This window comes from Butyrivibrio sp. LC3010, assembly GCF_000424385.1.
Taxonomy (GTDB): domain Bacteria; phylum Bacillota; class Clostridia; order Lachnospirales; family Lachnospiraceae; genus Butyrivibrio.
The window spans coordinates 1-57671 of record NZ_AUJU01000012.1 but is presented as its reverse complement, the minus strand read 5'-3'; the positions used below and the strand labels follow the sequence as shown (position 1 = coordinate 57671).

42 protein-coding genes and 1 pseudogene (1 of these 43 running past the window's edge) are annotated in these 57671 nt (G+C 37.8%); 8 read left to right on the top strand and 35 right to left on the bottom strand.

Going from position 1 to position 57671, the window contains the following annotated elements:
- The 18 genes from G622_RS0110365 to G622_RS0110280 all read right to left on the bottom strand — a co-directional run.
- Positions 1-72, bottom strand: partial view of an amino acid ABC transporter permease gene (locus tag G622_RS0110365; protein ID WP_044957483.1) — the beginning only. It extends 603 nt beyond the left edge of the window; only the first 72 of its 675 coding nucleotides appear in the window; the start codon lies at positions 70-72; its stop codon lies beyond the left edge, outside the window.
- A 358-nt stretch (positions 73-430) separates the two neighbouring features.
- Positions 431-2269 carry an alpha-amylase family protein gene (locus G622_RS0110360; RefSeq protein WP_026510666.1) on the bottom strand — a complete coding sequence of 613 codons (1839 nt, stop codon included), beginning with the start codon at positions 2267-2269 and terminating at the stop codon, positions 431-433.
- A gap of 291 nt (positions 2270-2560) precedes the next feature.
- Positions 2561-3259 (bottom strand): L,D-transpeptidase, encoded by a 699-nt coding sequence (locus tag G622_RS0110355; protein ID WP_026510665.1) that lies wholly within the window; start codon positions 3257-3259, stop codon positions 2561-2563.
- 115 nt (positions 3260-3374) lie between these two features.
- Positions 3375-4673: a glycoside hydrolase family 5 protein gene (locus G622_RS0110350; RefSeq protein ID WP_026510664.1), complete on the bottom strand. Its 1299-nt coding sequence runs from the start codon at positions 4671-4673 to the stop codon at positions 3375-3377.
- 196 nt (positions 4674-4869) lie between these two features.
- Positions 4870-7059: a glycoside hydrolase family 3 C-terminal domain-containing protein gene (locus G622_RS0110345; protein ID WP_026510663.1), complete on the bottom strand. Its 2190-nt coding sequence runs from the start codon at positions 7057-7059 to the stop codon at positions 4870-4872.
- 12 nt (positions 7060-7071) lie between these two features.
- Positions 7072-9066, bottom strand: coding sequence for a glycoside hydrolase family 20 zincin-like fold domain-containing protein (locus G622_RS0110340; RefSeq protein WP_026510662.1), 1995 nt, complete (start codon positions 9064-9066; stop codon positions 7072-7074).
- A 27-nt stretch (positions 9067-9093) separates the two neighbouring features.
- Positions 9094-10806: an SGNH/GDSL hydrolase family protein gene (locus G622_RS0110335; protein ID WP_026510661.1), complete on the bottom strand. Its 1713-nt coding sequence runs from the start codon at positions 10804-10806 to the stop codon at positions 9094-9096.
- Between the two features lie 51 nt (positions 10807-10857).
- Positions 10858-11814 (bottom strand): hypothetical protein, encoded by a 957-nt coding sequence (locus tag G622_RS0110330; protein ID WP_026510660.1) that lies wholly within the window; start codon positions 11812-11814, stop codon positions 10858-10860.
- A 177-nt stretch (positions 11815-11991) separates the two neighbouring features.
- On the bottom strand, positions 11992-13536 hold the full coding sequence (locus G622_RS0110325; protein WP_026510659.1) for an ABC transporter substrate-binding protein: 1545 nt from the start codon (positions 13534-13536) through the stop codon (positions 11992-11994).
- 160 nt (positions 13537-13696) lie between these two features.
- Positions 13697-14743 carry a carbohydrate ABC transporter permease gene (locus G622_RS0110320; RefSeq protein WP_242832990.1) on the bottom strand — a complete coding sequence of 349 codons (1047 nt, stop codon included), beginning with the start codon at positions 14741-14743 and terminating at the stop codon, positions 13697-13699.
- The gene (locus G622_RS0110315; RefSeq protein ID WP_026510657.1) at positions 14736-15650 is read right to left on the bottom strand and encodes a carbohydrate ABC transporter permease; all 915 of its coding nucleotides are present in this window, start codon (positions 15648-15650) and stop codon (positions 14736-14738) included. Before G622_RS0110315 ends, G622_RS0110320 begins: the two co-directional genes overlap by 8 nt.
- 14 nt (positions 15651-15664) lie before the next feature.
- Positions 15665-18232: a DUF5696 domain-containing protein gene (locus G622_RS0110310; RefSeq protein ID WP_155831457.1), complete on the bottom strand. Its 2568-nt coding sequence runs from the start codon at positions 18230-18232 to the stop codon at positions 15665-15667.
- 30 nt (positions 18233-18262) lie between these two features.
- Complete coding sequence (locus G622_RS0110305; protein WP_026510655.1) at positions 18263-18913, bottom strand: YIP1 family protein; 651 nt, start codon at positions 18911-18913, stop codon at positions 18263-18265.
- Positions 18913-20427, bottom strand: a complete 1515-nt coding sequence (locus G622_RS0110300; RefSeq protein WP_196814201.1) for a hypothetical protein — start codon at positions 20425-20427, stop codon at positions 18913-18915. The genes G622_RS0110305 and G622_RS0110300 overlap by 1 nt, the downstream gene beginning before the upstream one ends.
- 39 nt (positions 20428-20466) lie before the next feature.
- Complete coding sequence (locus G622_RS0110295; protein ID WP_081675264.1) at positions 20467-21384, bottom strand: carbohydrate ABC transporter permease; 918 nt, start codon at positions 21382-21384, stop codon at positions 20467-20469.
- Position 21385: 1 nt separating this feature from the next.
- Positions 21386-22324, bottom strand: coding sequence for a carbohydrate ABC transporter permease (locus tag G622_RS0110290; RefSeq protein WP_026510652.1), 939 nt, complete (start codon positions 22322-22324; stop codon positions 21386-21388).
- A 47-nt stretch (positions 22325-22371) separates the two neighbouring features.
- Positions 22372-25317: an extracellular solute-binding protein gene (locus tag G622_RS0110285; protein ID WP_049945791.1), complete on the bottom strand. Its 2946-nt coding sequence runs from the start codon at positions 25315-25317 to the stop codon at positions 22372-22374.
- Positions 25318-25335: 18 nt separating this feature from the next.
- On the bottom strand, positions 25336-26844 hold the full coding sequence (locus G622_RS0110280; RefSeq protein WP_026510650.1) for an endo-1,4-beta-xylanase: 1509 nt from the start codon (positions 26842-26844) through the stop codon (positions 25336-25338).
- 496 nt (positions 26845-27340) lie between these two features.
- Between G622_RS0110280 and G622_RS22495 the strand changes: the two genes are divergently transcribed.
- On the top strand, positions 27341-28321 hold the full coding sequence (locus G622_RS22495; RefSeq protein WP_049945790.1) for a helix-turn-helix domain-containing protein: 981 nt from the start codon (positions 27341-27343) through the stop codon (positions 28319-28321).
- 106 nt (positions 28322-28427) lie between these two features.
- Here G622_RS22495 and G622_RS0110270 read toward each other — a convergent pair whose 3' ends face one another.
- Together G622_RS0110270 and G622_RS22490 are read right to left on the bottom strand one after the other, a co-directional pair.
- The gene (locus G622_RS0110270; protein ID WP_026510649.1) at positions 28428-29999 is read right to left on the bottom strand and encodes a glycoside hydrolase family 43 protein; all 1572 of its coding nucleotides are present in this window, start codon (positions 29997-29999) and stop codon (positions 28428-28430) included.
- Positions 29996-31468, bottom strand: a complete 1473-nt coding sequence (locus G622_RS22490) for a glycoside hydrolase family 43 protein (RefSeq protein WP_081675263.1) — start codon at positions 31466-31468, stop codon at positions 29996-29998. Before G622_RS22490 ends, G622_RS0110270 begins: the two co-directional genes overlap by 4 nt.
- 250 nt (positions 31469-31718) lie before the next feature.
- On the opposite strand from G622_RS22490, the gene G622_RS26870 reads away from it, so the two are divergent.
- Positions 31719-34487, top strand: coding sequence for a carboxylesterase family protein (locus G622_RS26870; protein WP_330363597.1), 2769 nt, complete (start codon positions 31719-31721; stop codon positions 34485-34487).
- Positions 34488-34740: 253 nt separating this feature from the next.
- Here G622_RS26870 and G622_RS0110255 read toward each other — a convergent pair whose 3' ends face one another.
- The 4 genes from G622_RS0110255 to G622_RS0110240 form a co-directional block, all read right to left on the bottom strand.
- Positions 34741-35610 carry a carbohydrate ABC transporter permease gene (locus tag G622_RS0110255; RefSeq protein ID WP_026510647.1) on the bottom strand — a complete coding sequence of 290 codons (870 nt, stop codon included), beginning with the start codon at positions 35608-35610 and terminating at the stop codon, positions 34741-34743.
- A 66-nt stretch (positions 35611-35676) separates the two neighbouring features.
- On the bottom strand, positions 35677-36609 hold the full coding sequence (locus G622_RS0110250) for a carbohydrate ABC transporter permease (protein WP_026510646.1): 933 nt from the start codon (positions 36607-36609) through the stop codon (positions 35677-35679).
- Between the two features lie 161 nt (positions 36610-36770).
- The gene (locus tag G622_RS0110245) at positions 36771-38255 is read right to left on the bottom strand and encodes an ABC transporter substrate-binding protein (protein ID WP_026510645.1); all 1485 of its coding nucleotides are present in this window, start codon (positions 38253-38255) and stop codon (positions 36771-36773) included.
- An 81-nt stretch (positions 38256-38336) separates the two neighbouring features.
- Entirely contained in the window at positions 38337-39365 is a 1029-nt protein-coding gene (locus tag G622_RS0110240) for a LacI family DNA-binding transcriptional regulator (protein ID WP_026510644.1), read from the bottom strand.
- A gap of 317 nt (positions 39366-39682) precedes the next feature.
- Between G622_RS0110240 and G622_RS0110235 the strand changes: the two genes are divergently transcribed.
- A complete protein-coding gene (locus tag G622_RS0110235; protein ID WP_026510643.1) occupies positions 39683-42115 on the top strand; it encodes a GH36-type glycosyl hydrolase domain-containing protein in 2433 nt (810 codons plus the stop codon).
- A gap of 128 nt (positions 42116-42243) precedes the next feature.
- Here G622_RS0110235 and G622_RS0110230 read toward each other — a convergent pair whose 3' ends face one another.
- The 4 genes from G622_RS0110230 to G622_RS0110215 form a co-directional block, all read right to left on the bottom strand.
- Positions 42244-42930, bottom strand: a complete 687-nt coding sequence (locus G622_RS0110230; RefSeq protein ID WP_026510642.1) for a hypothetical protein — start codon at positions 42928-42930, stop codon at positions 42244-42246.
- Between the two features lie 305 nt (positions 42931-43235).
- A complete protein-coding gene (locus G622_RS0110225) occupies positions 43236-44672 on the bottom strand; it encodes an MATE family efflux transporter (protein ID WP_049945789.1) in 1437 nt (478 codons plus the stop codon).
- A gap of 3 nt (positions 44673-44675) precedes the next feature.
- The gene (locus G622_RS0110220; RefSeq protein ID WP_026510640.1) at positions 44676-45170 is read right to left on the bottom strand and encodes a hypothetical protein; all 495 of its coding nucleotides are present in this window, start codon (positions 45168-45170) and stop codon (positions 44676-44678) included.
- Positions 45171-45325: 155 nt separating this feature from the next.
- On the bottom strand, positions 45326-45604 hold the full coding sequence (locus G622_RS0110215; RefSeq protein ID WP_026510639.1) for an HU family DNA-binding protein: 279 nt from the start codon (positions 45602-45604) through the stop codon (positions 45326-45328).
- A 190-nt stretch (positions 45605-45794) separates the two neighbouring features.
- Here G622_RS0110215 and G622_RS25715 point away from each other — a divergent pair, with 190 nt between their 5' ends.
- On the top strand, positions 45795-45953 hold the full coding sequence (locus G622_RS25715; protein WP_155831455.1) for a hypothetical protein: 159 nt from the start codon (positions 45795-45797) through the stop codon (positions 45951-45953).
- A 56-nt stretch (positions 45954-46009) separates the two neighbouring features.
- Here G622_RS25715 and G622_RS0110205 read toward each other — a convergent pair whose 3' ends face one another.
- The 3 genes from G622_RS0110205 to G622_RS0110195 all read right to left on the bottom strand — a co-directional run bounded on the left by G622_RS0110205 (position 46010) and on the right by G622_RS0110195 (position 48384).
- Complete coding sequence (locus tag G622_RS0110205; protein WP_026510638.1) at positions 46010-46987, bottom strand: tRNA dihydrouridine synthase; 978 nt, start codon at positions 46985-46987, stop codon at positions 46010-46012.
- A 3-nt stretch (positions 46988-46990) separates the two neighbouring features.
- Positions 46991-47548, bottom strand: coding sequence for a GNAT family N-acetyltransferase (locus G622_RS0110200; protein ID WP_026510637.1), 558 nt, complete (start codon positions 47546-47548; stop codon positions 46991-46993).
- 182 nt (positions 47549-47730) lie between these two features.
- Complete coding sequence (locus G622_RS0110195; protein ID WP_026510636.1) at positions 47731-48384, bottom strand: GDSL-type esterase/lipase family protein; 654 nt, start codon at positions 48382-48384, stop codon at positions 47731-47733.
- Between the two features lie 279 nt (positions 48385-48663).
- Here G622_RS0110195 and G622_RS22485 point away from each other — a divergent pair, with 279 nt between their 5' ends.
- A complete protein-coding gene (locus G622_RS22485; protein WP_196814200.1) occupies positions 48664-48936 on the top strand; it encodes a hypothetical protein in 273 nt (90 codons plus the stop codon).
- A 28-nt stretch (positions 48937-48964) separates the two neighbouring features.
- Here G622_RS22485 and G622_RS0110185 read toward each other — a convergent pair whose 3' ends face one another.
- From G622_RS0110185 to G622_RS0110175, 3 genes are all read right to left on the bottom strand, one after another.
- Positions 48965-50200 (bottom strand): replication initiation protein, encoded by a 1236-nt coding sequence (locus G622_RS0110185; protein WP_026510635.1) that lies wholly within the window; start codon positions 50198-50200, stop codon positions 48965-48967.
- 919 nt (positions 50201-51119) lie between these two features.
- Positions 51120-51890, bottom strand: a complete 771-nt coding sequence (locus G622_RS0110180) for a hypothetical protein (RefSeq protein WP_026510634.1) — start codon at positions 51888-51890, stop codon at positions 51120-51122.
- Positions 51887-52675, bottom strand: coding sequence for a ParA family protein (locus G622_RS0110175; RefSeq protein WP_026510633.1), 789 nt, complete (start codon positions 52673-52675; stop codon positions 51887-51889). The genes G622_RS0110180 and G622_RS0110175 overlap by 4 nt, the downstream gene beginning before the upstream one ends.
- A 2153-nt stretch (positions 52676-54828) precedes the next feature.
- Between G622_RS0110175 and G622_RS0110165 the strand changes: the two genes are divergently transcribed.
- The 3 genes from G622_RS0110165 to G622_RS0110155 all read left to right on the top strand — a co-directional run bounded on the left by G622_RS0110165 (position 54829) and on the right by G622_RS0110155 (position 56912).
- The gene (locus G622_RS0110165; protein WP_026510632.1) at positions 54829-55176 is read left to right on the top strand and encodes a hydrogenase maturation nickel metallochaperone HypA/HybF; all 348 of its coding nucleotides are present in this window, start codon (positions 54829-54831) and stop codon (positions 55174-55176) included.
- Between the two features lie 252 nt (positions 55177-55428).
- Positions 55429-55791 (top strand): response regulator, encoded by a 363-nt coding sequence (locus G622_RS0110160; RefSeq protein WP_022761203.1) that lies wholly within the window; start codon positions 55429-55431, stop codon positions 55789-55791.
- Between the two features lie 254 nt (positions 55792-56045).
- The gene (locus tag G622_RS0110155) at positions 56046-56912 is read left to right on the top strand and encodes a methylenetetrahydrofolate reductase (RefSeq protein WP_026510631.1); all 867 of its coding nucleotides are present in this window, start codon (positions 56046-56048) and stop codon (positions 56910-56912) included.
- Positions 56913-57446: 534 nt separating this feature from the next.
- On the opposite strand, the pseudogene G622_RS26315 reads toward G622_RS0110155, so the two are convergent.
- Positions 57447-57671, bottom strand: a pseudogene (locus G622_RS26315) (IS630 family transposase); the annotation flags it as partial.

Sequence of the window (57671 nt, the reverse complement as noted above, 5' to 3'; positions counted from 1 at the left end):
AACCTTTAAACCATATTCCAGTATCTTAGGGAACGAACTTACAAGTAATTCTATAGTGCTTTGTTCCAACATAATTAATCTTAAACCTCATTAACCAATTGTATACGACATTGTTGTGTTCAATCTATTACACCACTTAGTCGGTTTTTAGTCAACTACTTTTTGTTTCTTCTTTATTTAATGATATAGGTGTCAAAAGTCAAAAATGCGTACATGCTTGCATGTTAAGCATTTTGACTTTATGACCCGAACAAATATGAGGAATTAGCAATTTACGCAGTAAATTAGCGGTTTCCGAATATTTGTAGAATTGCAAGAGTTTCGAAGAAACGGAGCAATTCGTATATCATATGGTGTCAAAATTTACTTTTGACACCTACCTCATTTAATATGATGATAGGTACTAAATATACTTCTGGCTCTATCATCTTTAATATAAAAGCCAGATAAAATCATGGGCAGGTACCACCAGATCCTTTGCCTCACACTTTTTACCGGTCAGAAGGTTTTTGTAGTTCCCCTCCTCATTGATCCAGGCAGTTTCTTCGTAATCTCCAAAGTTAAACAGTGCTATCAGTTTCTCTCCGTTATAATATCTGCCAATGCCAAGTACATGCTCATTCCATGTCTCAACAATCCACACATCTGCAGCGCAATCAAAAACACGATGTTTTGCCCTGAGTCCTGCAAGCTTTTTTATGCCATCGAAAATACGCTTTTGCCTTGTACCGCTTTTTCTTCTTTGCGCCGCACTTTTCCAATCAAAATTACCTCTGTGAAGATATCTGCTATCTGAGCATTTTATCGGATCTTCATGGTAGGAATAATCATTTAACTGGCCAATCTCATCTCCGCTATATAAGACAGGAATTCCGCTTTGCGTGAATAAAAACGCATGGAGCATGATATCAAGCTTAATTGACCAATCCAGTTTTCTCTCATCCAGCTCATATTCCGCAGCTTCAATGCCGCAAAGAGACGCTGTGGTTCCGCAGAGTCTTGCATCCCCGAGCTTAGGATCATCGTTGTACAGTTCTCCTCTGTGGGATGAACCCGGAAGTGCTCCCCTTAATGTATCATTAAGAAATTTCTTATGTGAGACCTGCTCAACGCTGAATTTTCTTAAGAAATCATAATCAAGTCCCCAGCCTATATCATCATGACATCTCAAATAATTGAGGAATATGTACTGCTTAGGAAGAGCAAATGCTATCCCGAGCTGATGTTTCAAAAGCCTTACATCTTTAGTTGCCACCGTATGCCAGGTGCTCGCCATTGTTGTAACGTTATAAAGCATATGACATTCCGGTTTCTCGACTGTTCCAAAATAAGGTACTACCTTGGATGGCTCCATTACAACCTCTCCCAAAAGAATCGTACCGGGACAGACTATCTGCGTGGCAATGCGCATTATTCTCACCAGAGTATGCACCTGTGGAAGATTCCTGCAGCTTGTTCCGAGAGTCTTCCATATATAAGGGACCGCATCAAGCCTTATAATATCAACGCCCTGATTACATAAGAACAGCATATTGGCTGTCATGTCGTTAAATACAGTCGGATTTCTATAGTTAAGATCCCACTGATAGGGATAAAAAGTGGTCATTACAACTTTTCCTGCTTCAGAACACCATATAAAATTCCCGGGTGCCGTCTGCGGAAATACCTGAGGAACTGTCTCCTCGTAGTCATTAGGCTCATTCCAGTCATCATAGAAGAAATATCTGTCCTGAAATTCCTTCTCCCCTCTTCTTGCCCGAACTGCCCACTCATGATCCTCACTTGTGTGATTCATAACAAAATCAAGACAAAGACTCATATCCCTGCTGTGAAGATCAGCTGCAAGCTCGTACAAATCATCCATCGTTCCAAGCTCCGGCTGCACTTTTCTGAAATCAGCCACAGCATATCCGCCATCACTTCTATCCTTAGGACTCTCTAAAAGTGGCATAAGATGAATATAATTAACGCCTACAGATTGAACATAATCCAGGTGACTTCTTACGCCCTGAAGAGTACCTCCAAAGCATCCTGTATACATAAGCATGCCAAGCATGTTGCAGCCTGTGAACCATCCGGGATTTTTCTCTTTCTTTTCATCCCACTCTTTAAGACTTTTATCTCTGGTATCATAAAAATGTCTGAGCATTGTAATAAAGTAATTAAATGCCTGCTCATCACCGTGATACAGTTCTCCGTAGAGCCATTTGAGCTCATCATAGTAATTTTCCAGTCTTTTATCAAAAACTGATTCTTTTTTCTTAGCCATATTTTCCCTCTTGAAACCTTATTTGATGTTATGATGTATTGATGTCATGTTGCTAATTATTCATGTCATCCTATCATCAGAAATGGGTAAGAAGTCATGCTAAGCTTTATACAAGTATAATCACATCATGACCCTTTGCCCCTTTCATATAATTATATTGGTATTTAACAAAAAAAGCGAACAAAATGTATAAGATTTACACTTTGTCCGCTCAGTTTTTTTTCAGCAAAAATACTCCACCTGACTTGGAGATACCTGGTCAGGTGCTCTGCTCAATTAAAAACCAGCACTTTAATGAACAACAACAGGGGTTCCGACTCCAACGCTGTTAAAAAGTGAAACTGCTATGTCATGTGGCAGGTTAACACATCCGTGAGAGCCATTAGACTGATAGATGTCACCACCAAATGAGCTTCTCCAGTTTGCATCATGAAGTCCTATATGGCAAGGATTAGGTGTGAACTGCATCCAGGTATCAACCCAGACATTCCATGTAGGTCCAATTAGTCTTTTTCCGGCAACATGGGAATTGATGGCAAACGTACCTGTCGGTGTTCCATTTCCACGATTGGGATTTCCGGTAACAACAGGAGACTGTAGTTTTACCTGTCCATTTTCATAAAAAGTCATCGTCTGCGATGCAATGTCGATATCAACATATGTGCTGTACGGCAAGCCATTTACAGGCTGATTAACAACAGCCACAGCTGCCCCAGGTGCTGATGCCGGGGGAGCAGCCTGCCCATCAAGGATTGCCTGATATTTTGCGGAATCCTCCTGCTGATTCTGTGATCTTCCCTCTTTAGCACCAAAATTCACATAGTGATTATAGAGTGCTTCCGGACTGTTTCCAACAACGGCAACTACATCAGGATATTTTCTTGCATAGAAATTCGCATCAAATCCATCTGCCCTTACGCTCAGGTGCAAAACACCCAAAAGTATCAGTGACATAAAAAATATCGCTAAACCATTCTTCATTCCTCGCATATTGCTTTCCCCCTCATGTTTAGAAAACGATATAGTGTGAATGAATATATTTTATCACATTATTTTGTACAGATAGCAATTTAATTGTTTTTTTATAATTTAATATACTGCTTTATTATTTGAATTCCTGCATTGCTTTTATAAGCTCCGGATAAGGAAGCTCCAAAGTCCTTCTGTCTATGATACCGAAGTTTTCTCCACTTCCGTTAAACTGGCCGTTATCCCACCATACGCAGGGAATATTCATCTCTCTGGCCTTTTTCAGATAATATGTAACCCATTCAACGCGTTCTGCTTCATTATCCTTATTAAGCGCGCCATACTCGCCAATTATGACAGGAACATTTTTTAAGAAGAAAGTGGTTTTAATTGTCTGTAAAAGTCTGTCCAGATCGCCATGATCGTTATCATAGGTACTTCTTCCGTTAATATTCAAAGCAAATTCGTAAGGTGTGTATGCATGAACTGAAACAGCAACACAGTCATCATTTTCAGGAAGCTGGATAGCTCTTAAGGAATTTGCCTGTGAACTTGCAGCATAACCGGGGAACATTATCAGGCGTTCTTTATTGTTTCCTTCAGCTGCCCTTATAGCCTCATAACCAGCCATATTTACGGCGTTAACAACGTCTCTTCCCTCTTTATCTCCGCCATTCCATTCAACATCTGTTCCGACCTTTCTGGGCTCGTTCTGAAGTTCAAAAATAAGATGTGTGTCATAATCCTTAAATCTGTCGGAAACCTGTGTCCAGATAGCGGCAAGCTCTTCGGAAGCCTTTTCCTGATTATCATAATAAGGATAATTCCAATCCTCATGATGAACATTTATTATGACAAATGCACCTCTCCCATAAGCGTAATCAACAACCTCCTGCACTCGGTCCATCCAGGCTTCATCAATGTTGTAGTTCTCATCAAGATGAGCCTTCCAGGTTATTGGCACTCTTATAGTGTTAAAACCAAGATCCAGCACTGCATCTATTATTTCCTGGGTAGTTTCGGGATTCCCCCAGCAAGTCTCCTGCTTTGACGGCGGATCTGTGATCTTCAATCCATCAATATGTGCATCCAACGTATTTCCCAGATTCCATCCTATTGTCATCTGGTTTACTATCTCCCATGCAGGAGTGTTACGTTCATCCTTTTCCATATCTTCCTCCTTATTCTCATCGGCAGATTCATTTACGTCTTCAGTAGTCGCTTCGGCATCTGCATCCGTATCAGCATCTTCTTCGACGCTTACTTCATTTTTTGCTTCATCAGACGTATCCTCTTTTACATCATTTTGAGCTGTATTCTCCACATTTTCCTGTGAAACGGCTGTAGTCGCATCAGATACATTTGAAGCATTTCCACAACCTGTTACAAGAATGATGGAAAATGCCATCATCACTGACAAAAGTTTTTTCTTCATAAATCTCATTACTCCTCTTTAAAATCCTGTGATTTCTCATTTTAGCAATTCTATGACATCTTAAATGCAAAGATAAAAATGAGTCCAATACGATTCCCGTTTTTCTGAGGAAAAACAGGAATCTATATCATTATATATGACTAAAAGCTCCCGATAAACGAGAGCTTTTAAAGTTTTTAGCCTATACTGATAAAAATCACAATCTGATATCCTGTGATACACATTTATGACCAGTTAACTGCTCTGAACGGCTATCCGGCTGGCAGGTTCCGGCATAAAGTACGAATGTATCTGAGAAAATCTCTCTGTTTCCATCATCATCGACAGATGTAAATGCTCTTGATGCTACATGAACAGTGATTTCCTTCTCCTCGCCTGCTTCAAGGTGTACTCTCTTAAAACCGCAAAGGCAGGGATTAGGAATAGCCTTATCAAATCCGGTATCCTTAATGTAGAGCTGTACCACATCATCAGTTGCTACTGTTCCATTATTTGCTACTGTTACTTTTACATCCACACCGCTGAATGCATTTCCATTTTTTCTGTTGAATGAATCAACTGTTTTTCTTTCCTGTTCTTCATTCTTACTGCTGTAGCCATACTCAGCGCCTGTAGCCTCGTTAACACTTACGCTCTTAACCTCACAGTCACCATAGGTAAGACCATATCCAAATGGATACAATACTTCGCCCTCAAAATATCTGTAGGTGCGGTTTTTCATGGAATAATCCCTGAAATCCGGAAGGTCTTTTGATGTGTTATAAAAAGTCACAGGGAGCTTACCTGAAGGAGAAAGCTCGCCAAAGAGTATTTTTGCTACCTCTACTCCTCCTCTTGCGCCCGGATACCAGGTCTGCAGGATTGCACCCGCCTTTTTCTCTGCTTCAGAAAGGTCTATAGCACTTCCTGACATATTTATTACAACAACCTTCTTTCCTGCTTCGAGAACCTGATGCATAAGCTGTCTCTGAGGAAGCGGAAGTTGTAAATCAATCTTATCGCCTGATGCGAACTGGTTACCTGTATCACCCTCTTCACCTTCAAGAGTTTCATCAAGTCCGACTACAAGTACAACAACATCAGAATAATCAACTACCGTAAGTGCCTCTGACATTCTGTCCGGCTTATTGGGATCGGCAAGACCACTGATATTGTCTTTCCAAAGATCACAGCCCTCAGAATACAATACTCTTACATCCTCACCTACATAATCCTCAATAGCCTCAAGTACTGTCACATATCTTGAAGATGTTCCGTGATAGTTACCAACCAGTGCTGATCTGGAATCTGCATTAGGTCCGATAACACCGATTGTGTTAATGCCTTCCTTCTTTAAAGGTAAAAGTCCATCGTTTTTAAGAAGTACAATACTCTCAGCTGCAGCTTTGTGAGCCACGTTAATGTGGTCCTTACATTCAACCACGGTGAAAGGAATCTTATCATATTCTGTCTCATCAAACATTCCAAGAAGGAATCTTGTGGTAAACAGTCTCTCACATGAAGTTGTGAGCACGCTTTCATCTATCATTCCTGCGCGATAAGCATTCATTATCTTCTGATATGTGCAGCCGCAGTTTACATCGCAGCCTGTCTCAAGAGCCAGCTTAACTGATTCCTCAGGTGCACCTGTAACATGATGATTTTCATGGAAATCCTTAACAGCCCAGCAATCAGATACATAGTGTCCCTGGAATCCCCATTTTCCGCGAAGATATCCATTCATAAGAGGCTCGTTGGCACAGCAGGGTTCATCATTTGTTCTGTTATAAGCACCCATAACTGCCTCAACATCTGCTTCCTTAACGCATGCTTCAAAAGCTGGAAGATAAGTCTCCTCCAGGTCTTTCTTGGAAGCAATGGCATTAAAGTGATGGCGCTCACCCTCAGGACCTGAATGTACAGCAAAATGCTTTGCGCAGGCTGCAGCCTTAAGATATTCACCGTCACCCTGCATACCCTTTATAAAAGGCACAGCCATGCGGCTTGTAAGGAAAGGATCTTCTCCATAGGTCTCATGTCCTCTTCCCCATCTGGGATCGCGGAATATGTTTACATTTGGAGCCCAGAAAGTAAGTCCTTTGTATATATCTCTGTCCTCACGTTTACTCTGCTCGTTATACTTTGCACGGCCTTCTACAGCAATGATTTCACCAATGCATTCCATCAGTTCTTCGTCAAAAGCTGCGGCAAGTCCTATTGCCTGCGGAAACATTGTAGCGGTGCCTGCTCTTGCAACGCCGTGGAGTGCTTCATTCCACCAGTTGTACGCGGGTATTCCCAGTCTGTCTATTGCAGGTGCATCAAATTTAAGCTGCGAGGCCTTTTCCTCAACAGTCATCTTACTAACTAATTCTTTGGCTCTTTCTCTCGCTTCTTGTCTGTTCATACTTTACCTTTCTTAAAATATATCTCTTCCCTTTTCATCAGGTATTCCGCTTTTTCTGTAAAAATAGGAGTTTACCTGATCTCTCCATTCCTTTGCATTTGCTATCTGCATTTCAAATCTGTGACATACAAGCGCAAAAACCTCAGAAGGAATTTCCTTTTCCATGCTCTTCCAGTTTTCGTACAATTCCTCTGCCTGTGCCTCTCCTTCGAAGTGGCTGTCATAGATATACTGTATCAGTGTTCTTCCGTCTTTTAACTTCCTGTCGTAGGCTATATGATGGAAAAACAGTAACAGTTCTTCCGGACAGGTATCAGAATCATTGTACATATCAGCATTTTCAGGATAGTACTGCTGAGCATAGCCGGTACCCTTATCTGTTCTGTCAACACCAAGTCCAAGATGATCTGCTCTATGATAGGTTCCCCATCTGGAATATTCATAACCGTCAACACTTGGTCCGTAGTGCTCATGAGGTGTTACCATCCAGCCTATTCCAAGAGGACTTGTGTACTTTTCATAAATTTCTCTTGATCTAAGGAGCATGGATACCAGTTTTTCTTCATTTTCTTTGCTTAAATCAAAGCTAAGCTGTATCCACTCTCTCGCAATATCTTCTGAAGACAGTTCTGTATTATATGCCAGTCTTCCAAATCCATAGAGGTTTGCGGCAGCCAGATAATTACCTGTCCAGTTCGCGTCATCACCGGTATTTATTACTGCAGCCATTCCGGCATTTTTGTTATTTAAAGCTCTTCCGCTTACAACATCAGCAACGGTGTCGCCTTCGCTCTTGCAATGGGTATGGAAGTCCAGTACTTCCTTGAACATGGGCATCAAATAACATAAATCTATCTGATGACCTGTATATTCCTGCGCAATCTGTACCTCCAGCATCTGATTGGTCTTTGTAAGACCTCCTAAAAGCGGTGAAACAGGTTCTCTTATCTGGAAATCCATAGGCCCGTTCTTTATCTGAAGTATAACATTATCCAGAAATTCACCATCAAGTCCCTTAAAGTAATCATATCCGGCTCTTGCTCTGTCTGTTTTGTAATCTCTCCAGTCCTGAGTGCAGTTATATACAAAACATCTCCAGATAATGATTCCATTATAGGGAGCAATGGCTTTTGCCAGCATATTTGCACCATCTGCCTGATTTCTGCCATAGGTAAACGGTCCCGGTCTTCCCTCAGAATCAGCCTTTACAAGGAAGCCTCCAAGAAGTGGAACATTTTCATACACTTCCTTGAATTTCTTATCCCACCAGCTGATTACATTTTCATCAAGAGGGTCACATACTTCCAGTCCTCCAAGTTCTATCGGTGATGCAAAATTAAGAGATAAGTAGAGCTTTATACCATAATCTGCAAACAGCTCTGACAGTTCACTTACCTTATCAAAATATCTCTCAGTAATAAGGTAAGAAGCGGCATTTTTGACATTGACGTTATTGATAACAATGCCATTTATGCCTATACTTGCCATCATCCTTGCATAATCACGTGTTCTGTCATTTATATAAAAATTATCATTTTCGAAGAAAAATGATCTTCCGGAATAACCGCGCTCGATACTTCCATCCATGTTATCCCAGTGATTCATCATTCTAAGAGGATTAGAAGGCACTTCATCAGCCTTTATATCAGCAAAGCCGGTTCCTCTCAAAAGACTTTTTATTACATGAAAGGCACCATATAATACGCCATTTTCATCAGATGCTTCAATTGTCAGCTTTGAATCATCTGCGGATATTCGATATCCTTCATTTTTTATTTCGTCTGTTTTTTTAATGCAGACTGATTTTCCGGCATTTTCAATTTCCGTTGTATACCCGCCTTTAAAAAGCTTTGAAAATACCTCTGTAAGTTCGTTCTTTGCACTTTTTATAATACGGTGATCCTCAGAAAATCCATCAAATGCTACACTAAAGGAATCTTCAGACTGTTCATTACTTAGCTTTTTATCATAATCGAGCCATAGTTTGCTCCAGTTTTTATCATTCATCTTGTTCTCCAAAACTATCTATGCCTTTTATAAAACAACGCCAAATCCTAAAATAGTGAACTTTTTGTGCTCGTGACCTTTTGCCATACGGATTTCTACTTCATGCATGGCTACTTCTGCTCCGTTGAGTATTATCAGTGGATTGCAGTGAGTCCATCCGTTAACAAGCGGGTCTGCATCAAGCACTTTTCTTCCGTCAACATATACTTCTGCTGTTCCGAAAATATTTTCTCCTGAATCCTTCATAACAAGCAATAGCTTTGTGCAGCTGATTTTCATGCAGAAAGGCTTCGGATCGTCACTTTCTCCATCATAGTGCCAGTTATTGGGAAACTGTGCTACAGGAACTACTTCGCTGTCCATCTCAACCATCTGCAGTATATTATCGGTTCCTGTAAATGAACCTTCTTCAATAGTTGCACTGCTTATATCTTTTCTATCAAGCAGATAAACTTTTTCGAAGTCAGCACCGATGGCAGGAGTTCTTCCAAGAAGATCGTCCTCTTTTTCAAATTCTGTCTGAGCATCAGCTTCGGCAGTCATCTTCATGAGGCAGTCGCACATAACCTGGTGTCCAAGGTTGCTGGGATGATATATATCATAGAAAAACTGCTTCTTTGAGATAACTCTGCCTTCGCCGGGCTTGCAGGTAAATTGAGGTGATACAGCATCAAGTACACTAACCATTGGAAGGTCATAGCGCTCACCTACAGGACCAAGTCTGTCCTGAAGGTTCCAGTCGTAGGAAAATACCGCAAAAAGCAGTACTACTGCCGGCTTCCAGGGAAGTGCAAGACATTTTCTTACAAGACTCTCATAGCATACGCCCTTGGTCTCATCACCTTCATCATTAACAGCAAACTCGATAACGATAAGATCCGGCTTTTCTTTACCATCTCTGAGAATATCTCTCTCAAAACGAATCATTCCAAGCTCTGAAGGAGTACCGCCAACTCCGGCCTTTATGAGGTTTACTTTTCCGCCATTAGCGTACTTTTCCTCAAAAGCATCTGCATAAATACGTGCATAGCTCTTTTCATGAATCGGGATTGCACCTGCGCCCTGGGTAATTGAGCCTCCGATAAAGGAAAGAGTTACATCTTCACCATTCTTCGCCTTCTCTGTAACCTTGTGCAATCTTTCGAGATTGCCCTTTTGCATAACAGATCTCTCTATCATCTCTTTATAGGCATCTGAGGCAAAATCCACTGCACTATCTGTTATCTGCTCAGGTGCTTCAAAGCCATCATTTAAGTAGAGGCAAACATCTGCAATAGCCTGAACGCGTGCTTTATCGAATTCAAATCTGATCTGACCAACAACCTTGTCAGTATCGCACCAGTCGATCTCAGCAAGGTCTATAATCTGCTCTGATCCATCCGCAAGAAATCTTTTGCTCACGATAGTTGCAGGATCTCCCTGGTTTTGTCCATACATCTGCAAAACAAAGTTTACTTCCTCTTTGCCTGACTCTTCTGTTACACAGACACCTATGCTGTGCACCAGCTTTCTAAAGCCTTCTGCTGTAGGAAGCAGGTTGAGAATTTCTTCATCTGTAACATTGCCCTGAAGCTTTGCAGAATCAGGAAGTCTGCCCATATCCTCAAATATGAACTGAATTCCTCTTCCATCAGGCTGAGGTGCTGCAAATATCTGCTTATCCTGCATAATATAGAAATATGGTCTCTTTTTAGTTGGGTCTTTTGGGGCTACAGGGCCCTTTCTCTCTTCAATACTCATCATGTCCTCTTTTCAATTTGTATGGTTTTGTTTTCATGCGAAAGTAGCACATCACGGCCATCTACCCGGTCTTGGCTTATTAACCGTTATTATTCCTGAACTCTCAAGATTTCTAAGAAGCAGTAACCTGGCTTCTCCAACCTTTTCAGGCTTGAGCATATAAAAACTATAGGTTTCTATAAGTGAGAAAAGATTACCTGTTCTTCCTTCAATCTTAAAGTTATTTATTCCCATAGGTACATATTTCTCCCAGATCATCTCCGGTGAAACAAATGTAGAGTATTCCTGGATAGTATAAATACAGTTTTTATCTCCGTATTCGCATGTCCAGGGCTTTATGGGCTTTTGTTTATCCTTGGGAAGCTTTCTGTTCTCAAGGGTTGTTCTCTGATTTATGGCTATATTTTTATAATGGTCTCCTCTGCGCTTACAATCGGGAACGCAGCAGGCGTTTATCAGAACCTCCAGCTTTTCTTTGTGCTGAACCTTCTCCAATAAATCCCATTTATTATTCAGGTTGTAATCAAGAACCACATATTTGTAGTCCTTTTCCATCTCTTTATTCAGTTCTTCAACATCACGGATTTCCTTACATGTGGTACTGTTGAAATGATATGAAGGATATTTTTCCCTGAGATATTTTTCCAGAACTTCAGAAAAAACAAGAACTTCATTCATTCCGTTATCAGCAACCTCCATACAGAAGTTGCAAAAAGGATCGTCCAGATCCTCTTCTGTTAACAGCGGATTAGTAAATGTGTATCTTATCGGTATTCCTTTTGCATTTATGCTTTTAACGACATTTTTAACAAAGCCTGCATCACATTGATCATTTCCTAAGAATCTTCCTCCATTCCACAGTGCAAGTGGGAATGCTCCGAAAAATGATGCGATTTCCACGCCTTCTCTAAAATATTCAGGGTGCTGCTCCATCAGACTTATCCAAAACATATTTAAAGGATAGTTGTAGCGAAGTCCCGGCAGATGAAATTTAACTTTGTTACTCATGGTACTTTACTCCTATTTATAAAAAAATTCCTTAATTTGTGACTCCATGAACGTCTGAATGGACGCTCTGAAATGAGTGGCACATGATTTAGCTTTAAAAAACTGATTAAGCTTATAAAAGGGCGGCCTAAGGATAAGCCGCCCCTCAGATTCTCCACTTATCGAGTTAAGCAGATATTATTTATTTGCTTCGTCAACGTATGACTTCCATGTATCAGCGATAGCTTCTACCTGCTCAGATACAACACAACCAGGTGTGATGTTCCAAATGAAGTCTGCTCCGACATCCATGTTAGGAATCATGCCGTGGTAAGCAACTGTACCGTGCTCAGGCTGAGTCATCATTGTGATTGTCTCATCTACAGATCTTGAATCGAAGATACCGTTACGTGCTGTTGAAATGTTTCCGTTGTAATCCTCGTAGCCTTCAGGCTGGTTTGTCCAAAGATCCCAAGCAAATGCAAGCTTCCAAGCCTTCTCTTCATCATAGCAAGCAGGAATTGCAACCGGGTTGTTTGACCAAACGTTGATGTAATCCTTACCACTAGGTCCCTTAGGGAACATTACGAAACCAACTTCATCATTCATATCCTCAAGGAAGTTACCAGGGCATCCTGCGTACTCATCCTCTACAAGGAATGCTGCCTGACCGTTAAGGAACTGCTCTTTGTAGTAATCCCACTCAGCGCCCTCAGGGTTAGCAACTTCTGCATCATACTTTGTGAACATATCTACTGTCCAGTTAAGAGCCTCAAGAGTCTCAGGATTCTCAAGGTCATATGTGTACTTACCGCTAGCATCCTTACCAACAAGGTCTCCACCGTTTGAGAAGATAGCCTGTGTTGTCATAACACCTTCGTTAAGTGTCATACCGTAAATGTCTATAACACCATCGTTGTCTGTATCTCTCTGAACCTTGGAAAGAAGTTCTTCGAACTTATCCCATGTCCATGAGCCATCAGCCTGCATATCATAAATTGTCTCAGGGTCGATACCTGCATCAGTAAGAATTCTCTTGTTGAAGTATACACCTGTTCTGGGCTCTGAGAAGCCTGCATACATAGCATAAATCTTGCCGTCCTTAGAGAACTGTTCATGGAGAAGATTTCTCTGGAACTTTTCTTTGCTGAAGTCAAGGCAATCAAGTGTAGAAAGATCATACATAAGACCGTTTGCCATAGCAGATGTGATAGCCGGATCAGCACGAAGGACCCAAAGGTAGTTCTCATCACCGCCTGTTGTAGCGTAATCTACGAAATCAGCAGGTGTTGAACCCCAGTCAGAAATAGCCTGCTGTTTGATTGTGAAGTTGTATGTTTCCTGAGCCCAATCTCTGTACTCCTGAAGAGCTTCCTCATAATCGTTAGCGGGTTCAGTCGGGTCGCCTGACCACCAGTCACGGATAATGATTTCCATACCGCCGAGATCGATAGGATTACCATCAGCATCTGTCTTTACTTCATAGAGATCTCCACCCTCAGAAGCTTCTTCAGCATCAGCTTCTTCAGTTTCCTCTGCATCAGCTTCCTCAGCGTCAGCTGTTTCTTCTGCTGCATCAGTTGTCTCTTCTGCTGCTGTTTCTTCTGTAGAAGCAGCTGTCTCTGTCTCAGTTGCTGTATTTGCGTCTGTTCCATTAGAAGCAGCGCCACAACCAACTGCGCTCATTGTCATTGCTGCAAGTGTAATAGCAGCTGTAACTTTTTTGGTTAATGCCCTTTTCATCTTTTTCCTCCTTATAATTGAGATTTATTATCTCTTGGATTGTTATATAGAAGCCATCTGCCCCGGCGCATTCCCGGGTGCAGCCAGAGCAAATGGGCATTCCCTGATAAGAAACTATATTTCTATACTCTTCCACAAATTGTTGTGCAAAGAGATTTTTTTACATCTTGATACCTGTATTAGCAATACTCTCTACGAATGCACGCTGTGCGAAGAGATACAGGATAATCAGTGGCATAATAATCATAAGTGTACCTGTAGCAAGGATACAGTTTGAATATGCAACTGAAACTGTTGTCTTAACTCCGTTAATACGCTGGATATAAGCACCGAGACTATCGATAATTCTTGAAAGGCTTGTGCTTACAAGCTTTGTATTACCAAGGAAAAGTCTTGAGTAAAATCCGTCTGTCCACTGCCATACAAATGCAAACAGGAAGCATGATGTAATAGGTGGCTTAGCCTGAGGAAGCATGATTCTTACGAAGGTCTTAAGCATTCCGCATCCATCAACATAAGCAGCTTCTTCAAGATCAACAGGAAGTCCTTTGAAGAACTGTCTGATAATGAAGATGTACAGACCATTCTTAAGTCCCATACAACCGGCACTCATCAGATAGTAAGGAATAGCTGATCCTCTAAGGTTTAATGTGGTACCTGTTGTAAGCTTTATCAATCCCAATATATCGAAGAATCTGAAATGCAAGTGAAGTGAACTTGCAATTGTCTGCGGAGGTATAAGAATTACCAGAATAACTGCCGCAAACCAAAGCTTTTTAAGCGGGAATTCAAATCTTGCAAAGCCATATCCTACAAGTGTACAAACTGTAATCTGCAGTATTGCTATTGTAAGTGCAATGATTATGGAATTAACAAGAGCCTGACTATAGCTCATAAGCTCTGCAGCAAGTCTGTAGTTAGCTGTAGTGAAATGCTCAGGTATTGCAATAACAATGGGATTGTACAGATCCTGCTCTGTCATAAAGCTGACAGATATTTTGTTTAATATAGGCTGCAGGATCATGAAGCACATTCCAAAAAGAAGAATGAATCTTGCTATGCTCACACCAACGTCCATTATACGCTTTCTTAAAAGATATCCACCGGAAAGTCTGTTTCTTTCCCAGAAATCTTTGTCTGCGTGGACATTCGATTTTATTTTGTTTTCTTTGGCACTCATTTTCTGTGCTAATGCCATATCAGTCATAGTAATAAACTCCCTTCGAGATAACAAGAGATGTAATTCCCACAAATGCAAGTACAACTACGAAATAGATCCAGGACATTGCTGAAGCATTACCATACTGCATCTGCTCAACCATGACCTTCTGTATTTTCTCAATAACGCCGTTGTCTGAACGCATACAGAAATCAACTACAGTGTAAAGCCAGTTAACAAGGAAAAGTGAACTGATCATAGGGAAGGTAATCTTCCAAAGACTCTCCCACTTTGTACATCCCTCAATATCGGCTGCTTCATACATACTTGAAGATATGCTCTGAAGACCTGACAAGAAAATGATGATCTGAATACCTGAAGCAATTGCTACATCATAGATGTTATCGATAACTTCAAATACCTTTTCATAAGCTCTGACACCGATACCTGCTGTACGAAGGATACTCTCCAGGGCAGCTGTTACGCTTACGCCCTGTGTTGACTGCTCAATTGTCTGTGCAAGAGATGCCATCAACTGGTTGTTTGACTCAAGTCCTACGATTACACCTGATGAAAGGATAACCGGCAGGAAGAATATTGCTCTTACCAGTGCACGTCCTTTGAACTTTTGATTCAATATCAAAGCTACAAAGAAACTGAATACGATGATTGCAAGTGAGTAAACTACCATTCTTGAGAGCTCTTCAACCAATAATCTGTTGAACTCTGGGTCTACTCTGAATGCATAAATGTAATTGGTAATTCCAACCCATGTCTCCTTAAAGTCTCCGGCTCCAAGTTCGACGCTGGAAAAACTCATATGCAGTGACTGCCACAGAGGCTTTATCATGAATACCAGAAATCCTATTATGAATGGTGCTATAAAAGCATATCCGGCTTTCGCTTTTCTCTTTTGCAGTCCTACTATTTTCTTCTTTTGCTTCTGCTTTTCCATAAAACCATTTCCTCTCATCTGACAACCAGATAATCTCTGGCAGGAACTGTCTTTCCGTCCGGTGTCTGCGCATCACTATATCCATAGTTAACGTAGACATTTGTTCCATCCGCATACTCTGTACGGGACAAATCTTCTGTTATGTTTTCGTGATCAACCATCTCCTGATTGAAGGTATGTCCGAGTTCTTTGTTATATCTTGTATAGATCTCGATCATCTTATCTTTCCAGGAATCATAGTTTGCACCGTAATATTCGGTGTAAAGTGTCTTCTGTGTTGCAAATGATGTCTCATTCATGAAGGTGAAGTGTAAACCTGCACCATATTCAGCACTGTAAAGAACTTCATTAGCCTGGTTACCACCAATGTTGATGGAATCACCTGTATAATTTACTCTTCCATGAACTGCTATCTGATAGAAAGGTACGCACTGATCAAGTATTGTGTACTCACTGCCTCTAAGATCCATGTCTGTAACCATGCTTGCAAAAGGAACTGCATAGTCATTACCCATGTTGATCATTATCGGTGTGCCTTCACCCTGAATTTTCTTAAGTTCTTCTTCCTGAAGACTCTTAACACTCTGTCTGCTCTGAATATTCTTTCTATAAAAATCTGATGAAAGATCTTTACCTATATCTTTATATGAAACACCTGCACCATATGATGCTGCTGTATCAGCAAACTTATCTGCAATGTTCATAGCCAGCTTTGTATGCAAGAGATAATACAGATGATCTGAGTTTTCTCTCTGAGCATATGTAACATGGCTGTACTCATAAAGCTTAGCCTGATCCTTACTTATAAACTTGGCTGCATCTCTGTAAGAGAAGAATCCATCAAGTAAGTTTGAATCATTTGCATACTGTGTTATACCATCGAGATAAACCTTTGAACCTGTTTCTTCTCCGGTTTTTACAAGGTTCTTCAAGTCATTCTTACTTCCCAGGGCTCCAATGGTTTTAGCTGATTTGAGAAGTCTCTGGTCAACACCACCATTACACCATCCGGTAAGTTTTACTGACATATTCTCAACACCGTTATTGCTAAGATCCTTAACAATGTCGCTTGCTTCTTTGTAGCTTGTAAGCTTAAGAGGTCTCTTAACAGGTATACCAAGTATCTGCTTAACCTTGTCGATTGCTCCTACCACCTCTATAGCTACAGGGGCGCTGGTATCTGAGTTCAATGCCAGGGAATCGCCGTATTTGTTCTGAAGATAAGAACCATATTCCTTAGCCATATCTACATAGCTTCCGGAATTGATAAAGCTGTATCTTCTTGTAAGTGTTTCATCGGGAAGTGAAGGAACATACTCGTATACTTCACTGTTAGCGATATCACCTACGTCATATTTTTCTCTCTGACAAATGCTATATACAGCATTTACATAATTGTAGCTGTTGTTCTTTCCACTTATATCTGCCTGAATTGATGCATAAGGGCTTCCGTCCTCAAGTACACAGATAAAGGAATCATTTCCTTCTGAAACACCGAATACTCCGTAATAAGCTCTGGTATTATGTACTACTGCGTCTCTGCTAAGGCACATATCCCAGCCGTAAACGTTTGTATAGTAGCTGCTCTGTGAAACCTTACCATTATTGAAGTTAATGGTTGCACCGCCACCTTCAGGAACAAACATGTAACCATCCTGTTCACTGTCTCCAGCTCCAAAGTACGGAAGAGGTGTAATTGTGTAAATCGGTGAATCCTTCTTATACTTCAGATCCTGCATAGGTATTTCTACCACAAGATCATTTCCATCAAGCTTGTAAACTACGCTTACATTGAAGATAGGCTTATCTGAGCTGGAAACTGAAAGGTCCTGAGCCTTATCTGCAAGATAGTTATCATAAGTATATCCTGCATCAGCAAAAGCTGTTTCCATCTTCTTTCTGACATTCTCTTTTGTCTTATCTCTAAGAACATAGATTACGTTATCTGCCAGAATAGGGTAGCTGGCAAGAAGCTCATCTTTGTTGTCTTTTTTGCCAAGCTTGTTGATGTCATACTTTTTGTAATACTGCTGGACAAAGTTAACTGAATCCTTATCCATCTTCTCAAACCAGGAATCAAGCTCATCTTTTGTAATAACAGGCGGTATTACATATTCCTTGATCACATCACCCAGTGAGTAGTCAACTCTTATGGAATCACCCTCTGTAGTAATGTTGTAAATCTGGTTTGCTGTACTGTATGCATATGTATTGTATGTTGTTTCAAGTCCTGTAACCACTGAATATGACATGATCAGAGGTGACTGAAGATTTGCTTTTTCCTCAGGTAATGCAATAGCATCATTTGCTGCATTATCGGGATTTGACTTCCACACCTTTCCGGTTTCCTTAACTGTTACGGAAAACTGAGTAGTAAGTGGATCCATCTCCAGTTTCAACTTGTCGTTTTCAATTACTACTGTATCTTCTCCGCCATCATAAGAATACGGTGCGATAGCTTCCTCTGTATCACTGGCATTTTTATGATTTATTATGAAAAGCACGGCAACCAGTATCAAAACACATATGATAACAGGTCCTATCAAGCTTTTTATTACCTGCCGTATTTTTTCGTTCTTCATATTTTTCATGTCTGCTCCCATCCGTAATTCCTATAGTCGGAACAATAATTCCTTACCCAGAGATATAAAATAGGAAACTCCCTGAGATATCATACTGAAGAAAATCATCAGTATGAAGATCATAACAAGCATTGCAAAAAGTGTTGCCACTGTGAATAAAAGGTTTTTTCCTGCTGCATATTCATGAATCTGTCCCATTGCTGCTATAACCAGAAGTGCTGCCCATACAAGCGATATGGTACTTACCATTGCATAGAATTCAGCTTCATCTACAGTAACGAAATTACTGAAAATCATCAGCGGGAACTGGATCAGCGGATATGGCGTAAGTGCATAGCAGGTTGCCATATATACCTGTCCAAGCCTTCCCTTTCCATCGAACAGTGTTGTAAGTCCCCAGTTTCCTAATACCCAAAGAGTTAAAGGGAACAGGATACTTGCTACATACAGGAAGATGTTCAGGTCTTCCCAATAAACTGTCATGAAAATAAAACTTGTATATCTTAGTTTAAGTATTCTTATAAGAACAGTTGCGATTAGTATTGTATTGGCTGCCGCATATGTTCCTCTCTTTTCATGGGTTAAATCCCAGAATCCGTCTAGCGGATGAGAGATGCAATATAATGCAAACTTCAGCGAGTCAATATAACGATCATATTTCTCTTTTGTGATAGCTGCCATTATTTTTCTCCGTCCTGTGTATTCATGAAAATATCTGCAGTGTCAATCTCATGTCTGATTTTCTTAACTCTTCCAATTGTCATTGGTATAAGGAATAGTGCAAGAAGAACCAAAACAATCACTACAATATGATCTTCAACCCATATCTTTCGATACTGCTTATAAGCTTTTGAGTAGTTATCCTCATCATACTTAAGCTCAAAATATCTCATTGCTTCCTTATACTGTTTCTGTCTAAGGAGTGCTCTTCCTATTCCAATATAAGCAAGATCATAGTTGCCGTTCTGCTTCATTACGCTTTCCCAGGATGCACCGGATTCTTCATACTGGCCTTCATCAAACTGATCAATAGCGTTAAATACTGTCTGTCCAAACTCTGTAGGAACATATACTGTAATGGAATTATCAAGGGCATCTACTACATAAAGGTCTTTACCAATGTGGTCAATGGCTGTAGGTCTTCTGAAATAACCGTTCATGTTACCGTTTCCACCAAAGCAGAACACGATATTTCCCTGATCGTCGTATCCGAAGCATCTTCCTCTGTTTCTGTCAAGGCAGACATAAATGTCGTTGTCCATGACAGTTACGTCAGTGAAGATTGAAGGACCTTCGTAACCACCGCCGGATCCCCAGTAGAGATCACCCATTACTCCCCATTCTCCGTTGTTGACGAGAATGTCATTACCTAAGAGGTTAAGCTTTCTTACTGCACAATCAGTATCGGATGCCTTATCCTCATTAAGAGCCATTGTTGCATATATGAAACCTTCATAATCCATGTAAATATTTTCATACTCTGTAGGAACGAAGGATTCCATCTTTGCTCTCTGTTCCTGAGAAGCGAACTTTTTCCAGATATAATCTGTCCAGTCGAATTTTACCTTGGTAGCTCCTACAAATCCTGAAAATGTTCCATCACTCTCATACTTTATAAGACCTTTGTTAATTCCTGTAGCTATGCAATACACACGCCCTGCGGTGTCGATTGCAAGCTTTTTAGGCTGAAATACAAGGCTGGGATCCAAAGTATTGTCGACGGGCTTGTTAAACTCCATAACGTAATTTAAGTCCTTATCAAGCTTTAATACTCTTGCATTTCCCTGATCTGCAATGTAGAAATCCCCTTCTTCAGAAACTGCTACATCTGTGGGATTTGAAAATGTCTTTACATCTGTATTTCCCTCAAATGAATCAATTATTCTGACAACTTCAAGTTTCTCAGCAGAATCTCTCTTTAACTCCAGAATTCTGTTATTTCCACTGTCACAAAGATATATCAGGTCCCCGTATGTGAATATTCCATCAGGATTATTCAAATTTGTATCCAGTCCTAAATCTGAACCGGTAAACACCTTACAAACATTGTAGAAATCGGGACTTTCCTGAACATCTCCCCAGTAATCGTAATTATAGGTGTATCCATATTCACCTGCGTATGCCGTTAAAGGAGTGGCAGTAACTATCATCATTCCCGCAAATATTGCAGCAGCTCCTTTTACGATTTTTTTCATAGTATGCATAACTAACACCTTTCCAAATGTGGTATTTCATCAATCCTTAAGACCTGAACTAGCCATTGTCTCAAGAATCTGACTCTGAGAGAATACAAAGATGATAATCGGAACGATCATTACTACAACCAGTACGGCTGCACCCTGACCTGTTCTTGCAATACCACCACTCTGAATCTGCTGAAGTGCAAATACAAGTGTCTTTTTCTCTTCTGAATAGATAAAGGTTGCTGCTCTGTCATTCCAGAGTCTTTGTACCGAGAAGATGATAAGTGTCATCCATGCGGGTTTAACGTTCGGCATTACTATTCCCGCAAATACTTTCCATTCGTTTGCACCGTCGATCTTAGCTGCCTCAATAAGTGAAGTCGGAAGACCTTCCATGAACTGTTTCATAAGGAAAAGTCCCATAGGTGCTGCGAATGCCGGGATTATTATTGCCCAGTAGGTATCGATCCATCCCAGTTTATTTAATATGATATAGTTCGGGATTGCTGTAACATATCCCGTGAACATCATTGCCACCGTAACGATTTTGAAGAATGTCTGATTTCCCGGGAACTCATACTTAGCAAGTACGAATGCCGCCATAGAGGAAATGATCAGATGTCCAAAAGTTCCTACGAATGTGATAAATACTGTATTAAACAGATATCTTGAGAATGTTACCCATGATTTACCCATTGTTACAAACAAATCTGAGAAGTTATCCATTGTAGGATGCTTAGGGAAAATCGTAGGTGGGAACTTAAACAGTTCATCCAAAGGCTTCAAGGCACTACTTACTGCATACACAATCGGAAATGCCATGATAACAGCCACCAGGATCAGGAACAGATACAGGAAAAAGTCACCCCATATTGATCTGTTAGGTTTCCTCTTTTTAATCAGCTTCTTACGGTAAACCTGTTCTTTTTCTGCTTTTTCAATTTTTTTCTTGGTATTTTCTTTACTCATGTCAGGTTCCCACTCTCCTCAAGAGACTTTGTATTGCTTTGTTGCATAAAATCATCATCAGGAACAGGATAGTTGCTATTGCACAAGCGTATCCCATTTCATATCTCATTGAACCGTAGTCAATAAGGTGTGCTACGATTGTTCTTGCTGCGTAATCCGTACTGGGGAATCCGCAAAGCTGCATAGTTACATCAGCTACGTTAAATGCCTGTGTTATTGACATAACAGCACCGAACATAAGCATCGGCTTCATGTTGGGAAGTGTTATGAACCACAGCTCCTGCCAGCGGTTCTTTACGCCATCCATGTATCCGGCTTCGAACTGTGATTTATCAACGCCCTGAAGACCGGCTACGAAGGAAAGGAATCCGGATCCAAGGCTCATCCATAAGATAACCAGCATACAAATAGGAAGCATATACTGAGGATTTATAAGCCAAAGGATAGGTGTATCAATTATTCCCCACTTCATTAAAAGTGCATTTACATGACCATATGCATCACCTCTGAACAGTACAGAGAAGATAACGAAGCAGTTTCCCGCGATTGACGGTGCATAAAACACCATGACCGCAATACTTCTGACCCATCTTGGTAATTCATTTATCAGCCAGGCAAAAAGGAAGGACATTATGTAACCAAGGGGTCCTGTTACTATCGCAATTATCAAAGTGTTTTTAACACCGACCAGGAAGATATCATCCTGCAGAATCAGGCTGATGTAATTCTGCAGTCCGATAAATCGCGGCGCTTCCAATACGTTGTAATACGTAAAACTAAAGTATATGGATGCCAAAACCGGAAAAATGTAAAACATGGTAAACAAAATCGCGTAGGGTGCAAGAAAGAGATAGCACATTTTTCGATTTTTAGCCTTTTTATATGCCACCTTCGCATTGTGTTTGCGCAAGGTGATATATTTCTGAAGATAATCTTTCATTTTTTTCTCCTAAAAAATTTCTCGTGATGCTGTGCCAATGCCTGCTGTTATTCAAGCGGCATTCCAAACTCTTTCCTCTTCTTCGTAATTTCTTCATCTATGAAGATTGAGTAATCGATGATTGCCTCTCGGGAATCAATCTTATCGTTTATAACCTTACGAATTGCGTTTGCAATATGGCGTCCGGTGAAGTATCCGCCGGGAACCTCTCTGATTCCAACTGTCTGATCCCATTGTGCATCAAGTACTTCTATATCATTTGTGCTCCAGGACAGATTTCTGAATGCATCTCTGTTTGCTGTAGCATATCTTGCTGATGATCCAAGGAGAGCCTCGATTTCTCGACCGAATCTTACCTGTGTATCAGGTTCTGCCCACCACTTCATGAACTCCCATGCATTGTTTCGAAGTTCATCATTCTTTGTCCTTATCATCATTGTCGCACTACCTGTGATGAAGTCTGATCTGTCTATTGATCCGTCAGATTTCTCGGTTCCGGGTATCAGTGTGAAGTCCCATAATCCTCTAATCTCAGGAGCTGATACCATAAGTGTGTTGTATGTTGAATAAGGAGCAACTGCTATAGGCATCTCACCGGATCTGAATCTGCTTACTACATCGTAAATTGTAGGTAGATTGTAATCGTTAAAGTATCTTACATATTCATCAAATGCTTTAACACCGGCTTCTGTATTAACAGTTGTCTTTGTTCCGTTTTCGTTGTACATGTCACCGCCATTCTGATACAGAAGCGAGAAGTACATTGAAAGATCAGGAGCATTTGACATTATTGATGTTGAAGCTGTTGCAGCTCCGCTACTACCTGCTGCAGTAGGAATACCTACTGAAAGGTTGTGTCCCTGAATTGTAGGAAGCATCTCTATGAGCTCCTGCCATGTCTGCGGAGGCTCAAGTCCAAGTTCTTCAAGTACGTCCTTTCTATAGAACATAACATTAAAAGTCTGTGTCTCAGGTACACCATAGATATGTCCGTCAAGTCCATACTGTTCATAAGAACTCTTGGAGTAATGTGCCATAACATCTTCCCAGCCGGGGAACTGAGTAATATCCTCAGCTGCACCACGAAGTGCATAGTTTACAGGCTGGTCAGCGCCTACTGAAAGAACTACATTCGGTCCTCTTCCTGCAAGTACTGCATTAAGAAGTGCATCAGGTGCAACGATTTCTACGTTAACCTTAACTCCGGACTCAGGTGTGAAAGTATCATCAACCATTGACTTAAGGATTGTACCCTGATCACGACCTGTAAGTATCCAAACCTTTACGACCTGATCTTTACTGTTTGCATCATATACATCACCGACTGAGTTATAGTCTACAAAGAATGATGCTACGAAAGATTTGATCTCATGTGCTGACTTGGTAAAGAAATTAGCTTTATCCTTCTTAGGATTAACTCCTGTTCCGGATACTACCAGATAATCTATATCAAGCTTTGTATCACTCATATTAAGTGAAGCTGTACCAAGTGCTGTTATGTTATCCTTAAAGGATACAAACTCAGTAGTTATTTTCTGAGGTTTTTCTACGAATCTCTCAAGCTGCTGTGCTACTGTCTGTGCTGATGCAATCTGATCAGCTTTCTGACCTGTGTACTCGGTCATCTCATCAACTATCCTGTAAAGACGCTTTGATTCAAGATCCATAGCTTCCATAATTTCAGGATATGTCTTTTCAATATGATAATCTCTGTAAATATCAGGATTAACGCCTGTATAAACAAGGATTCTTCTGTAAATCTGGTTAAGTCTGAAGGTTGAATCCTCAAGTTCTTCAAGAATTCCACCGACACCACCAAGTGTAGCTTCAAGTCTTATTTTATGTGTTCCCTTGGTGAGGTAGATGTTGTAAGGTGTTCCATTATCATCTGCAAGTGTCAGACTGTTCCATTCATTCTCAAAGGGGAAGGATACTACACTCAGTTCCTGAAAAGGCACTTCTCCGTCAATCAGAACTTTTCTGCTTGATACTATTCCTCGTGAATAGTTCTGACGTCCCTTTATCATAATGTTGTAAAATCCATCCTCAGGTACATCGAAGTTCCATTCAATCCACTGTCCTGAGCTTCTCCAGGTATCTCCTCCTACATAGTTGAGAACCGTGTGTGTTACGCTATTCGGAACAGTTGTAGGTGATGATCTGTCATATTTTGCATAAAGTGAAGATTCTGATCTTAATGTTGAATCCTCGCCCTGAACTGTCTCTATAAATGTTTTAGCAGCGTCAGATCCTTCTTTTCCGGCATACTCTGCTGAGTACTCTTCGTAAGTTTTTATGGATTCTATTGCCTTAAGTTCGAGGCTTCCAATTAGCATTGGCTCATTTACTGCTTCTAAAGCAAGATCATTATCACCCTGTTCAAAATAGAAGCGATAAGGCTCTGTGATGAATCCCATGTCATCTCTAAAATATGCTGTCTGCCAGTCAAAAACCTCTTTCTGAGTAGGTCTTATTTCATTGCCCTGGTTATCAACCTTTACATCTCCGCCATCTGCCCAGATTCTTGTGAAAGTGATGTTCTTTGCATCTTCAAAAGGTGTTTCTCCATTTATAAGTACTGATCTTTCAGCTGCAACTCCTCTTGATTCAGGAAGATAATAATTTAAATAGAGATTATAAAATCCAGCTTTTGGAACATTGACCTTCCAGGTCACTTTTGATCCTGTTCCGGTATAAAGAGCTTTATCAACATCTCCTTCAGGATTGCTCTCTTCATGAACATCTCCCTCTGCCTGATTATCAAAAACATCAACTTCTATTGACTCAGCCGGTATTTCGGCATCTGCATGGTCATCAAGGTAATTGGTATATGTTCCTGTCCTCTCCATGCCTTCAACGTCTTTTGTCAGGTCAGCACCTTCGTATTTATCATGGAAGGTTTCTATCCCTCTCATCGACAGTAGTACGCTTACCCCAACGATTACTGCCAGAACGACAACTACTAATAAAATTGTTTTGGTATTCTTTTTCATGTTATCCACCAATATCTCTTATTCCGCATTATTTTCTGCAAAAACCCAGAAACACGGTTTAGGCTCATATTTACTATCAAAAAGCAATGGACATTGTGCCTGTCCTGATTTATTACCTCCGCCAACGTTTGAACGGAACTGAAGCCATGAGTACTTATCTATCGTCCCCCAGAACGTCATGCCTGTAACTTTTGCCGCTCCGGAATTCTGCGCTGACTTAAGTGCATAATATAGAAGGTTATATTGCTTTCTTTCCTTTTCATACTCTGCTTCTACTGATTCAGGATCCGAGCTGTCATACTGATCACTTGCTGCCAAATCCCACTCTGTAATCTGTATGTTACCCACAACCTCGCCATAGGCTTTAATAGCATTTTCAAATTCTGTACTTGATGGTCCGGTCACGCTGTAGTGTCCCTGCATACCCATCGCTGTAATTCTTGTTCCCTCTCCCGGAGCACCTTCTTCTGCTTTAACAGCTTTCAGAAGTTCTATGATTCCGCCGCGTTTTTTCGCATCACACTCGTTGTAATCGTTGTAATACAGTTCCAGGCTCTCCGGCGCATACTTATTTGCATATTTAAAAGCATTTATAATGAAGCTTTCATTTTGATATACATGCCACCAACTGGAGTTTCCTCCGTGAGTATCCTGTGAAAGCTCTTCATCAGGTCTCTCTGTATCCGTTCTGTAGGTTCCTGTGGAATCTGAAATTGCTTCATTAACCACATCCCATCCATAAAACAGATCTTTGTACTTGCTATCCTCTCCCACAAAGTGTTCAAGAACTGATTTTATGTACCACTCCTGTCGCTTATCCATAACTTCTGCGGTAACATATGGCTTTTCTTTGTCATAATCTTCATGGAAAAACCACTCAGGTGTCTGGGAATGCCATAAAAGCACATGTCCTCTGACTTGTAACGCTTGATCCGGATGTGTTTCATTCCATTTCAGGATTTTATCCAGGATTTTTTCAGGATTTTTGAAATTCAGCACCGGAACCGTTATTGTCTCTCCGTTTAATTCGGTTTCTTCGGTGCCGGGACAAACCGCATTGCTATAACCAAATAGTGAATCAGGTTTTAACTCATTTCCCAAGGTCACGCAGTTGAAATGCTTTGTTACTATATCCCACACACCTAAATCCCAAGGCTCCTGACCGGTGATCTCACACCCAAACCTGCAATTCATTGCTTTTTCTACACTGTCCTTTAGTGCAGGCACTTGATTCTCCTCGCTCTCTTCGGCATTTACATCAGATGCATCATCCGCTGTTTCCTCAGAAGCTTCTTCCACTTTTTGTGTTTCTTCTATATTAAGTGTGTCTTCATCCGAAGTATTGTCAGCAGCTTCTGTGTCATTGTCATTTGATTCATCAGATGTTGCGTTTAAATTTTCAATTACATTTGCTTCAGCAGTGCTTTTTGAAGTAGGTTGTCCGCAACCTGCACCTATAAGAGCCGCTGTTGCCAGTACAATTGCTGTTCCTACCCCCCGGCGCTTTATAAGCTTATATTTCTTCATGAAATATTCCTCTCTACTACTCAGAATTTGCGAAAACTCTAAAAAGCTTTGCTGTTACTATAGCTTAGACTTTTATGGACTTTTGTGCTTATCACATTTTGCTTTTCCATACGCGCTTATTGCTATATACTATCCAAATTAAAAAGGGGTATTTTATGCATTTTGCACAACTGTGAAATATGGAGAAAAACTTTTATTAATAATTAATTAATAAAGGATACATATTTCATTTATAATAGCAAAATTTGAGAAGCTATTCTATGATTTTTTTCTTCCAAAATCTTGCTTTTTAATGCTCAGTTATTGCTATTATTAAGCCAATTTTTCGTGCAAAATATTGTATGCATTTCACAAAGTTAGGTTTTTACTGCATTTCCGTTTGATACATAAAGCAAGATGTGATAAATTCATAAATTATAAGATTGCTTTTAGCAATTATTGCACATTGGATAATAAAATTTGACTATCAGATATTGTTAATTTTATCGGGGGAATTATGAAGAACAAAAAAGAAAATCTAAACCTTGACTTCTATCACCAGAACACGGACTTTCGAAACAGAGTAATGGTTGCAGAGAAGGAAAACAGTATTTTTCCCAAGGATGCATCCGTAAGAATCTGGTATAACGTGCAAACAAGTGATTATCTTCCTCACTGGCATGATGCTATGGAAGTAATTATTCCGATTGAAAACTATTATGATGTAGAAATTGACAACAAACCTCATCATGTATTGCCAGGCGAAATCCTTATGATTTCCCCAAGAAAAATGCATCATCTTCACGCTCCTAAAAGCGGTGCCCGTTTTGTATGTCTTTTTAATGTAGATTTCTTCTCACAGGTAAAGGATTACACCGGTATGCTATTTGTAAAGGACAGCTGCATACATATTACACCTGAGACTTACGCTCCTGTTTACAGTGAAATTTACGATCTGTTTACACAGATATGGAATGAATACTTTCAAAATACAGAATTTTATGAATTCGCTATATATGCAAACCTTTTGCAGGCATTCACTCTTTTGGCAAGATGCCAGCTTAACCAGATACATCTGTTTACCGAGAGCAGTCCTAATAAGCGAAGAGATTATTTTGCCAGATTAAATGGTGTTTTGGAATATATTGACAATCATTACACTGAGGATTTAACACTTGATGAAGTAGCAGCTTATAGTGGTTTCTCAAAATTCCATTTTACAAGATTATTCAAGGAATACATGAACAGCACTTTCTATGATTATTTAATTGGCCGTCGCATAAAAGCATCCGAAATACTACTTTCACAGAATGACCTTTCAATAACAGATGTTGCATTACAAGCAGGTTTTTCGAGCATTTCGACCTTTAATCGTACCTTTAAGGCTAAAAAAGGCTGTACTCCCGGAGAATATCGTGCTCTTTTCAGAAAAAACAAATATGGATCCCACGAAAATAACCTGGCTATTGAAGATCAGGTAGCTACAAGAATTATTTAACAGAGCATCAGAATAATCTGCGCATAAGTTTTATCTATATCGAAACGGTCTATAATTCAGGAAATCCAAGAGGTTTTCCTGAATTATAAAAAGAACGAGGTGTACATCAGTACACCTCGTATTTAAATTCGGAAAAAGCTGCTGTTCCGCCTGTTTTCTTTGTACTTAACATAAATAATGCAAATCTGCATCCCACAAAATGTGCCAGTGTAAACTGTAAACTTTTTGAGAACGGTAAAGGTCTGAATTCTTTTTCAGATAATCTTCTCCAAAATACTGTTGTATTTCCTACAGGAGCGAATGTATTAGCATCAATTCTAAATGCAAAAGCCTTATCATTCCCAAGTAGTTCTCTTACTTTCACCACTTCTTCCCCATTTTCTTTAGATACAAGAAGTAGTACATTCTTACCATTCTGTTTTTCTATCGCAAGATAGCAATACTCTTCGCATAGCACGCCAAGTCCGGCTCTGTCACCATCTTTCAGTTTTTCAGTATTTACAATAACACTTGCTCTGCTTCTTGGAAGAGTCATTCGCTGTGTCAAAGTGTTTATAGCCTGATCAAATTTATCACAGATCCTGTCAGTGGAAATAAGCAGTTCTCTCTTTTTGGTATCCTGTTTAACCAAAGAAATCTCCGGCTGATGATTCCATTGCCAAAAACTCTTCATTCCAAAGCTGTCAAATTCTTCATCTTCGACGGTTCTGCCATCTTCGGAATTATTAAATGAGCCTTTTTTGCTAAAATCATCGCTTCCTGCAAGAGACATATATTCATGATCAGGTTTCGTATTACAGATTTCTATTTCTGAGGGCAGCTTTCCATTTTCTTCTATATAAGGTGTAGCTCCTCTCCAGCGAAGCGGAAGCAAAAATGGTGTTCTTCCAACTCCTCCTCTATCCTGGAAAAGCATTGTAAACCAATGTCCATCCGGGGTATCTACGATTCCCCCCTGAGCTACTCCCTGTCCAAAATATCCCATATCATCACAGAATAGCTCACCACCATGAAATTCTCCATCCAGCGAAGAAGCCATAAAATAGTTCTGAGTCCTCATCCATCTTGTCGGAAGTGAATGAATCAGGAAAAGATAATATTTTTCATTTATTTTATAAAAATGACATCCTTCATATGATAAAAGGTTATTATCCTCTTCCTTTACCAATGTTCTTTGAAGTCCGCCTTTTTTTGGCCCTTTAAGTTCACTATCGAGCTCTACCAGTTTTATTTCCCGATTGCCATAAGCAATAAAAACTCTGTCTTCATCAAATAAAATACTCGCATCATGATAAAAACCTTCAATATATTGCTTTTTCCACGGTCCATTTATGGATTCAGCCTTATATAAATATGTCTTATGAGTATCATTCGCGCAAAAGCTTAAGTAAAAACAATTGTTATGAAATCTCAAGCATGGAGCCCACATTCCTTTTCCATAAATATTCTGTCCATTTTTTAAGCATTGTCCTTCCGTATCATCCAGACGATCGTACACATAGGCCGCATGCTCCCAATGTAAAAGATCATATGACCTGAGTATCTCGCATCCCGGAAAAAAATGCATAGTAGTTGATGCCAAATAATATGTATCCCCCACCCGTATTACGTCCGGATCAGGATAATCCATCGGTATTACGGGATTTATTGTCCCCAAAGAAATCTTTTCTTTAATCATTTTACAAATCTCCATGCCATAACATCATAATCTGATCCCGCAAATGCAAAATAGATATCATGAACACCTTCCGGCACACTATCAAGTGTTACAAACACGTCTTCCATCTCGTTGTTGGTTTTTTCAACCGGTACATAAGCCAAAACCTGTCCGTCAATTGAGTCAAGGCTTATTCTGATGGCTCCGGTTCCACGACTTCTCAGCTTTACACAAATTTCGAACGGGTAGTGATATCCAAAATCAGCACCACTTATACTGCTCCAGCTTCCATCACTAATTCCGGAAAGGATCATATCACCTGAACCATGTTTAATGGCCTCATCTCCAAACTGAACAGTTGTAAGTCCGGCTGAATTCGACATTGTAACTGCTTTGACATCTTCATAAGGATCAAGATAAGCTACCTGTTTAACTCCTTGTCTTGTTCCTATTGAAACAGAAGGACCTCCATCCTTGATATCAAGAACATCAACATTTGTACTTCTGTATCCTCCATCCATTCCCATTGCTTTTTCAAGAATTCTTGAATGATATGTTATATACCACTGATTCTTGAACTCAAACATACAATGATGGTTATTACCGCCAAGCCCAAAGAAGTGCTCAGGATTCTTAAGAATCGGTCTGTATGGTTCAAACGGTCCCATCGGGGAATCAGAAACAAGTGTTACTATTTCTCCCTGCTGATATCCGAGCTTTTCCTCCGCTTCAGGAGTCATACTGAAATTTGAGCAATATGAATAGTAATATTTATTTCCTATTTTATTTATTCCTGAATCTTCAAATAAGTAAGCAACATTTTCTATAGGCTGTGGATTGCCATCAAGGCTTATCATGTCTTTACCAAGCTTTACAACTCTTGCTGTGCCGGGGTTTGCCGCTTTATCCGGGCTCGGAACTCCGCCTCCAACATAAAGATATGAGCTTCCGTCATCATCCATAAGCACTGCCGGATCAAAAAGCCATGTTACTTCTGCACAATTAGGTGTTTCTCTTGAAATCAGCGGTCCGTCCAGAGGATCTGTAAATGGACCTACAGGGCTGTCTGCAGTAAGAACAGCTATCCCATTGCCATTATTAGCAAAATATAAGAAGAATTTGTCTTTACCGTCTATTTTCTTATACGCTGCCGCAGGAGCCCATGAATTTGCTCCCCACTTTGCTGCACCTGTACAGGAAGCCGCATAGATTGTGCCGTGATCTGTCCAGTTAACAAGATCACTTGATGAAACTACATTAATAGTATTTATGTTTCCATAAGTGTTTTCTTTTAATTCACCCTGCTCGTTATAAACAGGATCATCTCCTGTCATATATAAATAAACTCTGCCATCATAAACAATTGCATACGGATCTGCTCCAAATCGCTGTGTCATTACAGGATTGTGATCTCCCTGCGCCTTAGCAGCTTCACAGGGCTGGATCTGTTCAAAGATTTCTTCCATTGTCTGCTTCTCGATTACTTGCATTATTACCTCCCGAATCTTGCGAAATGTGCAAAATCCAATATTTATCCCAATCTAATGTAATTCTATTGATATTAATCACTTCTTTCCACAAACTAATTGCCAAGTTTTTTGCACAAATTGCGTAGTACATAGCAATCTTTAAAAACGAAATAGCAAGATTCGCATAGACCATGCAAAACACAAATCGTTAAAATTTAAGAAGAAATAGAGAATTATTAGGTTTTAATCTAACTTATGGAGGATAAAGCAAATGCTAAGAGAGACAAAAGTAGAAAACGGAGCCCTGCGCGGATTACCGGGCTCAGACCCTAGAATAACAGTATACAAGGGAATTCCCTTTGCAGCTCCGCCTGTTGATCAAAACAGATGGAGAGCACCCCAGCCCTGTAAGGATTGGGATGGAGTATTAAATGCCTTTGAATATGGTCCTATATCAGTCCAGGATACTCCGGGACTTGGAACCGACATATATTGCAAAGAATGGCATGTTGACCCGGAAATACCCATGAATGAAGACTGTTTATACCTTAATGTATGGACACCGGCAAAGAAAACTGATGAAAAGCTCCCAGTTCTTGTGTGGTATTTTGGTGGCGGTTTTCAGTGGGGATATACAGCTGAAATGGAATTTGATGGTGAAAAGCTTGCAAGACGTGGCATAGTTGTTGTAAGCGTAAACTACAGATTAAATTTATTCGGTTTCCTTGCACATCCTGAAATTACCAAAGAAGCTCCTGATGCTCCCGGCAACTTTGGTCTGCTCGACCAAAAAGCAGGTCTTGAGTGGGTATATAAGAATATTGCTGCTTTCGGTGGTAATCCGGAACAGATTACTATAGCCGGACAATCAGCAGGTGGCGGCAGTACAATGCATCAACTTGCATGCGAAGATAATTTCAATAAAATAAAGGGTGCTGTAGTATTCAGCGGAATGATACATAACCCAAAGCAAACAGATGATATTTTTAGACCTCTCGACCTTGCCGGCGCTGAAAAGAAAGGAGAAGAATTCTTTGAATTTCTTGGAGTGAGCTCACTGGAAGAAGCAAGAAAAATTGACTCAGAAACCTTAAAAGCCAAATATGGAGAATATGCTGCTTCACATCCTCGTATGTTCCCTATTCAGGATGGTGTATTTTGTAAAAAAGATCCTGCTGTATTATTTATGGAAGGAAAAAATGCACCGGTTCCCGTAATATCCGGAAACACCTCAGATGAATTCCAGATTGACGGCGAGAGCAGTGTTGAGTTATCCGTCAAAACAGTATTTTTAAATGCTGAGAAAAATGGCAGAAACCAGAATCACTACTATTATAGATTCGATCCTGATATCCCCGGCGATGATACCCCCGGTACTTTCCATTCAGTAGACCTTTGGTTTTTCTTCGAATCACTGGGCAAATGCTGGAGACCTATGCAGGGCCGCCATTTTGCACTTGCAAGACAGATGTGCGATATGTTTGCTAATTTCATAAAAACCGGAGATCCAAACGGAAAAGGATGGGATAACAACGAATTACCTCGCTGGGAACCCTACACTGATAAAAACCGTGCCGAAATGATCTTTGATGGAAGAGGCGCTACCCTTCAGAAAGAAGGTGGAATCAGATTAGGTATCACAGGTAAGAAGCAGGCATTGAATCCGTATCTGCCTTCATGGGAATATATTCCGGATGGCGAACCATATGTATTTAATAACAGAGTATATGTTTATGGATCTCATGACATTTACAATGGAGAAACCTTCTGTCTTGGAGATTATGTTTGCTGGTCAGCTCCTATAGATAATCTCGGTGACTGGCACTATGAGGGAGTGATTTATCCGAAAACTGCTGATCCTCTCAACAAAGATGGTCGTATGTGCCTGTATGCACCTGATGTTACAGTTGGTCCAGACGGCAGATATTACCTGTATTATGTCCTTGATAAAGTATCAGTAGTTTCTGTTGCAGTATGTGATACTCCTGCAGGAAAATATGAATTCCTTGGTTATGTTCATTATCCTGATGGAACCAGACTTGGAGAAAAAGAAGGTGATGAACCACAGTTTGATCCCGGTGTTCTTACAGAAAACGGAAAAACATATCTTTTCACAGGTTTCTGTGGTCAGGGCGATAAGAGCAGATCCGGTGCAATGCTGACTGTCTTGGGTGAAGATATGCTCACAGTAGAAAAAGCTCCCAAAATAGTCGCTCCCGGCAGTTGTTATAGCCAGGGAACAGAATATGAAGGACACGCCTTCTTTGAAGCCCCTTCAATACGTAAAAAGGATGACAAATACTTCTTTATTTATTCATCCGAAGTTATGCATGAGCTTTGCTATGCTACTTCAGACTCACCGGAAGGTCCTTTTAAGTATGGTGGCGTAATAGTCAGTAACTGCGATCTGCACATCGATTCCTACAAAGATGCAGATATAGCCATGGCAGCCGGCGCAAATAATCATGGAAGTATGGTCCAGATTGGCGATTCCTGGTATATTTTCTATCACAGGCACACCAATAACACATGGTATTGCAGACAAGGTTGCGCAGAGAAATTGAACTTCAATGAAGATGGCAGCATTATTCAGGCAGAGATAACATCCTGTGGATTAAACGGAAAACCTTTATCTGATTATGGTGAATATCCATCATATATTGCATGTAATCTCTTTACAGATGAACATGCTGTTTATGTTGGTACAAACGGTCCCAGAATTGTACAGGACGGCGGTGATGGTGATCCTAACATCGGATATATCAGGCAGCTCTCCAATAACTCAACCGCAGGATTTAAGTACTTTGATATGAAAAATGTCAATGGTTTAAGAATACAGACCAGAGGCTATTTTAATGGAAAAGCTCAGGTTAAAACCGCTTGGAATGGAGAAGTTCTTAGTGAAATAGAAATAGAAAACCAAAATATCTGGACAGTGGGAGAATGCTCATTTGCTCCCATAACAGGTGTTAATGCGCTTTATCTGACATTTGTAGGAAACGGAAGCTGCTCTCTTAAAAGCTTCGAATTCTTACACTAAATAAAAGAAAACCTGTAAAATGCTCCGCTAGGAAAAAACACCATAGCGGAGCGCTTTTTTCTTTAGGAAATCCAACGGAATTTTCTAAAAGAAAAAAAGTCACGACATTGGGGAATGCCGTGACTTTTTAAGTAGATCACTTGGTGAGATTTTTTCTCTCCTATTTATTTCTACGCTTATTTTAAAAGAGTAAGTATTTAAAGATTCTTGAACACTTTTTCCTTATTGCGTTCAAGAAGTCATACTTCGTACATCAGCCCTTTACACCACCAAGTGTAACACCGCCAACGATGTATCTTGAAAGAAGAAGATATACTACAATAACCGGGAAGATTGAAAAAGCAATCATTATATAAACCTGTCCCATGTCAAACTTCAGCCAATCTGCAGCACGAAGCTGTGCAATCAAAATGGGAAGTGTCTTTTTTGTATCTGTGTGAAGTACAAGTGCAGGTGTAAAGTAATTATTCCAGCTGCTTACAAATGTGAAAATAGCCTGAACTGCAATGGCAGGTTTCATAAGCGGAAGCACAATACTGTTAAATGTTCTGAACTCACCCGATCCATCAATTCTCGCTGCCTCAATAAGTGAAAGAGGAAGTGTAGATTCCATGTACTGTTTCATATAAAAGAATACAGAAGGAGCTGCAATAGCAGGAATTGTAAGCGGAACAAATGAATCATCGAGCCCCATCTTGCCAATTAATTGCAGGAATCCAAGTGCAGTAACCTGTGCAGGAATCATCATAATCATAAGTATAAATGTGAACATAAAGTTCTTAAACTTGAAGTCATATGCATGTATTGCATATGCTGTCATTGTTGAGAAATATGTTGACAGTACAGCTGTAACAACTGCTATGAAAAGTGAATTGAAAATGCCATTAAATATCGGTAATGTACCATTTTTCAAATTTGTCCAGTTCTCTAAGATATGTGTGCTGGGTATTGCAGTAAATCCTGCACTTAATTCCTGATGCGATCTGGTTGAATTGATAAAAAGAATATAGAACCAGAATAAGCACAGAAATGATACCAATCCAAGTACAACATATGCAATTATTCTTCTGGCTTGTATAGAAGCTCCATTTTCCTTCTGACCCGCCACTAAGCTTGTATTCATTTCTAAAACGCCCATATTAGCTGACATATATTTTTCCTCTCTAAATCATTAAATAACAACAGTGATTTATGCCTTATTTTTGCTTCTCTTCTTTTCAACCTTATCGGAAGCAGTAAACTTAAATACTATAAGACTGAGAATTCCGGTAATGATGAACATAAATACTGAAAGTGCACCACCAAGTCCATAGTTCTTACTGAACAGATGCTTATTAAGATACATAATAAGTGTCATTGAAGAACGCATAGGATCTCCGGTTCCGTTTGTAAGAATCTGAGGAACATCGAACATCTGAAGTCCGCCAATAAGTGATGTAATCATAACAAAAACAAGAATAGGTCTAAGCAGCGGCAATGTAATTTTATAGAAAATCTGAGTAGCGGTTGCTCCGTCAACCTGAGCTGCTTCAAAGAGCGAGGGATCAATGCCCATCATACCAGCCATCAGCAGAATAGTCGTATTACCGAACCACATAACGCAGTTCATAAATGCTACAAGTGAACGAACCGACCATACATGAGACATAAACTGATATGCTTCCTTTATAACACCAAGCTGCAAGAGCAGGGAGTTTATCGGTCCTGTGTTTGCAAATAATGTAAAGAACAGCATTGAAAATGCAGATGCCATAATAAGGTTAGGCATATATATAACTGTCTTGAAAAATGCCTGTCCTTTAAGTCTAAGGGAAGGATCTGTGAACCATGCGCCAAGAAGCAGAGAAAGAATAATCTGCGGAACAAAGCCCATAACCCACATGATAAGTGTATTAACAAGATAAGTTGGCAGATCGCCATTAGTGATTATAGTAACGTAATTTTTAAGTCCTACAAAATTCGGTCCAATCTGAGTAAGACCTGAACGATAATTTTCGAAAAATGAATTATAAACTGTAGTTACCAAAGGTATCATTTGGAAAACAAGGTAAACAACTACAAAAGGAATCAGGAAAATATATCCCCATTTATTGTAGCTTACTACTTTACTCTTTTTTTTCATAAGCATCCTCTTTTCTATCTACACCTCAATAAATATGAGGGTTTTGGATAATAAATAATAAAATTTTTCATTATACAGGGCGCGTGGAGTTTTGTATTCCATGCGCCCTGCTATGTCCCCTAATAATCTAATCTTTCAGGCTTTTGCCTTATTTAGTTAAATCAGTCAACTGTTACTTCAGGATATTTCTCCATTACAGCCTTCTTAAACATATCAAGTGCTTCTTCAGGAGTTGCATTGCCTTCGAAGTAGTTCTTCTCTGCATTCTGGAACTCTTCATTACATCCCTGATCGTATGCAGAAAGGTTTGAAAGATCGATCTTCTCTGCGCCTTCAGCAAGCTGCTGGTAAGGGTTCTGTCCGCCAAGAAGTTCAAGGTTACCTGAATCGTCAGAAGCAAGCTCTGCAAGAACTGTCTTGCTGTTTACACAATCTGCATCCTTCTGTGCAATGTCCTTAAGTACAGCCTTATCTGTTGTCATTGTAAGAATGATATCCTTAACAAGTGAAGCATTGTCTGTACCTGTTGCTGCGCAGATCCATGTGCCACCCCAGAAGTATGACTGAGGTCCTACACAGTAGCCCCAACCACCCTGGTTAGCGATTGTGCCTTCCTGATCAGCATCAAGGCAGAAATTGAAGAACCAAGCAGGTCCAAAGTAGCAGAAAATCTTTCCATCGGGTGTCTTACCCTTTGCCCAGTCATCACCCCAAAGATCATAGGTGTTCTCAGCCTTAGCTTCAACAAGCTCCATAGAATCATTTACCCAGTTCATAAGGTTGTCATCAATTACAAGCTTGCCATCCTGTACCCACTTACCTGATACATTGTTTGAATACACACGATATGTATCGTTTACAGAGCACATTGTATAGCCGGCTTCTTGAACCTTCTTTGCTGTCTCAACATATTTAGACCAGTCAGATACAGCAGCCTGAACTTCATCAGGATCATCTGTTCCAAGAACTTCTTTAGCAGCCTCACGGTTATAGATAAGACCAGCTGAGCAAGCCTGCCATGAAGATCCCTTAAGCTTACCGTTGCTATCTGTAACGATTGACTGTGTATATGAATACTGATCTGCAAGATCTGCATCTGTGATACCAAGATCAGCCAATGGCATTGTATAATCTGTATCTACATATTTAAGAGCGTAGTCTGCTTCAACAAGGAAAAGGTCAATCTTGTCATCTGCAGCTGCATCTGCCTGCTTAAGCAGTGTCTCATCAAGGTTGTTCTGATATGCATTGTCATCACTGGGAGTAATGTTCCAAACTACATCAACATCACCAATCTTACCATGTGTAGCATCTACCTCTTCATATCCGGGATAGTGATCTGTAAGTCTTGATTTAAACTCCTCGTTCCAAGCATATACATTAAGTACTTTACCCTCATCTGCAGCAACTTCTGTTGTCTCTTCTGCAGCAGCATCCTCTGAAGCTGTGTCCTCTGTTGTCTCTTCTGAAGCAGCATCCTCTGAAGCTGTGTCCTCTGTTGTCTCTTCTGCAGCTGTTTCCTCTGAAGCAGCTTCCTCTGTTGCAGGAGCCTCTGCAGCAGGTGCAGCACTGTTACCGCCACAGCCAGCGATCATACCAGCAACCATTGTTGTAGAAAGTAATACGCCAAGTATCTTTCTTTTCATTAAAGTGTACCTCCCTTTTCATTAAAAATGAAATGTTATTATATTCTTAAAACAGCTTATGCTGTCTTAATTCACCCCAAATCAGTTAATCTTCTTAACTGTTTCGCCTTCGTTTAGATGCCCGGGAACAATTACCTGTTCACTAAACGTTGTTCTTGGATTTTCTATGGAATCAATTAACTTTTCAGCCGCTTTCCTACCTAAGAGATCTGTATCCTGCACAATTGTAGTAAGCTGAGGACTGTATTTCATAGCGATATCAATTCCATCGTAACCTGCGATTGAAATATCATCCGGTACTCTTAATCCGCTTTGCTTAATAGCATTTATTCCGCCAAAAGTAGCAAAATCATCCGGATATAATATACATGTAGGTCTGTCACTAAGCTGTAACAACTTTTCTGTTGCTTTTTGTGCTCCTACTGTATCACGATATTCAACCTCCAAAATATATTCATCAGGAATCTCCAGATTCAAATCCATAGCTGTTTTATAAAAGCTCTTAAGACGACTTTGTGTAACAGCTGAATCAGAACCGTGAATATAGGCTATTTTCCTATGTCCCTGATTATATATATATGTAAGCAGATCCTTTATTCCCATGACGTTATCTGAAATAATTGCAGATCTGTCATTGAACACATGGTCAATAGTAACAACTGGTATGTTTCCTCTTACAAGCTCTTCAACTTCAGGCTTATAAAAATCCACACAGGCTATTGCCACTCCATCGAAGTTTCTATATCTTGCATGTGCCAGATAAGACATATATCCAGCCGAACTTCTATTATTGCTTATAAAAGTGAGGTCATATCCTTTTTCCTCAATTTTCTTCTTAAAGCTCTCGATGACTCTTGCAAAGTAGTTATGTGTCAATCCACTTTGAGCATCATCCATAAATAAAAGACCTATATTATATGTGCGATTTGTTTTTAGTGCTTTTGCAGCAGCATTTGGGAAATATCCCATAGCCTCTGCAGTCTCACGAACAAAATCCTTTGTTTCCTGACCAATATCAGCCTGATCATTCAAAGCCTTCGATACTGTTGCGACAGATACCTTACACGCTGCTGCTATATCTTTTAATGAAACTCTTTTTCGTGTTGACATCTATACCCCTTATGTATTCCTCAAACGTTTTCGTAACTTGACTATACATCACATTTTCTATAAAAGCAATATATGTTTTTTATTTTCTTGTGCAATTTGTATCATTTTGTTGTTTTTTGACAAATTTTAACATGAAAAATTTAACATTTTCTCTAAATCATTATGTTAAGGCAGACTATTTCTTAACCTTTTCGAAAATATTCAAATCATATCATTATGTTATTTATTTTATTTTTACTTGAAATATGGGTATTTAACCTATATAATCGAGAATGACAATAGGCTTAATCGTTTAAGAATTTTTAGGAGGAATATCGATGAAATACGGGTTTTTCGACGATAAAAATCGCGAATATGTGATCACAACACCCAAGACTCCATTACCTTGGATCAACTACCTTGGTAATAAGGATTTCTTTTCTTTAATATCTAATACTTGTGGTGGCTATTCATTTTACAAAGATGCAAAGTTACTCAGACTTACCAGATACCGTTATAATAATGTCCCTTACGATAATAACGGTAAATATTTCTATATAAAGGATAATGATACTGTATGGAATCCCGGCTGGCAGCCTGTTAAGACTGAACTTGATTCCTACGAATGCCGCCATGGCATAGGTTATAGCAAATTCACCTCTGAGAAGAACTCTGTTAAGGCTTCAGTCCTGACATTTGTTCCTATGAATGATACCTGTGAAATTTCTCATGTTGAATTAACCAATAACAGCTCAGCTGAGAAAAACATCCAGTTATTCTCATATGTTGAATGGTGCCTTTGGAATGCTGACGATGATATGAAGAACTTCCAGCGTAACTTAAGCACAGGTGAAGTGGAAATCGTAGATTCTACTATTTTCCATAAGACAGAATATCGTGAGAGAAGAAATCATTACGCTGTTTATTCTGTAAATTCAAAAGTGGATGCAATTGATACCAGTCGTGATGCATTTCTTGGTGCATATAATGGTCCTGATCATCCTGACAGTGTATTTGCCGGACAGCTTACTAATTCTGTAGCAAGCGGATGGTCTCCCATTGCAGCTCATCAGATAAACATAACACTTGCTCCCGGTGAGACAAAGACCTTCAATTTCGTTTTAGGATATGTTGAAAACCCTGAAGATGAAAAATGGGAATCACACGGAATTATAAACAAAAAGCGTGCAAATGATCTCCTTGCAAAATATCAGTCCGATTCAGATGTTGAGAAGGCTCTCGAAGAACTGTGTTCATACTGGGATAACCTTCTTTCCATATATCACATTAAGTCCGGCAATGATAAGGTTGATCGCATGGTCAATATTTGGAACCAGTATCAGTGCATGGTAACCTTTAATATGTCACGTTCCGCTTCTTATTATGAGTCAGGAATCGGTCGTGGAATGGGCTTCCGTGATTCATGTCAGGATCTCCTGGGATTCGTTCATCTTATACCCGACAGAGCAAGAGAGCGTATCATAGATATAGCATCTACTCAGTTCCAGGACGGAAGTGCTTATCATCAGTATCAGCCCCTTACCAAAAAAGGAAACTCTGATATCGGTTCAGGCTTCAACGATGATCCGTTATGGCTGATCGCCGGCACAAGTGCTTACATCAGAGAAACTGGGGATACAACTATTCTTGATGAAATAGTTCCTTTCGACAATGATATGAGTGTTGCAACACCTCTCATGAACCATTTAAAGAGAAGCTTTGATTATATTGTCAATCACAAAGGTCCTCATGATCTTCCGCTTATAGGTCGTGCAGACTGGAATGATTGCCTTAATCTTAACTGTTTCTCTGCTCATCCCGGTGAATCATTCCAGACCTTTGGCCCCAGTGAGGGACCTGTTGCTGAATCTGTATTTATTGCAGGAATGTTCGTAAAATATGGTGAGGAATATGCTCAGCTGTGCGAACTTAAGGGTGATCAGACCGAAGCAGACAGAGCACGTCTCGAAGTTAAAAAAATGTATGATGCAGTTTGCACTGCAGGATGGGACGGAGAATGGTTTGTTCGTGCTTATGATGCATACTCCAATAAGGTAGGCTCACACGAGTGCAAAGAAGGTCAGATCTACATCGAGCCTCAGGGCTTCTGCGTACTTGCAGGAATTGGCGTAAAAGAAGGTCTTGCTGAGAAGGCTCTTAAGAGTGTAAAGGAGCGTCTTGATACAAAGTATGGTGTTATGATTCTTCAGCCTGCATACACAGAATATCATCTTGAACTTGGTGAGGTTAGCTCTTATCCTCCGGGATATAAAGAAAATGCAGGTATTTTCTGTCACAATAACCCATGGGTTTCAATCGCAGAGACTGTTTTAGGTCATGGCGACAGAGCCTTTGAGATTTATAAAAAGACTTGCCCTGCTTATGTTGAAGAGATAAGTGATATCCATTGCACAGAACCGTATGTATACTCTCAGATGGTTGCAGGAAAAGATGCTAAGTTTTTCGGTCAGGGCAAAAATAGCTGGCTGACAGGTACTGCTGCATGGACCTTTGTAAATATTTCACAGTATATTCTCGGAATTTACCCTACACACAAAGGATTATCCGTTGATCCTTGTGTTCCTTCTGATTTTGGTGATTTTGAGCTTACAAGAAAATACAGAGGATCTACTTATAACATTAGTGTTAAGACAAATGGTGCAGAAAAAGGCATTAAAAAGCTGATCGTTAATGGTAAAGAGATTGAGGGTAATGTTATACCTCATGATCCATCAGTAAAAGAGTACAATGTTGAAGCTATAATGGGCTGATACTTTACTTATCACTTCCTAAAAAGCTCCCACAGATTTAAGGTCTGTGGGAGCTTTTTTCATTTGAGCAAAGATCTTAACTGATTTGCAATCTTTCTAATCATGTGTGATACAGTAAATCAGGTTATTCACGAACCTGATGGAGACTGTTGTTTATTATTTGCCTTTAAAATAAACGCTTTAATAGTCTCCATCGTGCTTCTTAGCTGATATTTTATTAAAAACGATGCGTCATTATATTCCGAATACTCATATTTCAATTTCTCAAGTATAGGGTATACATATTCCTGGGTTTCTTCGACATACTCTATCATCTTTTCAGTTGAAAAAGCCAGGGCCATGAGACTAACATTATTACACCTATCCAGTGCTTTCACGATTGATGCAATACTGTTAGAAGCTATACCTTTGTAGTATAGCCTGACTTTATCCTTCGATTTTGCACATCCTACAGGCTTTGTAAGTAACATAACAGCTGTTTTTACTGCGTCAGAAAACGGCAAATCCTCAGGTTTTACATTACAATCCTCACAAACATCATGCAGCAGTATTGTTGCAAGAACCCTATCATCTTTTATTCCCATGGCATGCGCATGACATGCCATCATTAATGGGTGGATTATATACGGAATATGCTCCTGGGTAAATGGACTTTTCTTTCTTGTTTGTCCGGAATGTTTTTCTCTAGCATAATACAGTGCCTGATATGTTTCTGTCAGATTTTCTTCAATAGCATATCCAAGGATTCTGGTAAACATATGATCTTCTGAAAAAATCTTGTCCGTGAGTATCCAAGTTGGTGCTTCTGTATCCATATTGCTCTCCCATAATTGATACAATCGACTATCGCCGTGCATAAAAATCGTAACACAGAAAACCGGATTTGTTTATACGTGAATTCATAAAAGTTTTATTACTTATGACTTCTTGAGCGCAAAGATAAAAATACGTTCAAGCATCCTGCCTCTGGCAGGACACGCCTTCACTTCACAAGAACCTGGTCCAATACTAATATCGAATTTCTAAGGAAATCGATATTAGTATTGGATTCAAAATTGCTGAGAAATTCAATATTATATAGAGTTCAGAATTTCTGAGAAATTTTATACTCTATACCTACTCATGCTTTCTTTACGATATTCTTTACCCAGACACCTTTATTTACCAAAATAAAGCCTATCGTACACTTAATAAATTCAAGAGAACATACGCACAAATAAACTGTTTGTACCGGCATCGTGGTATATCCTGCAAGAATTCTTGCCGCAGTAACACTAACAAGCCATGAAAAACAGCTATCAAATAAAAAGGTAATCATGGTTTTACCACCGGAACGCAATATGAAATACGAAACATTAGCAAATGCATTTAACGGCATTACTAAAGCTACAACTCTGATAAATTCAGTTGCCAAAGCTTTTATCTCAGGTTCAGTATTATATACCTGAGGAATAACAGGTGCTACCAAATTAAGTAATGTTCCCATGATAATACAACTTGCAACACTTAAACTAGCCATTCTCCACGCATATTTTCTGGCATCTAAATAGTGTTCTGCCCCCAGCTCCTGACCAACAATAATTGAAGATGAGTTACCAAGAGACAGGAAAACTTCATTAAATATCTGTGCAATGGTATTAGCTATATTCATAGCCGCAATTACTTCTATACCTCTTATAGAATAGCTTTGAAGCAAAGTTGCTTGTGCAAGACTCCATAAAAACTCATTAGCAAGAAGTGGGAGTGATTTTGTCATTATCGGCCATACAAGGCTTACCGGTACATGAAAATTACTATATAAGCCTTCTAAAAAGGAATAATCCACATGATTAATATGACCCTTTATACAAACTATAGCGCACTCAACAAATCTAGAAATAACAGTCGCTATTGCAGCTCCGATTACACCAAGCTTAGGAAAGCCCAAATATCCAAAGATAAGAAGCAAATTAAATATAAAATTGATAACCATTGCTGACATACTGGCTATCATTGGTAATGTTGTTTTTCCTGATTCTCTGATCGTTCCTGCATATACCTGTGTAATTCCAAACGGAATTATTCCGATAAGCATAATAAGCAGATACTCCCTGGCTAGTTTTAATGTCTGTTCAGCATCCACCAAGGGTGTATCCTTCGCAATGTAGAGATTTATAAGTCCTTCCCCTGCAACTAAAAAGATCATCATAGCTAAAAATGTTATAACCAAAGCTACAATCATCTTAAACCGCATGGTAAACCTTACACCTTCAAAATCCCGCTTACCAAAATACTGCGTTCCAAATATGCCTGCACCGGCTAATGCTCCCCATACACAAAGCATATAAACAAACATCAGCTGATTAACTATAGCTACAGCGGACATAGCAAGTGTGCCAACCTGGCCCACCATAACGTTATCCAGTAATCCGACCACATTAGATAATGTGTTCTGAATAATCATTGGTATAACAACAAGAGCCACTTTTTTGTAAAAATGTGGCTCTCCAATCAGGCATTCTCTAAGTGGAAGCTTAACTTTTATCGCTTCCGATATTGTCACTTCAGCTTTACTCATATATTATTTTGAAACTCCATCTATCTTTTTAAGAGCATCCTCAGAATACTTCTCTAATATTCCTGTAAGCTCAGAATAATCTTCTTCCGTAAGCTTCTCTTTAGCATAATCTTTTAATCCGTTTACATCCTTGTTTGATATATAGGATTCCACATCCGGAATATCTTCAATAGAAATATTATCAATCATTATATCTGTAACTCTATCCTTGTCCTCTTCAGATACAGAGTCAAGTATCTCCTTAACTTCTGAGCTGGCGTTGCCTGCATACTGATCAACTGCCTTATCAACAATGGTTTTTGCAACACTTTTTAATACTTCCTTTTTTGCATCCTGAATAGCACCTGTTACTCCACTTTTGGCTCCATTCTCACTAGAATTAATAGCCTTTTCTGAGCCGTCGCTACCAAACAATGTATCCTTACTATAAAGGAAAATACCACCTATGGCTAATACAACAACAAATGTAATGATAAAAGATTGAAATATTTTTTTCATAATAAATCCTCGTAAAATATATGTTTAACAAACTCCACTAACTAAGTGGACTTGCATGGCTCAGAATAACTCTTTAAGAACCTGCCCAAATGATTCTCTAAATAAAAACCCCCGGAATACATCTGTACTCCGGGGGATAAAGAATATATCTTTAATTATTTCTTGTTAACAAGATCCTTTAAAGCCTTACCTGGCTTAAATTTCGGAGCAATAGAAGCAGGAATCTTGATTGTGTCACCTGTCTGAGGATTCTTACCGGTTCTTGCTGCTCTCTTTGATGTCTCAAATGTACCAAAACCAACAAGCTGAACCTTATCTTTCTTCTTAAGTGTTTTTGAAACAACATCGATAAATGCTTTAACCGCTTTCTCTGAATCCTTCTTAGAAAGGCCTGTTTCCTTTGCAATTGCTTCTACAAGTTCTGTTTTATTCATTTTTAATTCCCCCTTTTGATTTTTTAGAAACTAAAGCAATTCTACCACTACCTATCAGTTAAAGCAACGCATTTATACGTTTTTTCGCATAAAAAAATCTATAGTCTGTATTATTTATCTCATTAGTGATATTATTTTATTAGAGGTAACCGTAATCATTTTAGATTCAATTTTTTATTGGAGTAGTGATATGGCTGCAAAAACAAAAGATCAAAAACAGGAATCCTTGCCTGACATCCCTAATAAATCTGAAGAAACAGTTAAACAAAAAAAACTCAGAGCCGCTCCGGATGAAGTTTTAGCAAAAGCCATCCATGAAATGCTTATGAAAGATCAGGGGCTTGAATAGTGCGTATTATAAACATCAAAACATCATGATGTCATGATGTTTTGATGTATTTTTTCTTATAGTGAATTTTTAATTCTACACTCCTTATAGACTGTTCTGACAGCATTTCTATACTCTGATACATTTTTTGATGTTCTGATTTTGTGAATGTAAGTATCTGCTTCTGTTCCATCCTTTTTTTCCAAAAGATTCCCTACATAAAACCATATTTCTTTCATTTTATGCATGATTGAATCATCAGAAAAAATCTCATCCTTATATCTCACCTGAAGCTCATCCATAAATTCCTTAATTTCTTCTATGGTTATTTCTTTTCCTGTCAATATCTCCCTGGCCAATGCCGGATTTGAAACCAGTCCTCTGCCAATCATTATCTCTTCTAAATCAGGAAATTCTTCCACAATTTTTTTATAATCGTCTCCTGTAAAAATATTTCCATTATATCCAACCGGATTTTTGCTGTTTTCATACGCCCATCGAAATACTTCCATATCAGGCGTCCCCTTATACATTTGAGTTCTCACCCTTGGATGTATTATAACTTCATCAAATGGAAACTTATTTAAAACCGGCAATATATTCTCAAATTCATACGGATCAGTTAATCCTAATCGAGTTTTTACTGTAAATTTCACCTGCTCTGTGATCTCATCCTCAAACACTTCAGAGAATATCTCGTATAACCTATCCGGTTCCCTTAGCATACCTGATCCTTTGTCTTTGCTGACAACCGTTCCTACAGGACACCCCATATTGAGATTAATCTCATCATATCCAAGAGATTTAAGCTCCCTGAGTGCCCATATTATCTCATCTGCCTTATTCGTCATTATCTGGGGTATAATCTTAACACCTTTTTCCAGATTATTTTCCTTAAGAATTTCACGCATATCACGCTTTTTAATAGCGTGATGCTTATAAACCGATAAAAATGGAGTGTAATAATAATCAATACCTTCACCAAAAATCTTATGATGGGCATTCCTATAGCAATAAATTGTTATCCCCTCCATCGGTGCAAATGTTGTTCTCATGTTTTAATGTCTCCATAAATTCTTTGACATCAGTATCTCATCGTGATACTTGCCATCCATCATTTTAAAAGCTTGCGGAATCTGACCACATTCTATAAATCCCTTCTTTTTATATAATCTGATTGCACGTGAATTATCTGCGAAAACACTAAGTTCAAGTCTCTCATATCCACAATTTCCTGCCATCTCGATAGCCATATCCAAAAGAAAAGATCCAAGACCAAGGTTCCAATAATTTTTCCTGACTACGAGTTCAGCAGAAGCCCTATGTCTTGTCTTAAATGTCAACCCGATCGGACTTACTGATGTTATCGCAACTATATTATCATCGTCAAATATCCCCAGCATCCCCAAATGCTCTGCTCTGGAATAATTGCCTATTATCTCTCGTTCTTTTTCGATAGAATTCTCTATTTCATAAGGGTATCTGGTAAGAAAAATAGTTTCTCCGGCAACCTCTCTCCTGAAAGAAAGCACCTTTTCAGCATCCTCTTTGCCAGGAGTTCGCAGTTTAAGCTCTTTTCCTCCCTTAATTGTCACTTTCCTCTCACCAATTTTCATCTATTTACATCCCCCAAAACTACTAAATTAACCATATCATGTGATATTTAGTAATCGTTAAGTTGACTAATATGGTCAAATAATACAATACCACTCTCTATATATTATGCAATAAAAAATCCACAAAGTCGATAACTTCGTGGATTTTTCAGTAGTTAAATTATATTATAACAATACAACTCTCAAGCTAAATGAACACATACATAGTCATCAACTTCCTGCCTTTCAGCAGTGAGATCAATTCCCTGTAATATATCTGCCATCTTCGCTGCAAATTCCTGATGACCTTGAGCTGAAAGATGTACTCCATCAAAAGACATATCAAGGTCCCACTCACTTGCATCAGCAAAAAAAATACCAAATTCCTGCGCAATTATATCCAGTTCAGATGAAAATCTCTTTCTCTGAGCTTCTGCTTCTTCCAAATTTTCATCCATATGTGGAAGAATTCTTGGAGGAGATATTAGTAAAAATCCGGTTCTATTGTCTATAAATTCTGTTCTATTCAGTTGTCTTTCTATAAAATCTCTCATTTTTGATGAAACAGCTTCAGCGTCAGGAACCGACATATTTATAAGATCATTGGTTCCGAGCATTACTGCAAATAAATCTAAAGGACTATACTCCAGTACAGATTTATCTAAAGAAAGTAATGAATATGGATTGTCCGGTATCACTCTTCCATTCATACCATCTGAAAAAATCCGCCACTCACCATACATTTTACTTGCCAGTATGTCTGTCCACCTCTCTGATTCCGGAAAGCGACCACCCATCATTCCACGAGGATCAAACCCGTAGGTATTGGAATCACCATAAAATAAAACCTTTTTCATTAGCGTCACCTGGCCCTTTCTTAAGTTTCTCTTTTTACATATTCAATATATCATAAGAAGTGTGAATAATCTGTGATTTAATAGTTTTTTTATGGAATTAACCGTTTTTTTCGCAATTATTCGCAATTTACACACATTTTGACGCAATAATGTATGGTCATGTATCGATATATTGTATTTATTTTTTCATTGCATACTACATATAGATATTGAAAATAAAATTTAATTATGCTATCGTTATGACTGTATTTTTTTACAAATACAAATATTTATAGGGGGATGCGTGATAAGCACGCGATAAAAACTATGACAAAAGATATCAAAATCAGTCTCGAAAACGAAAATCAGATCATTAAGTTTGTGCAGATGAATTCAAAATCGTCCTGCCAGGTCGATGTACGTAGCGGTCATAGCTACATCGACGGAAAATCCATTATTGGACTTCTTTCGCTTAACTTACTTAAGCCTTTATATGTATCTGTTATTGGAGACTCAAACAAAATAACAGATTTGATTGATGGTTATCAGGAATATAACTTAGTTGCAGGTTGAAAAAAACGAGCTCAGATGAGCTCGTTTTTTATTTAAAATTATCCAGCAATACAGACTCCATATCATTATATGAAAAACTACTCTGAACATATTCTCCTTCAACAGCCTTTGAAAATGATCCTGAAGGCTTAGTATAGTTATTCTTAATGGCGGATATCATCCAGCCTACAAAATTATCCACATGACTACTTTGAGATGTGTAAACTTCATAAGCATTTTTAATTCTTTCTATATCATAATCAGCTGCTTTAAGAATCGATCTTATCTCTGATACTTTAACTTTTTCATCAATAATGTCCTGAACCTGATCCATATATTCAAGCTCTTCTACAGGACTTACCTCTTTTTCTTTCGGTGTGTATTGATTACAGATGTTATTGTTACTCTTAACTCTTGGATTAACATCTATTTTAAACCTTATACTTACTACTCTTCCACCACGTCCTGCTTTCACCGGCTCATAATCAAACCAGATACTCGTTGTTTCATTAAGTTCCTTCTGTGCTTTATCTAATGCGAACTTTTTAAAATTACCGAAAGTTTTTAGTTTTCCGGCACCATCCAGTTTATCAGCCTGTCTTTCTATTGCATCATAATCGGGATTACCCTTTTTCAATGCACTTATTATTGCCGGATCAGCCTGAGAATCTATAATTCCTAAGCGTAATTTAAGATCCGTAAGGTGATATTGTATATAGTACGGTCCCTCTTTCTTAGTAATTGCTCTTTGTTTATCCATCTCTGCTTTTAATATTTCATAAAGTCTGAATGAATACACACTATTTAGTTGAACAGCTTCAGCTAAACTAAGCACGGTATAATTATTCTGCAAATTTGCTAAAAACGGAGTAATCTTACTATTATATCTGACATTCAATACTCCATTTTTAAAGGAAGCATCAGTTATAACATTAATTGCTTCAATTTCTTTAGTATCATCATTGGAATAAATAATGCGCCAGTCCAGAATAGACGGCTTTGATTTTGCCGGCTCTATAGCAGCCTTAATATGTTCATAAAAAGACCCGCCTTTAACTCCAAAGATTTTCTTAAGATCTGTTCCATATATATTTGCTTCTAAAGTGTTATCATCATGATTAAGTTCAGCTTTTGCTATACTTACAGCAAATAATTTTTGAACAAGTAGAGTGGATCTTCCTTTAGAATTTATCAATGTATTAGCCTTTTTATAATGCTGATTTGATAAAAAACTTTCGATAGCAGTTGTTTCTTCTTCTATCTGCTTTTTGGATTTTCTCCCCAAAACAACCTCCTTAAACCCAATTGGTCTCTTTTCATACCTTTTTAATACTATCTAATTATAAGGCTATTTTAATCTACTGTAAATATATATACTCAATTTTATTCATCTTTTCCCTAATTACATACAAAATATCCCCCAAAACAACTAAGTATCGTTATATCAATTAAAAGTAATACGTAATTACAATTTTGTATTGACTTATTTAGTCAATCGTTTTATTGACCGAACCAGTATTTTATAATTTATCTACCTATTTACTACTAACTATGTATAAAACATACCTTTTTTCTACTAAATAATTGATTATATGTTCCTTTTTTCTACTAAGTAACCATTTATAATCCCTAAAAACTACTATGTAACTCATAATTAATTCATTTTCAGTCAATGGATAATAGCTTAAAAATGCCTTTTTGTTCGCGGAGTACATTGATTTGATATTTATGTCCCTTTTTTCTACTATGTTTGATGATCAATATACCTTTTTTCTACTAAGTAAGTCATTCATCTCCCTTTTTTCTACTTGAAATACATTTTATAACCCCAAAATCTACTAATAAACACACTTTTTTTATCAGATTTTATATATCCCTTATAACTACCAGAAAAAAATCCCAAAAAACTACCTTATAAAACCCTTTTTCTTACATACTTACCTAAAAACTACTAATAAAATCCGGGAAATATTCCTATTAACTACCACCTTATACATATTTTCAACATTTTAACGCAATTTTAAGAACCTTTATTCTATCAGCTTTATCCTATATTAATTGATTCATTAACCCTTTATATACTACAGTTATACCCTATATCTATAATAAAAAGTCCTGAAAACCGCTTATTTATCAGCTTTTCAGGACTTCTAATTAATAAGAAATTTGTTGTTAATTAATTTATTGTTAACAACAATGTTGTTTTACATATTTAATTGTTCCATAAAAGACTTATATTTAAGATATAAATCTTTATTTTTTTCAAAGTCTTGTTCTATAAGATTACTAATATACTGCTGATAAGACATTTTTGTTGATTGTGTCATAAAATCAACATAAGATCTTAACTCACCTAATCTTATATGAAGTACTCCACTACTTTTTTCGTCAGGAACCAATGGTATAGATTTCTTGCTTCCGGATTTAGTATTAACAGACTTAGTAGTCTGAACTTCTTGTACAGATCTATTTATGGGCTGAGCCGCATAATTTTGATACATAACAGGCGATACCATTTGCTCTGTATTATATAAAGGTAGAGGTTGCTGTGTTGGTAATGGCTGTGATTGAATAGGTGGCTGGTAATACTGAATCTGCGGTACAGGCTCTGGAATAATTGGTTGAGCTGGTTGTACCGGTTGTTGCATTATAGGCTGAGAAACGTTTTGAGTTGGAACCTGATTAACAGGTTGAACAGGTTGAGCTGCAACTTGTTGAGTCGATACCTGTACAGGTTCTTCCGGTTCAGAAGGAACTGGTTTATTGTCTTTTGATTCGGCTTCTTCTTCAGCTACAGAAACCTCATTACTAATTTCTTCTTCTACTTCTGCAATTTCTTCCTGAATCTTCTGCTTTTTCTCAACTTTTTTTTCATCATTAATAGTAGAATTCTTTTCTGAAGTGTCTTGTGTAGGCTGTTCATTTACCATTTTCTGGAAATTCTTTGCCATTGCATTTTGTAAATTCTTTCTCATTTAGACTCTCCCTTCAAAAATTCCTTAACAAATGCTGCATAGTCTTTTGTTGCTCTTGCTGTAGGAGCATATTCAAAAAGAGATTGATTTAATGTCTGAGATTCTTCCACAGCTACATTTTGATGTATTTTTGTGTCATATACTTTAATTTCATACTCTTTTGCAAGCATTTCGATACCTTCGAGCCAAATACTTGCATTATTTGTATTTCTACAATTTGTGACCAAAATACCTGCAACATCAAGATTTGGATTATTTAATCGTTCTGACATTACTGAGATCCATGAAAACAGCATATTAGCACCATTAGTAGCAAATGCTTCTGGTGTCATCGGAACAACGATTTTGTCTGTTATAGCCAGCACATTCTGTGTAATTAAAGCCAATGTAGGGCTGCAATCGATAATACAGAAGTCATATTCCTTATTTAGCTTCGCTAATGCTCTTTTCAGCATAAATTCTCTTGAAGTAACACCAGAATAGTCTAGATCAGCAGAAGTAAACTCAATTCCCCCAATTATAAGATCCAAATTTTTACTAATAGGAATTAAAGTATCATTTATATCTGCACCGGATTCACCTTTTTCTGTTCTAAAGACATCAGATAAGGTTGCCGCAGGTATATTGTATAAGTCAATTCCTGCAGCCTGGCTTAGATTTTCCTGTGGATCTGAATCTATCATAAGTACTTTATAACCTTTTTTCGCAAGTCCTGACGCTAATGCATATGTTGATGTGGTTTTTGCTACACCACCCTTTTGGTTACAAAATGATATAGTTTTCATTTTTTCCTCCCTTATAAAGCAACAATACTATATTAATATATCATTGATGACTAGATGTGTAAAGATTAAAGTACATTGATATATGTATTAATTGATATAGATGGATAGAAATATATATATCAAAATATAATAAATATTCATTATGAAATGATACACATATTTAAAAGTACATATATATAAATATAATAAACTAAAAAAATACATAGATTATAAAATATATAAATCAATATATATCATATAATAAAAATATAAAGATAACATAATAATATAATATCAAATTACTAATATATAATTATAATAATATAAATATATAAAAAGATAATTATAATAATAGATATAAATATATAAGCACATATACATATAAATACATCAATGTAACATCAAAAATATGAGACTGTGAAGTAATGAAGATATGATGTCATGATATATAGCAATACATCATGATGTATATACATAAGAATATAGTTATATGAAAATACACAGGTGCCAGGATAGCGAAAAATGATAGAATTACATAATGATGTACTGATGTAAATCTATAAAACGCAAAATATAACACTAATTGAATATATAATGATATATGTATTTATAATAATAACTGGAAATAGAATTTATAATTTTGCTATTGTATAAAAACATATTTAAATGACATCAAAACAACATGATATATACAATATATAGAAAGTAAATAAAAATATACTCTATATATTGAGTTATATATATAAACATGATGATGTGATATAAAAACATAATGACATCAAAATAGTATAATTGAACATTCGAAAACCTGAGAAAATGATCCGGCTAGAACATTGTATTACGAGATTAGAACTTCATAATATATTAACATCATGATGTATAAGTATACAAATATAACTTTATAAAAATAGATTTCAGCATATATATCATTACAAATGTATATAGATTTATTTATATATAAGTACAATGATTTCATGATATATAAATTTCATAATATAATAATATAAGTACATCATAACATCATTATGTATGATAAAAATATAAATACATCATAATATAAATGTATTATAGTATATATATATTTATATAAATGAGTAGAATAGTATATAGATGAAAATATATTAGAATACAATAAATATATGATGACATATTACTAAAATATAAATATAATATAAGAGTATGATATAAAGTTATAATTATGATATGATATAAAAATGATAATATAAAATTAGAATTTATAATTGAGTTATATTATTATTTATATAACTTAATATCAAAATGAATTATGATTTATATATCAATATGAATTAATTTAATTATGTGAAATGAACAAAATTTATTGATAATATATAATAATGATGATATAATATATTTATATATATACATAAATATACTAAATTAGTATGATGTAGTTTTTGCACACAATAACGGAAAAAATCCTGAAAAAAATCCTGAAAAAAATCCAGGATTTTATCGTGAAATAAATGGGCAATTTAGCAACGAAAGATGAATAAAATCAATTGAATAGATGCCAGGAAAAAATCCAGGATTTTTTCCTGGATAATAATAAAAATAGAAACACAAAGCATATGAATTTATACAGAATGAATATACTATCTGGAATAAAAAATTTTACTCACTAAAACGAGAAAATTGAGGATGAAGTAGATTGTATATATATAAGTTAGATTATAAATGTAATATTGGACATATTTTTATAGATAGAAAATATAAAAAAATCCTAGAGAAAATCCTGACAACTTGGCCAGGATCTGGAAAAATAAATGAGCTAATCGTTGGAAAAATAGTGGCAAAATAAATATACTGAATATTCTGTATATTTATATATGTATGGGAAATTGACAATCAAAAGAAACAATGTAAGCAATAATTAAAGTATAACATATGTTATGCATTAAAAACATGTTGCATTTAGTAAAATAATTTAACTTATGAAATTCAAAAATAATAAAATATATAAATAATGACTGTAATAGTCAATAGTAAAGAATAACTATTGATATACATTATGATATACAGAATAATTGTAAGAATATAGGGTTACAATTGCTATCATTATTAAAATTAAACTAAAAATAGTTTAGTAAAATGACTAAAATAGTCAATATACAATAAGAGATATTGTATATACAGTAAGGGGAGAATTATTTAATTTGCATGAATTAAGTTATATTATAGATATTGTAAATACAGTTCTTGACGAGACGAAAAATAGAAGCATTAAGAAGGTTAAAAAGATAGAAGTTGACGTTGGAGAAATGAGTGGAGTAATACCTTATTATCTTCATAAATATTATCCGGAAGTTGTTGCTGGCACAGAACTGAATGATACAGTATTGGTTACAAATGAAATCGAAGTGAAAATCAAATGCGAAGAATGTGGAAATATATACCATCCTGAAAAAGAGTTCAAGTACAGATGCCCCAAATGTAATAATAGGAGTGGTAATCTGGTAAGTGGTAAAGGCATACAGATCAAAAGCATTGAAATAGAAGAATAGATTTTGATGATATGATGTACTTATGTATATAGATAATGATGGCATAATATTATTATACATTATTATAATGATGTACGAGTATATTATTATTTTAGAAATTATTTCGAAACGGTACGAAATTTTATCATTTTTTAATTGTTTGAGCGACGATTTAGGGTTTTTTTTATGGATTTTATGATAAAATAGTATATGAATTCGAGAGATATACCGGAGCGCAAATGAAGTCCGGAATAGAAAATATGGAGGTTCATAATGGCTAAGAGAGTACTTATTACAGATGATGCCGCTTTTATGCGCATGATGTTGAAAGACATTCTGACAAAGGGTGGATATGAGATTGCCGGCGAGGCCGAAAATGGTAAGATAGCAATCGACAAGTATAACGAACTTAAGCCTGATCTTGTAACTCTTGATATTACCATGCCGGAGCTTGATGGTATTGGTGCTCTAAAGGGTATAAAGGCTGCAGATCCAAATGCTTGTTGCATTATGTGCTCAGCCATGGGTCAGCAGGCGATGGTTATTGAATCTATACAGGCAGGCGCAAAAGACTTTATTGTTAAACCTTTCCAGGCAGATCGTGTATTAGAGGCAGTAAAAAAAGCAATTGGATAAATAATAAAATAAATCAATAAATTTGCACTAATTTTTTTTACAGATGCACCGATATATTTATTAGCAACGGAAAGCAACCTGTTTCCATGGAAGGGAAACGACATGGAAACAGGTTTTTTATGCCCTTTTTTGGGCACGTTGCAGTGATCAATGGATGGATCGCAAGCTTGATAACCATATAGAAAACTGCCAGGCTGCCCCCTGGCAGTTTTCATGTGTTATAATACATGAAATGAAAAAAGGAGGAGAGCAAAATGGGAAGTGTAAGAAAGCTATACAATGAAGGAAAACAAGTATTGTCTTGTGAAATATATCCACCTAAAAAGGAAGACGAATTTGTAAATATTTATTCAAAATTAGATAGTTTAGCAAGTCTTAATCTTGATTTTGTCAGTGTAACTTATGGTGCAGGGGGATCAAATGCAGGAAAAGCCGTAGAAATAGCAGATTATGCAAAAAACAAGGCTGGGCTGGAAGTTGTATCTCATATTACAAGCGTAGGATTTACCAAGGAAAAGCTGGAAGAAGGTCTTGATAAGTTCAAAGCAATTGGAATAGATAATATACTAGTACTTAGGGGAGACAGACCTAAGATAATGACCGATGATGAATTTAATTCCAGAGATTTTATTCATGCGAGTGATATGGCGAAATTCATAAAGGATAAAGGTATGGATTTTACTCTTCTTGGAGCATGTTATCCGCATAAACATCCTGAAGCAATTTCTGAAGAAGATGATGTACGTAATACAAAAATAAAAGTAGAGAATGGCTGTGAGGTGCTCATTTCACAATTATTTTTTGATAATGACTATTTTAGACGATTAAGAGAAAAACTATCAAAAATTGGGGTTACAGTGCCAATTTCAGCAGGAATAATGCCAATTACCAGCGCAAAACAATTGGGCACGACAGTTACATTATCAGGCACAACTGTGCCTGAAGAATTATCAGAGATTATTGCGAAATATGGGGACAAACCGGAAGAAATGAAGAAATATGGTATAGATTACGCAATAAGACAGGCTCTGGAATTAAAGCAGGAAGGTGTAGACGGGCTTCATTTTTACATTATGAATAAACCAGATCTTGCAGAAACTATGATAAATGCAGTTAGGTAATCATAGCATTTAATTTGAAGGACACAAGCGGCACTAATACCTATATATAACAGTTGTTATGATGATTTTTAACAGCCGTAATACCAGATTAATATACAATAGTTAAGTGTATATATAATATTTGAATGAAGATTGTGATAATTAATCTTAATTATAGATAACATACGCTATATTTAAATATCAGAATATGCTTGATTCCAGGTTTTAATGTGATATATCTGATTATTTATGCGCTTTATTTTTTATATTAATTAATGCTTAAATAATTATTCAATTTCTCAAATTTAAATTAGAGATTCTATATAACTAGCCTTTCGCTTTGCGAAAGGCTAGTGTCTTGTCTGGATGACAATTTGTTTAATTACTTGTCTAATTCTCAATATGCATCGTCATCTTCAATCGCCGTAGCCACCGCTACGACTCATTCAGATTCCTAGCCTATTGAGAATGATACTTCGTAATTAAATCAAAAGTCATCCAGACAAAACACTAGTGTACTGACATGTTGACAATTAATCAAAGTCGCTCCCTGCCTTAAAGGACAGGGTACAGCGATTTGAGTTTGATTCTTGCATCAGATGTTTTGAATTGCCAATCTACAGTTGCTTTATTTGAATTACGCTCATCTTCCCAAGTGCTGAGTTCTTTTATAAGCAAATCAATATTTGATATCCGTCGTGATAGGCACTGCCTTGTCATAACATTGAGTTCTATTTCGGCAATATCAAGCCAACTTCCATGCTTGGGAGTATAGTGTAT

Coding starts and splice junctions, on each gene's coding strand:
- G622_RS0110360 (WP_026510666.1), bottom strand. CDS start 2,269: ATGGCTAAGAAAAAAGAATCAGTTTTTGATAAAAGACTGGAAAATTAC.
- G622_RS0110355 (WP_026510665.1), bottom strand. CDS start 3,259: ATGCGAGGAATGAAGAATGGTTTAGCGATATTTTTTATGTCACTGATA.
- G622_RS0110350 (WP_026510664.1), bottom strand. CDS start 4,673: ATGAAGAAAAAACTTTTGTCAGTGATGATGGCATTTTCCATCATTCTT.
- G622_RS0110345 (WP_026510663.1), bottom strand. CDS start 7,059: ATGAACAGACAAGAAGCGAGAGAAAGAGCCAAAGAATTAGTTAGTAAG.
- G622_RS0110340 (WP_026510662.1), bottom strand. CDS start 9,066: ATGAATGATAAAAACTGGAGCAAACTATGGCTCGATTATGATAAAAAG.
- G622_RS0110335 (WP_026510661.1), bottom strand. CDS start 10,806: ATGAGTATTGAAGAGAGAAAGGGCCCTGTAGCCCCAAAAGACCCAACT.
- G622_RS0110330 (WP_026510660.1), bottom strand. CDS start 11,814: ATGAGTAACAAAGTTAAATTTCATCTGCCGGGACTTCGCTACAACTAT.
- G622_RS0110325 (WP_026510659.1), bottom strand. CDS start 13,536: ATGAAAAGGGCATTAACCAAAAAAGTTACAGCTGCTATTACACTTGCA.
- G622_RS0110320 (WP_242832990.1), bottom strand. CDS start 14,743: ATGACTGATATGGCATTAGCACAGAAAATGAGTGCCAAAGAAAACAAA.
- G622_RS0110315 (WP_026510657.1), bottom strand. CDS start 15,650: ATGGAAAAGCAGAAGCAAAAGAAGAAAATAGTAGGACTGCAAAAGAGA.
- G622_RS0110310 (WP_155831457.1), bottom strand. CDS start 18,232: ATGAAGAACGAAAAAATACGGCAGGTAATAAAAAGCTTGATAGGACCT.
- G622_RS0110305 (WP_026510655.1), bottom strand. CDS start 18,913: ATGGCAGCTATCACAAAAGAGAAATATGATCGTTATATTGACTCGCTG.
- G622_RS0110300 (WP_196814201.1), bottom strand. CDS start 20,427: ATGAAAAAAATCGTAAAAGGAGCTGCTGCAATATTTGCGGGAATGATG.
- G622_RS0110295 (WP_081675264.1), bottom strand. CDS start 21,384: ATGAGTAAAGAAAATACCAAGAAAAAAATTGAAAAAGCAGAAAAAGAA.
- G622_RS0110290 (WP_026510652.1), bottom strand. CDS start 22,324: ATGAAAGATTATCTTCAGAAATATATCACCTTGCGCAAACACAATGCG.
- G622_RS0110285 (WP_049945791.1), bottom strand. CDS start 25,317: ATGAAAAAGAATACCAAAACAATTTTATTAGTAGTTGTCGTTCTGGCA.
- G622_RS0110280 (WP_026510650.1), bottom strand. CDS start 26,844: ATGAAGAAATATAAGCTTATAAAGCGCCGGGGGGTAGGAACAGCAATT.
- G622_RS22495 (WP_049945790.1), top strand. CDS start 27,341: ATGAAGAACAAAAAAGAAAATCTAAACCTTGACTTCTATCACCAGAAC.
- G622_RS0110270 (WP_026510649.1), bottom strand. CDS start 29,999: ATGATTAAAGAAAAGATTTCTTTGGGGACAATAAATCCCGTAATACCG.
- G622_RS22490 (WP_081675263.1), bottom strand. CDS start 31,468: ATGCAAGTAATCGAGAAGCAGACAATGGAAGAAATCTTTGAACAGATC.
- G622_RS26870 (WP_330363597.1), top strand. CDS start 31,719: ATGCTAAGAGAGACAAAAGTAGAAAACGGAGCCCTGCGCGGATTACCG.
- G622_RS0110255 (WP_026510647.1), bottom strand. CDS start 35,610: ATGAATACAAGCTTAGTGGCGGGTCAGAAGGAAAATGGAGCTTCTATA.
- G622_RS0110250 (WP_026510646.1), bottom strand. CDS start 36,609: ATGAAAAAAAAGAGTAAAGTAGTAAGCTACAATAAATGGGGATATATT.
- G622_RS0110245 (WP_026510645.1), bottom strand. CDS start 38,255: ATGAAAAGAAAGATACTTGGCGTATTACTTTCTACAACAATGGTTGCT.
- G622_RS0110240 (WP_026510644.1), bottom strand. CDS start 39,365: ATGTCAACACGAAAAAGAGTTTCATTAAAAGATATAGCAGCAGCGTGT.
- G622_RS0110235 (WP_026510643.1), top strand. CDS start 39,683: ATGAAATACGGGTTTTTCGACGATAAAAATCGCGAATATGTGATCACA.
- G622_RS0110230 (WP_026510642.1), bottom strand. CDS start 42,930: ATGGATACAGAAGCACCAACTTGGATACTCACGGACAAGATTTTTTCA.
- G622_RS0110225 (WP_049945789.1), bottom strand. CDS start 44,672: ATGAGTAAAGCTGAAGTGACAATATCGGAAGCGATAAAAGTTAAGCTT.
- G622_RS0110220 (WP_026510640.1), bottom strand. CDS start 45,170: ATGAAAAAAATATTTCAATCTTTTATCATTACATTTGTTGTTGTATTA.
- G622_RS0110215 (WP_026510639.1), bottom strand. CDS start 45,604: ATGAATAAAACAGAACTTGTAGAAGCAATTGCAAAGGAAACAGGCCTT.
- G622_RS25715 (WP_155831455.1), top strand. CDS start 45,795: ATGGCTGCAAAAACAAAAGATCAAAAACAGGAATCCTTGCCTGACATC.
- G622_RS0110205 (WP_026510638.1), bottom strand. CDS start 46,987: ATGAGAACAACATTTGCACCGATGGAGGGGATAACAATTTATTGCTAT.
- G622_RS0110200 (WP_026510637.1), bottom strand. CDS start 47,548: ATGAAAATTGGTGAGAGGAAAGTGACAATTAAGGGAGGAAAAGAGCTT.
- G622_RS0110195 (WP_026510636.1), bottom strand. CDS start 48,384: ATGAAAAAGGTTTTATTTTATGGTGATTCCAATACCTACGGGTTTGAT.
- G622_RS22485 (WP_196814200.1), top strand. CDS start 48,664: ATGCGTGATAAGCACGCGATAAAAACTATGACAAAAGATATCAAAATC.
- G622_RS0110180 (WP_026510634.1), bottom strand. CDS start 51,890: ATGAGAAAGAATTTACAAAATGCAATGGCAAAGAATTTCCAGAAAATG.
- G622_RS0110175 (WP_026510633.1), bottom strand. CDS start 52,675: ATGAAAACTATATCATTTTGTAACCAAAAGGGTGGTGTAGCAAAAACC.
- G622_RS0110160 (WP_022761203.1), top strand. CDS start 55,429: ATGGCTAAGAGAGTACTTATTACAGATGATGCCGCTTTTATGCGCATG.
- G622_RS0110155 (WP_026510631.1), top strand. CDS start 56,046: ATGGGAAGTGTAAGAAAGCTATACAATGAAGGAAAACAAGTATTGTCT.